This is a genomic window from Clostridioides sp. LIBA-7602 (assembly GCF_056688945.1).
In genome coordinates this window covers 2,076,170-2,133,840 of record NZ_CP196991.1, presented here as the reverse complement: position 1 = coordinate 2,133,840, position 57,671 = coordinate 2,076,170, and the positions used below count along the sequence as shown (strand labels likewise).

General features: G+C 27.6%; 55 protein-coding genes (2 of these 55 running past the window's edge). 38 read left to right on the top strand and 17 right to left on the bottom strand.

Features of this window, described 5'->3' with window-relative positions:
• The 11 genes from miaA to ACTG45_RS10140 form a co-directional block, all read left to right on the top strand.
• Positions 1 to 143 carry the 3' portion of a tRNA (adenosine(37)-N6)-dimethylallyltransferase MiaA gene (gene miaA / locus ACTG45_RS10190; protein ID WP_479920276.1) on the top strand. 793 nt of this gene lie to the left of the window's left edge, so only the last 143 of its 936 coding nucleotides appear in the window; the start codon falls outside the window, past its left edge; the stop codon is at positions 141 to 143.
• 113 nt (positions 144 to 256) lie between these two features.
• Positions 257 to 520: an RNA chaperone Hfq gene (hfq, locus tag ACTG45_RS10185; protein ID WP_021384721.1), complete on the top strand. Its 264-nt coding sequence runs from the start codon at positions 257 to 259 to the stop codon at positions 518 to 520.
• Positions 521 to 647: 127 nt separating this feature from the next.
• Entirely contained in the window at positions 648 to 1,928 is a 1,281-nt protein-coding gene (locus ACTG45_RS10180; protein ID WP_479920275.1) for a methionine gamma-lyase family protein, read from the top strand.
• 68 nt (positions 1,929 to 1,996) lie between these two features.
• Entirely contained in the window at positions 1,997 to 3,343 is a 1,347-nt protein-coding gene (gene pepV / locus ACTG45_RS10175) for a dipeptidase PepV (protein ID WP_479920274.1), read from the top strand.
• A 134-nt stretch (positions 3,344 to 3,477) separates the two neighbouring features.
• Positions 3,478 to 4,560 carry an SIR2 family protein gene (locus ACTG45_RS10170; protein WP_479920273.1) on the top strand — a complete coding sequence of 361 codons (1,083 nt, stop codon included), beginning with the start codon at positions 3,478 to 3,480 and terminating at the stop codon, positions 4,558 to 4,560.
• A gap of 85 nt (positions 4,561 to 4,645) precedes the next feature.
• A complete protein-coding gene (locus ACTG45_RS10165; RefSeq protein WP_479920272.1) occupies positions 4,646 to 5,278 on the top strand; it encodes a cyclase family protein in 633 nt (210 codons plus the stop codon).
• 51 nt (positions 5,279 to 5,329) lie between these two features.
• Entirely contained in the window at positions 5,330 to 5,869 is a 540-nt protein-coding gene (locus tag ACTG45_RS10160; RefSeq protein ID WP_021384713.1) for a prolyl-tRNA synthetase associated domain-containing protein, read from the top strand.
• A 49-nt stretch (positions 5,870 to 5,918) separates the two neighbouring features.
• Positions 5,919 to 6,605 carry a DUF554 domain-containing protein gene (locus ACTG45_RS10155; RefSeq protein ID WP_021384712.1) on the top strand — a complete coding sequence of 229 codons (687 nt, stop codon included), beginning with the start codon at positions 5,919 to 5,921 and terminating at the stop codon, positions 6,603 to 6,605.
• A gap of 181 nt (positions 6,606 to 6,786) precedes the next feature.
• Positions 6,787 to 7,662, top strand: coding sequence for a hypothetical protein (locus ACTG45_RS10150; RefSeq protein WP_021384715.1), 876 nt, complete (start codon positions 6,787 to 6,789; stop codon positions 7,660 to 7,662).
• Positions 7,663 to 7,975: 313 nt separating this feature from the next.
• A complete protein-coding gene (locus tag ACTG45_RS10145; RefSeq protein WP_479920271.1) occupies positions 7,976 to 9,274 on the top strand; it encodes an acyl-CoA thioesterase/bile acid-CoA:amino acid N-acyltransferase family protein in 1,299 nt (432 codons plus the stop codon).
• Between the two features lie 166 nt (positions 9,275 to 9,440).
• A complete protein-coding gene (locus ACTG45_RS10140; protein WP_021384708.1) occupies positions 9,441 to 10,832 on the top strand; it encodes a benzoate membrane transport family protein in 1,392 nt (463 codons plus the stop codon).
• A 61-nt stretch (positions 10,833 to 10,893) separates the two neighbouring features.
• On the opposite strand, the gene ACTG45_RS10135 is transcribed toward ACTG45_RS10140, so the two are convergent.
• The 5 genes from ACTG45_RS10135 to ACTG45_RS10115 all read right to left on the bottom strand — a co-directional run bounded on the left by ACTG45_RS10135 (position 10,894) and on the right by ACTG45_RS10115 (position 17,010).
• Positions 10,894 to 13,311 (bottom strand): FtsX-like permease family protein, encoded by a 2,418-nt coding sequence (locus ACTG45_RS10135; protein ID WP_479920270.1) that lies wholly within the window; start codon positions 13,309 to 13,311, stop codon positions 10,894 to 10,896.
• Positions 13,312 to 13,323: 12 nt separating this feature from the next.
• Positions 13,324 to 13,989 carry an ABC transporter ATP-binding protein gene (locus ACTG45_RS10130; RefSeq protein WP_021384725.1) on the bottom strand — a complete coding sequence of 222 codons (666 nt, stop codon included), beginning with the start codon at positions 13,987 to 13,989 and terminating at the stop codon, positions 13,324 to 13,326.
• Between the two features lie 81 nt (positions 13,990 to 14,070).
• On the bottom strand, positions 14,071 to 15,102 hold the full coding sequence (locus tag ACTG45_RS10125; RefSeq protein WP_479920269.1) for a sensor histidine kinase: 1,032 nt from the start codon (positions 15,100 to 15,102) through the stop codon (positions 14,071 to 14,073).
• Positions 15,092 to 15,787, bottom strand: a complete 696-nt coding sequence (locus ACTG45_RS10120; protein ID WP_479920268.1) for a response regulator transcription factor — start codon at positions 15,785 to 15,787, stop codon at positions 15,092 to 15,094. Before ACTG45_RS10120 ends, ACTG45_RS10125 begins: the two co-directional genes overlap by 11 nt.
• A gap of 158 nt (positions 15,788 to 15,945) precedes the next feature.
• Entirely contained in the window at positions 15,946 to 17,010 is a 1,065-nt protein-coding gene (locus ACTG45_RS10115) for a 4Fe-4S dicluster domain-containing protein (RefSeq protein WP_479918759.1), read from the bottom strand.
• A 292-nt stretch (positions 17,011 to 17,302) separates the two neighbouring features.
• On the opposite strand from ACTG45_RS10115, the gene ACTG45_RS10110 reads away from it, so the two are divergent.
• From ACTG45_RS10110 to ACTG45_RS10090, 5 genes are all read left to right on the top strand, one after another.
• Positions 17,303 to 17,947 (top strand): TetR/AcrR family transcriptional regulator, encoded by a 645-nt coding sequence (locus tag ACTG45_RS10110; protein WP_479918758.1) that lies wholly within the window; start codon positions 17,303 to 17,305, stop codon positions 17,945 to 17,947.
• Between the two features lie 134 nt (positions 17,948 to 18,081).
• Positions 18,082 to 18,753: a response regulator transcription factor gene (locus tag ACTG45_RS10105; protein WP_479920267.1), complete on the top strand. Its 672-nt coding sequence runs from the start codon at positions 18,082 to 18,084 to the stop codon at positions 18,751 to 18,753.
• Position 18,754: 1 nt separating this feature from the next.
• Positions 18,755 to 19,663: a sensor histidine kinase gene (locus ACTG45_RS10100; protein ID WP_021384724.1), complete on the top strand. Its 909-nt coding sequence runs from the start codon at positions 18,755 to 18,757 to the stop codon at positions 19,661 to 19,663.
• Positions 19,664 to 19,740: 77 nt separating this feature from the next.
• A complete protein-coding gene (locus tag ACTG45_RS10095; protein ID WP_021384753.1) occupies positions 19,741 to 20,427 on the top strand; it encodes an ABC transporter ATP-binding protein in 687 nt (228 codons plus the stop codon).
• Positions 20,424 to 22,979: an ABC transporter permease gene (locus ACTG45_RS10090; protein ID WP_479920266.1), complete on the top strand. Its 2,556-nt coding sequence runs from the start codon at positions 20,424 to 20,426 to the stop codon at positions 22,977 to 22,979. The genes ACTG45_RS10095 and ACTG45_RS10090 overlap by 4 nt, the downstream gene beginning before the upstream one ends.
• Before the next feature lie 172 nt (positions 22,980 to 23,151).
• Here ACTG45_RS10090 and ACTG45_RS10085 read toward each other — a convergent pair whose 3' ends face one another.
• Positions 23,152 to 24,351 (bottom strand): coenzyme F420-0:L-glutamate ligase, encoded by a 1,200-nt coding sequence (locus tag ACTG45_RS10085; protein WP_021384737.1) that lies wholly within the window; start codon positions 24,349 to 24,351, stop codon positions 23,152 to 23,154.
• Positions 24,352 to 24,469: 118 nt separating this feature from the next.
• Here ACTG45_RS10085 and ACTG45_RS10080 point away from each other — a divergent pair, with 118 nt between their 5' ends.
• Positions 24,470 to 25,357, top strand: coding sequence for a LysR family transcriptional regulator (locus ACTG45_RS10080; protein ID WP_479918755.1), 888 nt, complete (start codon positions 24,470 to 24,472; stop codon positions 25,355 to 25,357).
• A 189-nt stretch (positions 25,358 to 25,546) separates the two neighbouring features.
• Positions 25,547 to 26,101 (top strand): GNAT family N-acetyltransferase, encoded by a 555-nt coding sequence (locus ACTG45_RS10075; protein ID WP_021384710.1) that lies wholly within the window; start codon positions 25,547 to 25,549, stop codon positions 26,099 to 26,101.
• Positions 26,102 to 26,223: 122 nt separating this feature from the next.
• Here the strand turns inward: ACTG45_RS10075 and ACTG45_RS10070 are convergent, their stop codons facing one another.
• Positions 26,224 to 27,084 carry a YitT family protein gene (locus ACTG45_RS10070; RefSeq protein ID WP_021384736.1) on the bottom strand — a complete coding sequence of 287 codons (861 nt, stop codon included), beginning with the start codon at positions 27,082 to 27,084 and terminating at the stop codon, positions 26,224 to 26,226.
• Between the two features lie 388 nt (positions 27,085 to 27,472).
• On the opposite strand from ACTG45_RS10070, the gene ACTG45_RS10065 reads away from it, so the two are divergent.
• The 9 genes from ACTG45_RS10065 (at position 27,473) to ACTG45_RS10025 (ending at position 36,758) form a co-directional block, all read left to right on the top strand.
• Entirely contained in the window at positions 27,473 to 28,876 is a 1,404-nt protein-coding gene (locus ACTG45_RS10065; protein WP_479920265.1) for a sensor histidine kinase, read from the top strand.
• Positions 28,877 to 29,073: 197 nt separating this feature from the next.
• Positions 29,074 to 31,551 (top strand): ABC transporter permease, encoded by a 2,478-nt coding sequence (locus ACTG45_RS10060; RefSeq protein ID WP_479920264.1) that lies wholly within the window; start codon positions 29,074 to 29,076, stop codon positions 31,549 to 31,551.
• Positions 31,552 to 31,564: 13 nt separating this feature from the next.
• Positions 31,565 to 32,251, top strand: coding sequence for an ABC transporter ATP-binding protein (locus ACTG45_RS10055; protein WP_479920263.1), 687 nt, complete (start codon positions 31,565 to 31,567; stop codon positions 32,249 to 32,251).
• 241 nt (positions 32,252 to 32,492) lie between these two features.
• Positions 32,493 to 33,326, top strand: coding sequence for a helix-turn-helix domain-containing protein (locus ACTG45_RS10050; protein ID WP_479920262.1), 834 nt, complete (start codon positions 32,493 to 32,495; stop codon positions 33,324 to 33,326).
• 35 nt (positions 33,327 to 33,361) lie between these two features.
• Positions 33,362 to 33,817 carry a VOC family protein gene (locus ACTG45_RS10045; RefSeq protein WP_021384719.1) on the top strand — a complete coding sequence of 152 codons (456 nt, stop codon included), beginning with the start codon at positions 33,362 to 33,364 and terminating at the stop codon, positions 33,815 to 33,817.
• Between the two features lie 169 nt (positions 33,818 to 33,986).
• Entirely contained in the window at positions 33,987 to 34,412 is a 426-nt protein-coding gene (locus ACTG45_RS10040) for a VOC family protein (protein WP_021384726.1), read from the top strand.
• A 366-nt stretch (positions 34,413 to 34,778) separates the two neighbouring features.
• Entirely contained in the window at positions 34,779 to 35,099 is a 321-nt protein-coding gene (locus ACTG45_RS10035; RefSeq protein ID WP_003424083.1) for a hypothetical protein, read from the top strand.
• Positions 35,100 to 35,237: 138 nt separating this feature from the next.
• Complete coding sequence (gene trmB / locus ACTG45_RS10030; RefSeq protein ID WP_021384740.1) at positions 35,238 to 35,882, top strand: tRNA (guanosine(46)-N7)-methyltransferase TrmB; 645 nt, start codon at positions 35,238 to 35,240, stop codon at positions 35,880 to 35,882.
• 144 nt (positions 35,883 to 36,026) lie between these two features.
• Entirely contained in the window at positions 36,027 to 36,758 is a 732-nt protein-coding gene (locus ACTG45_RS10025; RefSeq protein ID WP_479920261.1) for a hypothetical protein, read from the top strand.
• A 131-nt stretch (positions 36,759 to 36,889) separates the two neighbouring features.
• On the opposite strand, the gene ACTG45_RS10020 is transcribed toward ACTG45_RS10025, so the two are convergent.
• Entirely contained in the window at positions 36,890 to 37,168 is a 279-nt protein-coding gene (locus ACTG45_RS10020; protein WP_021384709.1) for a hypothetical protein, read from the bottom strand.
• A 271-nt stretch (positions 37,169 to 37,439) separates the two neighbouring features.
• Between ACTG45_RS10020 and ACTG45_RS10015 the strand changes: the two genes are divergently transcribed.
• From ACTG45_RS10015 to lexA, 10 genes are all read left to right on the top strand, one after another.
• A complete protein-coding gene (locus ACTG45_RS10015; protein ID WP_021384732.1) occupies positions 37,440 to 37,886 on the top strand; it encodes a hypothetical protein in 447 nt (148 codons plus the stop codon).
• 269 nt (positions 37,887 to 38,155) lie between these two features.
• Positions 38,156 to 38,608: an acetyl-CoA carboxylase biotin carboxyl carrier protein gene (gene accB / locus ACTG45_RS10010; protein WP_021384752.1), complete on the top strand. Its 453-nt coding sequence runs from the start codon at positions 38,156 to 38,158 to the stop codon at positions 38,606 to 38,608.
• Positions 38,609 to 38,623: 15 nt separating this feature from the next.
• Entirely contained in the window at positions 38,624 to 39,985 is a 1,362-nt protein-coding gene (accC, locus tag ACTG45_RS10005; protein WP_479918749.1) for an acetyl-CoA carboxylase biotin carboxylase subunit, read from the top strand.
• Between the two features lie 14 nt (positions 39,986 to 39,999).
• Positions 40,000 to 40,854, top strand: a complete 855-nt coding sequence (accD, locus tag ACTG45_RS10000) for an acetyl-CoA carboxylase, carboxyltransferase subunit beta (RefSeq protein WP_021384748.1) — start codon at positions 40,000 to 40,002, stop codon at positions 40,852 to 40,854.
• A gap of 20 nt (positions 40,855 to 40,874) precedes the next feature.
• Positions 40,875 to 41,819, top strand: coding sequence for an acetyl-CoA carboxylase carboxyltransferase subunit alpha (locus tag ACTG45_RS09995; protein WP_479920260.1), 945 nt, complete (start codon positions 40,875 to 40,877; stop codon positions 41,817 to 41,819).
• Between the two features lie 188 nt (positions 41,820 to 42,007).
• Positions 42,008 to 42,268, top strand: coding sequence for a stage V sporulation protein S (locus tag ACTG45_RS09990; RefSeq protein WP_003424039.1), 261 nt, complete (start codon positions 42,008 to 42,010; stop codon positions 42,266 to 42,268).
• Positions 42,269 to 42,420: 152 nt separating this feature from the next.
• Positions 42,421 to 42,792, top strand: a complete 372-nt coding sequence (locus ACTG45_RS09985; RefSeq protein ID WP_479920259.1) for an ACT domain-containing protein — start codon at positions 42,421 to 42,423, stop codon at positions 42,790 to 42,792.
• Between the two features lie 98 nt (positions 42,793 to 42,890).
• Positions 42,891 to 43,661 carry a hypothetical protein gene (locus ACTG45_RS09980; protein WP_479920258.1) on the top strand — a complete coding sequence of 257 codons (771 nt, stop codon included), beginning with the start codon at positions 42,891 to 42,893 and terminating at the stop codon, positions 43,659 to 43,661.
• Between the two features lie 328 nt (positions 43,662 to 43,989).
• Complete coding sequence (locus ACTG45_RS09975) at positions 43,990 to 45,117, top strand: tyrosine-type recombinase/integrase (RefSeq protein ID WP_479918745.1); 1,128 nt, start codon at positions 43,990 to 43,992, stop codon at positions 45,115 to 45,117.
• Positions 45,118 to 45,220: 103 nt separating this feature from the next.
• Complete coding sequence (gene lexA, locus ACTG45_RS09970) at positions 45,221 to 45,856, top strand: transcriptional repressor LexA (RefSeq protein ID WP_009897067.1); 636 nt, start codon at positions 45,221 to 45,223, stop codon at positions 45,854 to 45,856.
• Positions 45,857 to 45,963: 107 nt separating this feature from the next.
• On the opposite strand, the gene ACTG45_RS09965 is transcribed toward lexA, so the two are convergent.
• The 3 genes from ACTG45_RS09965 to ACTG45_RS09955 all read right to left on the bottom strand — a co-directional run bounded on the left by ACTG45_RS09965 (position 45,964) and on the right by ACTG45_RS09955 (position 49,760).
• Positions 45,964 to 47,121: a ComEC/Rec2 family competence protein gene (locus ACTG45_RS09965; protein WP_479920257.1), complete on the bottom strand. Its 1,158-nt coding sequence runs from the start codon at positions 47,119 to 47,121 to the stop codon at positions 45,964 to 45,966.
• Between the two features lie 655 nt (positions 47,122 to 47,776).
• Positions 47,777 to 48,409, bottom strand: coding sequence for an OmpA family protein (locus ACTG45_RS09960; protein ID WP_479918743.1), 633 nt, complete (start codon positions 48,407 to 48,409; stop codon positions 47,777 to 47,779).
• Positions 48,402 to 49,760 carry a hypothetical protein gene (locus ACTG45_RS09955; protein WP_479918742.1) on the bottom strand — a complete coding sequence of 453 codons (1,359 nt, stop codon included), beginning with the start codon at positions 49,758 to 49,760 and terminating at the stop codon, positions 48,402 to 48,404. The genes ACTG45_RS09960 and ACTG45_RS09955 overlap by 8 nt, the downstream gene beginning before the upstream one ends.
• 169 nt (positions 49,761 to 49,929) lie before the next feature.
• Here ACTG45_RS09955 and ACTG45_RS09950 point away from each other — a divergent pair, with 169 nt between their 5' ends.
• Positions 49,930 to 50,529: an ABC transporter ATP-binding protein gene (locus ACTG45_RS09950; RefSeq protein ID WP_021384691.1), complete on the top strand. Its 600-nt coding sequence runs from the start codon at positions 49,930 to 49,932 to the stop codon at positions 50,527 to 50,529.
• A gap of 237 nt (positions 50,530 to 50,766) precedes the next feature.
• On the opposite strand, the gene ACTG45_RS09945 is transcribed toward ACTG45_RS09950, so the two are convergent.
• The 6 genes from ACTG45_RS09945 to eutH all read right to left on the bottom strand — a co-directional run.
• Entirely contained in the window at positions 50,767 to 51,969 is a 1,203-nt protein-coding gene (locus tag ACTG45_RS09945; protein ID WP_479920256.1) for a MalY/PatB family protein, read from the bottom strand.
• Positions 51,970 to 52,000: 31 nt separating this feature from the next.
• Positions 52,001 to 53,539 carry an AbgT family transporter gene (locus ACTG45_RS09940; RefSeq protein WP_479918740.1) on the bottom strand — a complete coding sequence of 513 codons (1,539 nt, stop codon included), beginning with the start codon at positions 53,537 to 53,539 and terminating at the stop codon, positions 52,001 to 52,003.
• A gap of 41 nt (positions 53,540 to 53,580) precedes the next feature.
• Complete coding sequence (locus ACTG45_RS09935; protein ID WP_021384699.1) at positions 53,581 to 54,750, bottom strand: M20 metallopeptidase family protein; 1,170 nt, start codon at positions 54,748 to 54,750, stop codon at positions 53,581 to 53,583.
• Positions 54,751 to 55,148: 398 nt separating this feature from the next.
• On the bottom strand, positions 55,149 to 55,670 hold the full coding sequence (locus ACTG45_RS09930) for a MarR family transcriptional regulator (RefSeq protein WP_021384704.1): 522 nt from the start codon (positions 55,668 to 55,670) through the stop codon (positions 55,149 to 55,151).
• 504 nt (positions 55,671 to 56,174) lie between these two features.
• Positions 56,175 to 56,648, bottom strand: a complete 474-nt coding sequence (locus ACTG45_RS09925; protein ID WP_021384692.1) for a cupin domain-containing protein — start codon at positions 56,646 to 56,648, stop codon at positions 56,175 to 56,177.
• A 1-nt stretch (position 56,649) separates the two neighbouring features.
• A protein-coding gene (gene eutH / locus ACTG45_RS09920; protein ID WP_021384683.1) for an ethanolamine utilization protein EutH crosses the window boundary here: on the bottom strand, positions 56,650 to 57,671 show its 3' portion. 70 nt of this gene lie beyond the right edge of the window; only the last 1,022 of its 1,092 coding nucleotides appear in the window; its start codon lies beyond the right edge, outside the window; it ends in the stop codon at positions 56,650 to 56,652.

The following is a 57,671-nucleotide window of genomic DNA, read 5'->3' as shown; positions in this document are numbered from 1 at the left end:
GAGATTCTAGAAGGTATGCAAAGCGTCAGATAACTTGGTTTAAAAGATATGAGACAGCAAAATGGTTTGATTTAGACACATATGAAAGCATAGACACATTAAAAAATGAAATAATCTTATATATTAAAGATTCTATAAAATAATATATAATTTTTTAAGTATACAACTTAATATTGAAAATTTATCATAACTTATATAGAATATAAGGTAGGAATATTTTAGAAGTTCAATTTAATCTTGGGAGGGTACAAATCTAATGAAAAATACAGTTTTAAATTTACAAGATTTGTTTTTAAATAATGCTAGGAAAGAAAGGATACCTGTTACTATATATTTAGTTAATGGCGTGCAAGTTAAAGGGCTTGTAAAAGGATTTGACAGTTATATAATATTAATAGAAGGAGACAATAGACAACAAAACATGATTTATAAACATGCTGTTTCCACTATACAACCTGGAAAGTATATTAATCTAACAAATCAAAACAATAATAATAACAATAATAATAACAACAGATAGATAATTAATTTAATTTAAAATGATTGAGAGGAGACTTATACTAACCTATAAACTATGATTTATTTGTTTTAGTAAAATAGTCTCCTTTGACATGTTTAAATAAAACCATAAAGAGACAGGTGATAAAATGCTTAATGAGACAAAGGAATTGTTAAAAGATTACTATGGGATAGATAATGATACTTTTAAACTATCACAAGAAGTAATGGAAGATATAAAAGATAAGTTTGAAGAATTAAAAGAAATAAGAGAATATAATCAATATAAAGTTTTAAAAGCTATGCAAGAATCTAAACTAAGTGATATGCACTTTAACTGGACTACAGGGTATGGATATAATGATATTGGTCGTGAAAAAATAGAGGAAATCTATTCTAAAGTTTTTAATACAGAAGATGCTCTTGTAAGGCCAATAATTGTAAATGGAACACATGCACTTACTTTATGTATACAAGGTATAGTTAGACCAGGAGATGAAATTCTGTCTGTTACTGGTAGACCATATGATACTTTAGAAGGTGTTATAGGGATAAGAGAAGAAAAAGGTTCATTAAAAGAGTATGGTGTTACATATGATGATGTAGATTTTTTAGAAGATGGGAATCTAGATTTCGAAGGAATTAGAAATAAAATAAATGATAGAACTAAACTTGTTATGATACAAAGGTCAAAAGGATATTCTTGGAGAAAATCACTTTCAATTAGTGATATAAAAGAAGCTATTGATGTAATAAAGTCTGTCAAACCAGAAGTTATAGTAATGGTTGATAATTGTTATGGTGAGTTTTTAGATACTAAAGAGCCTACTGATGTTGGAGCAGATGTTATGGCTGGTTCTTTAATAAAAAATCCTGGTGGTGGACTTGCATTGACAGGTGGATATATAGCTGGTAGAAAAGATCTAATTGAACTTATATCTTATAGAATGACTTCTCCTGGAATAGGAAAAGAATGTGGTCTTACTTTTGGAACTACTAGAAATGTACTTCAAGGATTCTTCTTAGCACCTTATATAGTATCTCAGGCTGTAATGGGAGCTATCTTTTGTTCAAGAGCTTTTGAAAAATTAGGCTATGATGTATTACCAAAATACGATGACTTAAGAAGTGATATTATTCAATGTATTAGACTTAATGATGCTGATGAGGTAATAAGTTTTTGTGAAGGGATACAAGAAGCTGCACCAGTTGATTCTTATGTAAAACCTGTTCCTTGGGATATGCCTGGATATGAAAGTGAAGTCATAATGGCAGCAGGAGCTTTTATCCAAGGTTCTTCTATAGAATTAAGTGCAGATGCTCCAATAAGACCTCCTTATAACGTCTATTTCCAAGGTGGACTTACATTCGACCATTCAAAAATGGGAACTTTAAAAGCAATTGAATTTATAAAAAAACTGAAAAAATAAGCATATTTTTTATTAAAAAGGTCAAAATATTTATTAGTATATTATGATGAAAATTGAAGGGTGATAATATGAAAGAGCAAATTAAAGAAAAAGTAAATTCTCTACAAGATGAAATGATTTCTTCAATACAAGAAAGTGTAAAAATACCTAGTGTTATATCTGAAGCGACTGAAAACTGTCCTTTTGGTGAAAATGTAGATAAGGCTTTAAGAAGTATATTAGACTTATGTAAATCTCTAGGATTTAAGACAGTATATAAGGATGGGTATTATGGATATGCAGAAATAGGACAAGGTGAAAAAATGATAGGTATACTTGGTCATGTTGATGTCGTTCCAGAAGGTGATTTAGAAAGTTGGAATCATCCTCCATTTGAAGCTGTTTTAGAAAATGGCAATTTATATGGAAGAGGAACACAAGATGATAAAGGACCTACAATAGCAGCGATTTATGCAGTAAAAGCTCTTATGGATTTAAATGTAGATTTTAACAAAAGAATAAGATTTATTTTTGGGGCTGATGAAGAAAATCTTTGGAGATGTATAAATAAATATAAAGAAAACAATGAAGAAATTCCAAATTACGGATTTACTCCAGATTCTAGATTCCCAATAACAAATGCAGAAAAAGGTCTTTTACAAGTTCATTTGACTTGTGATAGTAAAAGTGATATAGAATTATCAGTTGGAAAAGCCTTAAATGCAGTTCCAGGGAAAGCAATTTATATTGGAAAATATTCTGACAAATTAAAGAAAGAACTTGATAAATTAAACTTTGAATATACTGTTGAAGGAAATAAAATATGTATAATAGGGAAAAGTGTCCATTCAGCAGCAAGTGATACAGGTATAAATGCAGTAGCTAGACTTTGTATAGCTCTTAATAATATAGGTATAGATTCTAATATAATTAAGTTTTTAGCAGAAGTCATTGGAGAAGATGCTAATGGAAATAATATAATTTCTAATTGTAAAGATGATGTATCTGGCAAACTAACAGTAAATATAGGTAGAGTAACTATTGATAGTGAAAAAGAATTTGCTGGAATAGACATAAGAATTCCAGTAACATACAAAAAAGATGATTTTGTAAAAGAATTAAAGAAAATGACAGATAAGTACAATTTAACTTATAAGGAGTATGATTTCTTAGATTCAATCTATGTTCCAGAAGACACACTTCTTGTTAAGACACTTAGAAAAGTATACGAAGAAGAAACTGGTCTTGATGGAACACCACTTTCATCTGGAGGAGCAACTTATGCAAGAGCTTTAGATAATTGTGTTGCATTTGGAGCTATTTTCCCAGGAAAACCAGAAACAGAACATCAAGCTAATGAATATTTAATAGTAGAGGATATTGTAAAGGCTACTCAAATATATGCTCTTTCTATTTATGAATTATTAAAGATTTAATATAATATAAGGCTGTCTTGTAATAGGATTTTTTCTAGGAAAAGACAGCTTTATTGTTGTATTATCAAATATATGATATGAATATTTAATAGATATAAAAAAATAGTAGTAATATTTATATTAGGAGGAATCATATGAAAATAGCTATATTTTTGGGAGCAGGAGCTTCAGCAGCAGAAAATTTACCTATTCAAAATGAATTATTTAGTGAGTACTTTAAAAAGCTAAATCCTAAAAACTATAATACCAATATGAATAGAGAATTATATAATTTTTTTAAACAGATGTTCAATATTGATATAGTGAAAGATAATCTAGATAATGCAAACTTTCCTACCTTTGAGGAAGTTTTAGGACTTTTAGATTTAGCAGAACAAAGAAGAGAGGCTTTTAGAAACTTTGGTTTAGAGAATCTAAATAACAGAAGTGATAGTATACGTTTTTTAAGACAATATTTAATACTGTTAATGGCTGAAGCAATTCATAATACACCTAGAACAGACAATAAATATCATAAACTTTTAGTTGAAAATCTTTTAGAAAACGATTTACTTCTTGACACCACTTTTATTAGTGCAAATTATGATATACATATAGACAATACAGTCACTGGTTTAAGAGATAAAAATAATTCACCAATTATGCTTGATTACGGTGTAGAATTTACTAATTTTAAAGAAGAAATAAATTGGAGAAAACCAAAAGAACCACTAATAAAATTATATAAGGTACATGGGTCATTAAATTGGCTTTATTGCCCTATTTGTAATAGTGTAACCCTTACGCCACATGAAGGTGGTGTCATGAAACTTATTGAAAATAGTTCAGAGACAAAATGTCTAGAATGTGGTGAATTGACAGAACCTATTATAGTTCCACCAACATACTTTAAGAATATGTCAAATATATTTTTAAGTAATGTATGGAATGAAACAGAAAAAACTTTAAGAGAAACTGACCTTTTAATATTTTGTGGATATTCATTCCCTGAAGCTGATATGCACATAAAATACATGTTAAAAAGAGTACAGACAAATAGAAAAAAATCTCCACTTAAAATAATGGTTTTTAACAATCATTCAAAGAAACAAAGAATTACGTTAAAAAAAGAAGAAGGAAGATACAAACGTTTCTTGGGAGAAGATGTTATATTTACTGATAATTCCTTTCAGGATTTTTCTGTAAATCCATTGAAATTTATAAAAAATATATATTAGTATGGTATATAATGGAATAAAATCTGATAGAAATAAAATGAATTTAGGTATATAATATAAAATAAAACATAGGGGGTATATAAAGATGAAGGTTTTTGATTTAACTCATGTGACACATAATGACATGCCTGTATATGCAGAGCCTAATAGACCAGACATCAAAAAAGTAGCAATTATTGAAGAAAATGGTTATCAAGAAACATTGATTAGTGTATTTTCTCATAACGGAACTCATATGGATTCACCAAGACATATGTATACTAAAGGTGAGACCCTAGATAAATTGGATATAGAAAATTTTGTTGGAAACGCTTATGTACTGGAACTTGAAAAAGGTAATAAGAATATAGAGTTAGAATATCTAAAAAAATATGAAGATGAAATAAAAGATAGTGATTTTATAATATTTAAATCAGGTTGGTCAAAGTTTTGGGATAAAAAGCAGTACTATATAGGTTACCCTACATTAACAGAAGAAGCTGCAAATTATATAGCTGATACTAATATAAAAGGTATAGGTATAGACATGCTATCAGTTGATAGATATGATACATCAGTTTTTGAAGTTCATCATATTTTATTTGAAAAAGGAAAAATAATAATAGAAAATCTTACAAATCTAGAAAATGTTCCAGAAAAATTTCTATTTATAGCAGCTCCATTTAAGTATAATGATGCCGATGGTGCTCCAGTAAGAGCGATAGCTATCGTAGAATAATATCGCAAATAGGGTTAAAGATAACAAAGTATTTAAGGAGAAAAGAGAAATATGAGTGATTTAAAAGACAAAATTATGAAAGAGCAAGATGAAAATGAAGTGAATATGAATGAAACTAAAATATATAATGTCTTGGACAAATTAAATATTGAATATGATGTGGTAGAACATGAAGCTGTATATACAGCAGAACAACTAGTCATTTTAGATGAAATAACAAAAGGATGTCAATGTAAAAATTTATTTTTAAGAAATGCTAAAGGAAATAAGTATTACCTTATTGTAGTTAAAGGAGAAAAACAGGTTGATTTAAACTCACTTAAAGATAAGATAGGAAGTTCTAGATTATCATTTGCTTCGCCTGAAAGATTATACAATGTACTTAAACTTCTTCCTGGAAGTGTAAATCCTTTTTCATTAATAAATGATACAGAAAGAAAAGTGGAGCTTTACATAGACAAGGATGTAATTAAAGAAGATTACTTAAATTTTCATCCAAATATAAATACTAAAACTGTAAATATATCTAGAAAAGGCTTTGAAGAATTTTTGGAATATTTAAAATATCCGCTACAAAGTATTGATATTTAAGTTTTTATAATGGAAGCAAATCTTAATTAGCTAATCGAGGGGAGAAAAAATGTTTGGAGTAATAGCAAATAGTTTAGCCATTGCAGGTGGATGTATAGTAGGTCTTATAATCAAGGGAGGATTACCTCAAAGAGTAAGTGATACCATAATGAATGGAATCGCTTTGTGTGTATTGTATATTGGTATATCAGGAGCTTTAGAAGGAAAAAATACTTTAGTAACAATAATATCTATAGCTATAGGTGCTTTAATAGGAGAATTAATAGATATAGATAAATGGGTAAATAAGTTAGGAGCTTTTTTACAAAGCAAATTTTCTAAAGGAAATAAAAAGGATTCTATTGCAGAAGGTTTTATATCATCTAGTTTATTATTTTGTATAGGAGCTATGGCTGTAGTTGGTTCGCTTGAAAGTGGTCTTACAGGAAGTCATGATACTTTATTTGTAAAATCCGTAATAGATGGTATAGCTTCTATTATATTTACTGCTTCTTTAGGTATAGGTGTAATGTTTTCTGCAATATCTGTATTTTTATATGAAGGTATTATCTGTGTAGGTGCATCTTTTCTAAATGGATTCTTAAGTGACCCTGTAGTTACAGAGATGACAGCAGCTGGAAGTTTACTGATTATAGGCCTTGGTTTAAATGTACTTAAACTAACAAATATAAAAGTAGCAAATTTATTGCCAGCCATATTTATACCAATATTATTTGGCGTATTTGGAATAATTTAAAGAATAATAATCTAAGATTTGTCTAATTTTTTTAAAAACTTTAGACAAATTTTTTATTTAGAAGGAAAATAGCTTTTATCATCAAATTAATAATTATAGTATAAATAAGTTTAATATTATGATTATAAAGTTTATATTAAATTTATTTTATTGATGAAACTAATGGGGAGGTTAAAACTCAATGATTACTTTTGATGTAAATGGAGCTATTATCAGATTTGATGATACGAAAAATAATTATAATAAGATAAGGAAAATCTTTAAACTATACGCTTTAGAAATTTCTAAAAACTTTGAGAGGGATTGTTTAAATAATTTTCAAAACCTAAAACAAATATCAGATAGAGGGTTAAACTTAGGAGAAAAATATATAGAGGAATCTTTTAAGAAAGGCATTGAAACTATAGTAAGTTTTGGAATTATAACTATAGATATCGATACCTTTAAAAGTGTTTATTGCGAAAAATACTTGGATTTTAAGAGACTTTTTAATAATTTGAATAAAACTTTTATTATTCCAAATAAAAATAAAAAAAACGGTCATGCTAGCTTTTTAGAAATTGAATCAACCGTAAAAAAAATGAGTAATTATTTATATAATGATTGTTTTAAAATTCATTATGCTGTCGTGGATGCTCTTATAGAAAATAGAGTAACTGAGGTACATTCCTATATTGATGAAGAGTCTATAAAAAAATCTAATGCATTATTTAATAATTATAAAGATGGTTTTATTGGGAAGGCTGATGAATGTAAGGTCGTAAAACAAATAATAACTTTAAATCCATATAGAGAAGATGTATACGAATTCTTGGTAAAAGAAGATGGAGATTTTAGTAAGGAAATTGAGAGATTAACTGAATTTTTAGGCTATGATATAAAAAATTATAAAGCCTCATTAATGGACCTTTATATAAATGAGTTAATGGAGAGTGATGAAAGTGATGTTGAAAATGCAAAAGAAAAGATAGAAAAATATGCTAAATATATTGGATGCAGTGATGAAAATTTATATATAGCAAGAATTAATGCTATATATACTTTTGCAAATGCATAATTTCATTAAATATTAAATAAAAACATCAAATTATATAAATTTAAATTAAGAAATAAACTTATAAATAAAAAATAACCTTTATCAAAAACCATTCTTTAAAAAGAGTGGTTTTTATTTGTGCTAATTTTAAACAAAAGTAGTATGTTAGACATAATTTAAATTGAAAATAAAAGACACTATATTGACAAAATAAAAGTGGATTGCTATAATAAAATAGTCAATATGATGTCTTAATTTTAATGATTCATATTGTATTGAATAAAATATTTTAAATATGCAAATCACAAATAATTATTATAAGGAGAAATGAATTATGAAAATAAATGTATACAATTTAGAATCATTTGTAGATGAAAGAATGAAGATTATGGTTTCAGATTTAACACCAAATACTGAACTTAAAGTGAGTATGAAAATGGAATTTCCATGGTGTAAGGGAGAAGAATTCTCATCTTATGGAGTATTTTATTCAAACGAAAAAGGAGAAGTAGATTTAGATTCTGTTAAACCTATAGAAGGCACTTATAAAAAGGCTGACTGTATGGGATTAATTTATTCGCTGGAAAAATCTAAAACTGAAGGTAAAAATTTTGCAGAAAATATATCTATTGATAAACCAATAATCATGAATATGATATTTGAAACTACTACTGAAAGAAAAGAAGTTGAATTGAAGAGATTATTTAAAACAGAAGATATTACTACAAAATACATATCTGATGAATTTATAGGAAGGTTATTTTATAAACAAAACTCTAATAATAAAACAATTTTAATGTTAGGTGGTTCTGATGGGAGTTTAGATGCTTTAGACCTTTTAGCCGCTCCACTTGCATCTAGAGGATTCAATGTACTAACAGTTGCATACTTTGCTTTAGAAGGGTTACCAGATAAGTTAGAAGAAGTTCCATTAGAATATTTTGAAAAAGTATTTAAGTGGATTAGTGAAAATGAAATTACTAATACTAAAGAAATCTTTGTACATGGAACATCAAAGGGTGGAGAATTAGCACTTTTACTTGCTTCAAGATATGAACAAATCAAAAAAGTGGTAGTATCACAACCTCATACTTATTGTTTTCAAGCTCTTAATGGAATGCTGAATGGAAAGGATACTTCATCATGGTCATATAAAGGAGAACCAATTCCATATATCAATGTAGATAATGATATATTTTTTGAAGAGCAGGAAAAAGATATATCAAAAGGAATTACTTTTGGATTTGCTAGTACTTATAAGAAAAGTTTTGAAAGGGCAGATAATAAAGAAAATGCTAGAATAAAAATAGAAAATTCTAAAGCAGATATACTTATGATTGCTGGGAAAAAAGATAATATATGGAATAGTTATGATGCTTGTTTGGATGCATTAGAAATACTTGAAGAAAATAATTATCCATATAAAGTAGAATTATTAACATATAATAATATGGGACATCCATTACCAATTCCATATATTATACCTCTACGAGAGACATTATGTGTAAATATGGGTGGAGGAATCTTTTCTTCAGGTGGGACTATAGAAGGAAATACAGAAGGACAGTTTGAATCATGGAAAAGAACTATTGAGTTTTATAAAGAACCTATATTAAGTAATATAAACAACTAAAAATATACATGGCTTTCCATATATGCACAAAATCTATCAATTTTATAAATTTAATTTATTGTTTATGTAATTTGCATGTTATATACTAGTTTTAACGACATTGATAATTTATAAACAATTATAAGGTTGTAAATTTATAAGAGTTATTGAAAGGTGGAGTGAATTTATGGAAAGACTCACTAGAAGAGAGCAACCCCATATAAAATTTGGAATGTTCAAAATACGAATTCCATTTATACATTACAGATTTGAGAAACCAGAAGCTATTCAAGGAATAATATCAAGTATGACGAGTTTAGGAACTATTGGCCTTAGTACACAAATTTTGGGATTACCTTATGAAGTAGCATGGAGTATGGCTATAATCAACTCTATATTATACTGTTTACATGTATTTATGGGAGACCCAGTTGTACCTGGTTGGATTACAGCTTCTATAACTCTTACAACTGCATATTTGTTAAAGTTCAACATAGGTATTGAAAGAATACAAGCATTGACAGCTTTGCAAATAGATTTAGGAATTATATTTATTTTGATGGGATTAACTGGTGTAGCTGGTAAATTAGTTAGTAAAATACCAAATTCTATTAAAGGTGGGATACTAATGGGGGTTGGTATATCTACTGTAATATCAGAATTTAGCCCTAAAGGTAGATTTGATTCTTACCCAATAGCTATAACAGTAGGAATATTAGTTGCATGTTTTGTAATGTTTTCTGAAAGATTTGACACTCTAAAAGTTAAGAATAAATTTTTATTTCATTTAGGAGAATATGGAGTAGTATCAGCCATTTTAGTGAGTTTAATCGTAGGTATATTTAGTAAGGAAATAGGAATTCCTAATCTTAGCTTTGATAATATAATTTATATAGTAGACTTAAAAAAACTTATAAATACAGTGTCTCCTTTTGGAATAGGTTTTCCGAGCATGATGCTATTTATACAAGGGTTACCAATGGCTTTTATGATATACATAATTGCATTTGGTGATTTCATAACAGGTGAAAACTTAGTACTCTCTGAAAGTGAAAATAGAAAAGATGAATATATAGATTTCAATTCAAATAGGTCTAATGTTATAAGTGGTATAAGAAACATTATTATGGCAGTTATTTCTCCATATATACCAATGTGTGGCCCATTGGCTGCAACACTTACTGGAAGTGTTGCTCAAAGGTATAAGGTTGGAAAAGAAGCGATGCAGTCTATTTTTAGTGGCATGGGTACATTAGTATGGGTTTCAGCTATTTTTATATGTTTTTACCCAATTGCACAGATTGCTACTCCTCTTATACCATTAGCATTATCAGTCACACTTTTAGTTCAAGGTTATTTATGTACAAAGTTATCAATGGAACTATGTGATACTGGTGTAGAGAAAGGATTGATTGGACTTATGGGAGGTGTAATTGCTGCTAAAGGAGGAACATGGGGACTTGTTGTAGGTTTTATACTGTATTTTGTTTTAATTGATTCTAAAAAGAGAAGAGAAAAAAATATTAATTCAACAGAAGACTATGTATATGAAATATCAGATAAAAAGAAAAGCATTTAAAGTAAAATATGAGTTGTCATTATCTATTTATAGACTGATGGCAACTCATATTTTTTGTTTTTTATTGAGAACGTAAGCGTTCTGTAAGTGATTTTTTTTCTATATTTCTCACAAGTAATTCAGTTGTTAAAACTTGTATACCAATTAATACAAATGAAAAAATTAAAATAGTAAATATAGAAAATTTAAAATTAATAAAATCTAATCTAATTACATCTTTTATAAAAGTACAAAGTAGGCCTGAACCCAAATAACCTAATAAACTTGAAATACATACAGCTTTGATGCTTATGTTTAGACCTTCTCTGTAAAGCATCTTTCGAAGTTGCTTTTTTGTCATTCCAACAGCTTGAAGTAAGGCAAACTCTTTTTTTCTAATTAAAACACTATTTATTAGAATATTGGTCATATTTAGTATACCAAAACAGGAGATTAGACCAACAAAAATGTATGAAGTTATAACTATATATTGAAATGCTCTAGTAATCATTTCATAATCATCCTCATATGAATAAATCATTAAACTTGAATTTTTCTGTATGATGTTTAATAAACTTTCTTCAACTTCTTTAGAGCACTTTTTATCTATCAAAATAGAAAAATCTAAATTTGTATTATATGGTGTTAGAGATTCTAAGGTCTTATCCGAAGTAAAAAACATATTTCCTGAATTAGAATTGTCAATAATTCCTTTGACCTTCATTTGCTTTTTAATAATATCATTTCCACTAAAAATATCAAATGTAACTGTATCTCCAACTTTTAAATCTAATCCATAGGATTTCGTTCTATACTTATTTATAATTAAATCATCTGAGTTGAGTTTTTTATAATCTATTTTTCCACTGACAATGTATTTTTCAAATGATTTTGAAAGTTCAGGTGTAATACCTTTAATTAAAGTAGTAAATTGTCTATTATCTTTATCTTTGATGTAAGGGTCTATAATATTAACTTTAATTGATTTAGATTCAATTACTTTTTTTACTCCATAAATAGATTCAATTTCATTTTTAAGAGAATCTGTTAATGGGTTATTTTGCTGGATTTGTGTAATGCGCTCATATAAGTTATCGCTTTTAACGCTTACAATATAATTTTCGTTATATACAAATTGCTGTGACAACTGTTTTTTGAAATCTATTGAATTAGCAAGATTAGCAATTGAAATAAATAAAACTCCACTAATACTTAATGAAATTAATGCAATTAGGTTTTTCTTTCTATTTGATTCAATATTTTTTAATGCTAAATTTTTAATATTTATATAATTAAAATTTTTGATTTTTTTTCTAACTTTAGTTTCTGTGTATTGCATGGCTTCAATAGCAGATATTTTAGAAATAATTCTAGCTGGTTTATGTAAAGAAATTCTAACAGTTAAAAACATTACTAGTGATAAAATTAAGATTATAAATAAATCATCTATCATCTGCCATGCTAATGGTTGAATTATGTAAGTAATTATACAGGAGGTAATGACACCTAATGGAATAAAAATAACCGATAAAATATTTCCTTGTAGAGAAATAATCTTTTTTAACTGAAAAGAAGTCATACCTAAAGATTTCAACTTAGAATACATCTGAACTGAATTAACAACTGAAACATAAAATATACTATATATAACAAAAATACTAGAAAAAAGAATAACCATTCCAACTGCTAAAACTGTAATAATCTGTTCATTATCAATTAAATTTGATTCAATATATTTATCATTTAAATATATTTTATATTTTTCAATACCTAAAGAAAAACCAATATCTTTTAATTGTGTCTTAATAGAAGCTGAATCTTTCTTTGTATTTTCTTTTGATAATCTGACTAATATGTCTACACTATCAGGTCTTGTCTCATCAAAACTACTACTTTTATTTTGTAAAGATGTAGAAGTTGTATTCTTAAAATATTCATTTGAAACAACTGTATAATATTGTTTAGCCTTATCTTGATAATAATTTTCTAAGAGACCAACAATAATAAAATTATCTTGTATTTCTTTGCTTGTTATGTTATCACGATAATTTAATTTGATACTGTCTCCAATATCTTTATTTAAACCAAGTTGTTGTAAATATTTTTCAGAAATAGCAATTTCATTTTTCGTTTTAGGCATAGTACCTTTCAATGGTTGAAAATTCATAAGTTTAATTGCCATGTCACCTGCATAAATAGTTGACATCATATAATCTGTCTTCTTATTACTTCCAAGTAACTTGTATATTCCTACAGCACTAAAATTTTTATCTTGATATAGTATGTTCTTTGATTTTTCATCTACAGATTTATATATAGCATGATATGGAGATGCATTAACTAAATCTACAGAACCATTATATGAAACTAAGGCTACTGTTAACAGTAAACATGTAGAAATCATTATAATAATACCTGAAAGAGATGTTTTGAGTTTATTACTTTTTAAATCATTTAAAGCTATTTTTCTTATAAAGGCACGATTATTATTTTTAAACATATATTACACCTCCTAATTATCAATTTTTCCATCTTCAATGCGAATAATCCTATCAGTTAGTTGAGCAATTTCATTATTGTGAGTAATCATTACAATTGTTTGATTGAATTTTTCACTTGTCATTTTCAGTAAAGCTAACACGTCTGTACTCGTTTTACTATCAAGATTACCTGTTGGTTCGTCTGCTAGTATAATAGCAGGTTTTGTTACAAGTGCTCTAGCTATAGCAACACGTTGTTGTTGTCCTCCAGAAAGATTACTTGGTATATCATATAGTTTTTCTTCCAGAGAAAGCATACTTATAATTTCATGTATAAAATCTTTATCTATGGTCTCCCCATCTAACCCTATTGGTAAAATAATATTCTCATATACATTAAGCAAAGGAACAAGATTATAATTTTGAAATATAAAACCTATATTTCTACGTCTAAAAATTGTAAGTTGTTCATCAGTCATATTTGATAATTCTTTACCTCTTATAATAATCTTTCCAGATGTAGGATTATCTAACCCTCCCATCATGTTTAATAATGTTGATTTACCACTTCCAGATGTACCTACAATAGAGATAAATTCACCTTTTTCAATAGATAGACTTACACCATCGAGAGCTTTGGTAATGTTTGAATTTTTACCATAATATTTCTTTAAATCAATTACTTGTAAAATACTCATCATAAAACCTCCTTTATATCTTATAAGAACAGTATAAAATCAAAATGTTGCAGAATTATCACAAATAAAATATTTAAAGAATTATTTATTTGGTAAGAATATAGAAAATGTAGAGCCTTTTCCAATATCTGATGTAACTTTAATATATCCACCTTGCAAAGATATAATTTTCCTTGAAAGATATAGACCTATTCCAATACCATCTATATCATGTACATCTTCCTCACGATAAAACCTTTTAAAGATTTCTGCTTGGTGACTTTCTGATATTCCTTTACCATTATCAATAATATCTATCTTGGTATACATAACCCAACATTCTGTAGATACATGTATTTTTCCATTAAAATTAGTGTATTTTACAGCATTGTCCAATATATTAAAAATAGCTTCAGAAGTCCATTTTTTATCATGAATTAGATATAAATCTGGGTCACAATCAACTGTAACTTCAATATTCTTTTTTTCAGCATCAAATAAAATTCCACTAAGTGCTATAGCAATTGTTTCATAAATTAAATTCTTCTTTTTTGATAATGTAATTATACCTGTTTCTAGCCTAGATGTTTTTACCATAGACTGCACCAAAAAATCTAACTTATCTAATTGACCTTCCATATCCATCAAAAATTCATTTTGAATTTCTGTTTTAAATCTTTGATTGAGTAGGGTAGTATTAATCATCTTTAAATTTGCAATAGGAGTTTTAATTTGGTGAGATATATCAGAAACTAATTCTTGTAAATTAGCTTTTTCCATAGCAATATTATGACGATTTTCTTGAATAACCTCATACATTCTAACTAATCTATGGTTGATGCGTGATAAAATGGTTTCTTCTTCTAATGCAATTTCAGTATTAGCTTCACTATTCATCATATTATCTAAAGTGTGACATATTTCAGAACAAAACACAGTTATTTTTTTATGAAGTAAAAATACTATTAATGCTATAAATCCACAAAGCACTATTGTATATAGTAATAACAAGGCAACGAGTTTTAAATCATAAGTTATTATATAAATTACTACATTAAATAAAATGGCTGTAAAAATTATACTAATGGCAATTATTAAATAAATAGATTTAAAAGAAAGTTTTTTAAAATTCATTTCTTTCTCCTTTTTCTCCTAACCACATATACCCCATGCCATATACTGTTTTAATATATTGAAAATTATCCTTTTCAATCTTACTTCTAATCCTACTTATAACAGATGTTAAAGTGTGCTCATCTACAAAGTTAGCATCTATATCCCAGAGCTTTTCTAAAAGTACTTTTCTTGTTAAGATATTTTTAGGATTTTCAATAAACAGCTTTAAGGTACGATATTCTAATGGCGTAAATATAATTTGATTTCCATTTATATTGGACGATAACTCAGAAAAATTAATTTCAAGATATCCATCATTATAGTAATCTCGTTTTTGTTTTGTTTTAATATGATTTAAAAGAGCTTTTACTTTCTGTTTAAATACATTGATATTAAAGGGTTTTGTTATATAATCTAAAGCTCCAAGTTCATAGCCTTTAATCATATCATATTCCATATCATTAGCAGTCAAGAAAATTATTGGTATATCAAAATTTACCTTGATTTCTTTACATAATTCAAATCCACTTTTATCTGGTAAATTTACATCTAAAATAATTAAGTCAAATTTACATTCATTAATAGACTTTAATGCAGAGATAGCCGTAAATTTTGAAGTAATAATATATCCATCTTCAATTAAGTTATATGATAGAGTTTTATTTAATATAGTATCATCTTCCACCACCAGTATTTTTTCCATACATTTACTCCTTTTTTGTTTGACATTTTATAAAATTAATTATAAACCTAAAATATTGATGAATTGTTATAGATAAGAAAAAATATCTAACAATTTATATGTTTAATAAAAAATCTGTCCTAGAATTTATCATAGGACAGACTCTTGACTAAATATAATTATTTTAACCAAGAAGGATTTCCAGGTATAAATATTCGTTTACCAAATTTTGAAGTATACTCATCTAAAGCTTTTTCAATAAGCTCATTATTACCCTTAAAAGAAGTGGTGTTTTTTATAGTTTCAAGATTTTGGCTGAATGGACAAGCAGATATACACATACCACAATCTGTACCTAAATATCTCCATTTAATATAGCATGTCTCATGTTCAATTACCCAATTATACTTCCCATCATTACCAATCTTAATATCATTAGAAAGTGAATGAGAAGGACAATTAAAAGAACATTTTTTACAGACCTTGCAAAAATCTTCTAATCCAAAATCAACATATTCATCTTCTAAAAGTGGGATGTCTGTAGTAACAACACCTAATCTAAGTCTAGAGCCATAATCTTTATTTGTAAGTATAGCATTTCTTCCAATATCTCCTAAACCAGCATCACGAGCTATAAAAACAGGCATTACTAAATAATTAGCATCCATATGGTTTCTAGCATCATATCCTAAGTTTCTTATATAGTAACTTAAAATCATTCCAACAATAGAAGCATCTACATAACACTTTGATGTTTCTATAACTTCACATATCATTGGAGCTCTATTTATCATTTCTTTATCCATCTCACATCCAAACACAATGGCGTATTTGTGAGTTAGATTAACTTCTTCTCCATAATTTTCTTCATGTCTCCCCCTATTTGTATAAATATGATAGTCTCTTAATTTAGTTATACCAACTACAGAAGCTCCATATTGCTTTGCAAGACCCTTTATTTTTTTTGTCATTGATTTTGCATCTACATCTACTTTTGTGTCAGAAACTTTTCCTTCACATAAGGATTTTATATCAGATAAAAAATCAAATGCACTACTTGCCATTGGAGAGTTTACTTTGTTGTAAGTCATTGTCCCTTCACTACATAAATTGGGTCTACTTCTTATACTATCATCAATTTCTTTTTTCTCAGGATTTTTTTTATAATAGTCATTATAAGCAGTACTATCCTTTTTATAGTTTGCTCTTGCAAACATAGTATTTCTTTCATCAACCCTTTTCATCTCTATTCCCCCTAGTAAAAATATACTTAAAAAATATATCATTATTGTTGTATAATTTAATTATATAAGAACAACGTTGTATTTTCAATTTAAGTGTAATTAAATTGAGGAATGTATAACTATATAATTGATTATAATATTTTTATAAGGAAATTATATTAATATTAAAAAATTTAGGAGTAGATACGTTTTGTTGTCTTTAAATGGAGTGTGTTGACATATTGTAAAGAATCTTATTATAATTAATATACTAATGATTAGTATAAACTTATAAAGAAAGAAGTGAATTTATATGTCAAGAAATAAATATTCTGATAAAATAAGAAATCAGATATTAGAAGTCGCATGGAAAATATTTGAAGAACAAGATTATGATGATGTAACTATGCAACAAATCGTTGATACTCTTGATATATCTAAAGAGGCTGTGTATTATCATTTTAAAGACAAAGAAATATTGTTTGAAGAGATTATATTAAATAGTTTAAGAGTAGAGGTTGAAAATCTAAAGTCAATATTAAACAATCCTAAATTGACTGTTAGAGGAAAAGTATCTGAATTTATCTTACATATATCTAGTTCAGAAATAAGAAAAAAATTGATTGATTATATGTGCAGTCAAAAAAAACCAGCTTTTTTTATAAAAAACATACGCGCATCTACTATTGAAGTAACTCCTTTATTATCTTGCCTAATAAAACAAGGTATTGATGAAGGTATTTTTAAAACAGATTATCCAGATGAAGTATCTGAAGTATTTATAATTTTAATTAATATTTGGCTAGACCCTGTATTATTTAAAGATAGTGCAGAAAAATATTTCAGGCGTATTGAATTTCTATCTGAGTGTTTAAGTGCAAGTGGTGTACCTATCATAACTAATGATAATTTAGAATCAATCAAAATGTTTTATAGGGAATATTCTAAGAATGTGTAAATACAATGTATAAGACTGTAACTAGATTTGAAAAAACAAATTTAATTACAGTCTTTTTAGCAAAATAAATGTGTATTAAAACTATAACAAGACAAAAATAATTATTTATCTAAAAAATTTAAAGGAGTGTAAAATTGAACTTATTAATTATTGAAGATGATATAAATTTAAACGAAGGTCTTTTTTATGCGTTTGAAAGTGATGGATTTAATGTATTTAAGGCTTATACAAGACAAGAAGGATTGCATGTATTTAACAATAAAAATATAGACCTTATAATTTTAGACTGTAATCTTCCAGATGGAAATGGATTTGATGTGTGTAAACTAATAAGGGAAAAATCAGACATACCAATTATAATGCTTACTGCAAGAGACTCAGAAGTTGACGAAGTAAAAGGATTAGAAATAGGGCTTGATGATTACATTACAAAACCATTCTCTTTATCTGTATTAAAGGCAAGAGTTAAAGTAGCAATAAGAAAAAAATCAAATAATAAAATAATATATTCTAATGGAATAAAATTAGACCAAAACTTACTTAGAGTATATAAAAATGAAGTATATTTAGAGCTTAGCTCTGTAGAATACAAACTTCTAAGTTATCTAATTGAAAATAAAGGTCAAATATTATTAAAGGAACAAATTTTACATCATATTTGGGATAGTGAAGAAAATTATGTTGATGAGAATATTGTGTCTGTAAATATAAGAAGACTTAGGTTAAAAGTAGAAGATGACCCATCTAATCCAAAATATATAAAAACAGCTTATGGAATGGGATATCTATGGAACGAGGTAGAATAAGATGTTAGTGTTAGCTTTTATAGTATGCACAGTGGCTATATATATAATAATCACTAAAAAAAATCAAAATAGATATGATGAATTGAGTTTAATGTTAAATCAGATATTGGAAGGTAAAGAAGTTACTTATTCAGATACCAAAGATACAAGATTATCAAAAATTTCTCACCAAGTAAAAAAAGTTAAAGACATGATAGAGATAGAAGTAGAACAGTCAAAATTAGAAAAAGAAGCAATTAAAAGTTTAATCTCAAATATGTCACATCAATTAAAAACTCCACTTTCAAATATAACTATCTATTGTGAACTTCTAGAGAATATGAATATTTCTACATCACAGAAGAAAGAGTTTTTACAAAAGATGAAAAATGAAACCTTTAAGATTGATTGGTTATTACAATCTCTATTTAAGATGACTAAATTAGAAGATGGAGTCATTAAATTTGAGACAGAAGAACTATTAATCAAAGATACTATACTTCAAAGTATCAGTACTGTTTTTAATAAAGCAGAAGCCAAAGAGATAAGGATAAATTTAGAACCATTTTCAGATATAAAGTTGGTTCATAATAAAAAATGGACTACAGAAGCAATTGTAAATGTTTTAGAAAATGCAATAAAATACTCACCATCAAACAGCATAATTACTGTCTCTGTAATAAAAATGGAATTGTATACTAAAATTACTATTAAAGATGAAGGAATAGGTATTGATAACAAAGAGTTAAATGATGTTTTTAAAAGGTTTTATAGAAGTAAGAATGTAGAAAATCAAAATGGAACAGGAATTGGCCTGTATCTTGCAAGATTAATTTTGGAAAAAGAAAACGGGAATATTATAGTAGAATCTAAGTTGGGAAGCGGAAGTTGTTTTAGTATATTCTTACAAAATTGTAAGAGTTTAAATTAACTTTGTAGGATGAGTGTAATTATCGTCACTTACAATATCTTATAAGAACATATATCTGTACTGAAAGGAGAAATTAAATGAGTATATTAGTGACGAATAATTTAGTAAAACACTATGGAAAAGATGAGACTACAGTTAAAGCTTTAAATGGAGTAAGCATAGAAATTGAACGAGCTACATTTACTGCTATAGTTGGAACTTCTGGTTCTGGTAAAAGTACATTATTAAACATTATAGGTGGATTAGATAATCCAACATCAGGTGATGTAATAATTAAAGGAAAGAACATATCTAAAATAGGCAAAAAAGATTTAACAATATTTAGAAGAAGAAATATAGGGTTTATATTTCAAAACTACAGTTTAATACCAGTACTGAACACTTATGACAATATAGCCCTTCCTGTTACATTAGATAAAGGAAATCATGTAGACCATGAATATATTGAAATGCTGATGAATACATTGGGAATTTGGGATAAGCGTTTAAAGTTCCCAAGTGAGCTTTCTGGTGGACAACAGCAAAGAGTAGCAATTGCTAGAGCTTTAGCAAATAAACCTGCGCTTATATTAGCAGATGAACCAACAGGAAATCTCGATAGTAAAACTACAATGGAAGTAGTATGTTTATTAAAAGAAAGTAGTGCAAAATTTCACCAAACGATAATTATGGTAACACATAATGAAAATATAGCCCAGGTATGTGATTCAATTATACACATTGAGGATGGAATTGTCGTGAATAATGGTGGTGGAGTACTATGATGTCTTTAATAAAATTTGCAATTCAATATATTAAACATTATAAAAAACAATCTATATCTATAGTTTTAAGTATAGTACTATCAGTAGCACTATTGACAGGGATTGGTTCTCTAGTTCATAGTGCAAACAAAAGTACAATCGAAAAGATAAGGGAAGATAGTGGAGATTTTCATTTTTACTATAAGGTAGATAAGGAACAACTAGAAAAGATTAAAGAAAATAAAAAGTCAAAAAAATACACTATAGACAAACTTGGCGTTACAAACACTAAATCTCAGATAGATGAACCTTTTATTATAGAATTTTTAAATGCAGATTTATCGTATCTAGATATGACAGGTAGGAAATTATTAAAGGGAAGTCTCCCTAGTAAAGATGGAGAGATAGCACTTGACACATATTCACTAAATAACTTAAATATAAAAAAAGAGATTGGGACTACAGTTAAATTAAGTGGGAAAACCTATAAATTATGTGGTATTTTATCAAATCTTTCAAATCCAAAAACTGATATGCAAGGATTTGTAAATGATTATTCCCAGCCTAAAGAAGATGATTCTTATTTAGTTTATGTAAAGTATGATGAAAGTAAAAATATAAATAAGCAAAACTCTAAATTTATGAAAGAATTCAATATATCAAAAGAAAACGCTCGTGTAAACTGGCATTTATCAATTGAATTTGGAGTAAAGCCTCCAAAAGGCATAGAAAAATATAATATATTTGAGTTTTTGAAAAATCTAGAGCTAAATACAAATGCAATTATCTTACTTGTTGGAGTATTTGGTGCAGCAGCAGTATATAGTATTTTCCATGTTTCAATACTTCAAAGAATATCACAATATGGAGTTTTAGAAGTATTAGGTGCCAATAATAGACAACTCTTATTCTTACTATTTTTAGAGTTATTTTTACTTTTTATTATTGGATTTCCTATAGGTTGTATCTTGGGTATTGGAATAGCTTCTACAATATATGAACAATTTCCGCATATATTTTTGAGTAGTGACATTGCTCCAGGAGCGTTTTTCATAAGCGAAAAATCTATTTATTTAGGATTTTTATTTATCTTATTACTGTTAATTTTAATTACTATACGTGTTGTTCATCAATTGAATAAATACTCTAGCATAGAATCTATGAAAAATTTTAAAGTTACTAATAAGCAAAAAAGAAGTTTAGAAAGTGTAAGACATTCTAATATGACAAAGGTATTATCTCACAAATACATGACTCAAAAAAAAGGAATGTTTATGGGCATTTTATTTTCATTGTCACTTGGTGGGATTATTTTTCTATGTTCTAGCTACTCAATACAACTTACTAAAAATAATAATGAGCTTACAATGAAAGCTGATGATGGTTTAAATTCTGATTATCAAATAACTATGCAAACAACAGATTTTGACGTAGGTATCCCTAAAGATAAAATTTCAAGACTCAATGAGGTAGAGGGAGTATCCCGAGTTTATCCAGTGAAGTATTTGTTTGGAGCTATACAAATTAAAGAAGAACAACTATTTTGGAAAAACTTCTTTAAACCTCTTGAAAAAGATTATAGGATAAAGAATTTTTTTAATGGTATTTGTACAAAACAAAGTGAAGGTGGGTATCTCTTAAAAACAAATATCTATGGATATAACAATGGAATGTTAGAAGGGCTAAATTCTTATGTTATAGATGGAAAAATTAATCATGATGATATGGTCAAAAATAATAAAGTTATAGTTAGATTACCTATGGATGGAACTGGTATGTATGATGCAGTTGATATAAAACCAGGAAATAAGATAAAGGTTAAAGTACCAAAAACAATGAAGCCAACAGGTGAAATTGTTAAATTTAAAGAAGAAAATAAGAATGATTATACAACAAAAGAGTTTGTAGTTGCTGCTACTGTAAAACGTGTAATGGCTAATAACATGTATTTTATTGGTGATTATGGTATGGATATAGTTATGACAAATGAACAAATGAAGAATAACTTCGATATTGAAAATTATAATTCAGTAAGTATAAAAAAGACAGAAGAAAGTAACAGCGTAGAATTATCTGAGAATATAAAAAGTGTTGTAAATAATATAAAGAGATGTATTGTAACAGATTATACTATAGCTATTGAAAAAAATAATACTTATTTAAATCAAAAACTTTTATTTATATATGGTATTGTATTTGTACTTCTTGCAATAAGTTTGTTCCATATTATAAATACAGTAAGTTACTTAGTTTTTTCAAGAAGACATGAATTTGGAATTTTAAGAGCTATGGGTATTACAGATAATAAGTTTTTACTTATGATGATGAGAGAAGGTTTCTTGTATGGATTATATGCAAGTATTATAATGATAATTGGAAGCATTATTGGACAATTTATGATTTGTTTTATGGTAAAACGTGTATATTTATATATAAATCCAATCTTTGAAATAAATACTTTTCTATATATAGGTATGATTGTTTTAAATATTGTCATTAGTATTGTTGCAGTTATTATTCCAGTAAGACAAATTTTAAAAAATAATATTATTTCAGAAATAAGTAAGAGTTAGAATTATATAAATTTAAATAAGAATGTTTATATAATCTAAACATATCTTAATTATAGTCATTTCTGTAGTCATTAAATAAACCTCTTAATTGATACGTAGTAAAATATATCAATTAAGAGGTTTTAACAGATTTTAAATCTAATATAGAGAAATAAAATCTCATTAAAAAATATTATTTTGTATAATTATCAAAATATCCTTGTATGTAAATAATAGGAGTCCCCTTATCTCCACTTCCAGATGTTAAATCTGCTAAAGAACCTATAAGGTCTGTTAATCTTCTTGGAGTAGTACCTTGAGAAACCATATTTCCTGTTAAATCATCAGATTTGTTATCTTTTTCAACTATGTATTTTGAAATAGCTTCTTTTAATTCATCACCAGATAAGTCAGCAAAATCATTATCTGCTAAATATTTTAATTTTACTTCATTTGGAGTTCCTTCTAGACCTTTTGTATAAGCAGGAGATACTACTGGGTCAGCTAACTCCCATATTTTCCCTACAGGGTCTTTAAAAGCTCCATCTCCATAAACCATTACTTCTACATTTTTACCTGTGATTTCTTTTATGTCACCTTGAATTTTGTTTACAACTTCATCACAGTTTATAGGGAATAATTTTACTGTTTCTTCTGTAGCTTTGTTTGAACCTAAAAGTCCGTATTGGTCATTATACCCACTACCATCTACACTTGATGTCATTATATCATCAAGAGAATACACTTTTTTAGCACCATTTTGCTTTAAAATTCTCTTTGTTCTTTGTCTTGTATGTATATCACAAGTTAAAATACTTGTTGTATAGTCAAGAATAGTTTTTGGATTATTGGCAAATATAATTTCTACTTCTGCACCACAATCTTTAATTAAATTCTTATAATAATCAACATAATCTACACCAGTAAATGTATGTTTGTTATAGCCAAATAGCTCTCTATATTTTTCCTCTGTTAAAACATCTGACCAAGGATTTATTCCCTTATCATCAAGTTCATCAATACTTATTAAATGGTTTCCAACTTCATCAGAAGGGTAGCTTAACATTAATACAACTTTTCTACATCCTTTTGCAATTCCTTTTAAACATATTGCAAAACGATTTCTACTTAAAATTGGGAATATAACACCAACAGTATCATCTCCAAATTTATCTTTTACATCTTTTGCAATATTGTCAACATGAGCATAATTTCCCTGTGCTCTAGCTACAACAGCTTCTGTAACTGCAATTACATCTTTGTCTCTAACTTCAAAGTTTTCACTTTTTGATGCATTTAAAACAGAATCAACAACTATTTTAACTAAGTCATCTCCCTGTCTTATAATAGGCGCTCTAACCCCTCTTGAAACAGTCCCAACTAATCTATTCATTATTCAAAATCCTCCTAAAGAATTAATATTGTCATATTAGTACCATGTATATTATAATTCAAATATGATTATAAGTAAAATAAATAATACTAATATTTGACATAAGGAGTAATTATATATGAATATAAAACTTGAACTATATAGGATTTTTAATGCAGTTGCAAGTAATAAGAGTTTTTCTCTTGCTGCCAAAGAATTATTTATGTCACAGCCAGCTGTAAGTCAGTCAATAAAACAATTAGAAGAACAATTGGATACTATACTGTTTTATAGAAATAATAAAGGTGTAAAATTAACTCCAGAGGGAAAAATTCTAAGTGAACATGTAACTACTGCATTAAAGCTAATAGCATCTGGAGAAGATAGAATAAATAAGTTTAAAAAATTAGAATATGGTTCTCTAAAAATAGGAGTAGGGGATACAGCTGCACGTTTTTTCTTATTAAAATATTTAGAAATTTTTCATAAGAAGTATCCACATATACATGTATCTACAATAAATAGAACGAGTAGAGAACTTATATCTTTACTTAAAGATGGAAATATAGATATAGCAATTATAAATATGCCAATAGAAGATGACTCACTAAATATTGTTGAATGTATTGAAATACATGATATATTTGTATGTGCAAATGATTACATAAAATACAAAGGTCAAAAAATATCACTAGAAGAATTAAATACGTTGCCTTTAATAATGTTGGAAAATAAAGCAAATTCAAGACTGTATGTAAATGAATATTTTTTATCAAAAGGTATAAAACTAAATCCAGACATAGAATTGGGTTCTCATGAATTACTTTTAGAATTTGCGTACATAAATCTAGGTGTATCTTGTGTTATAGAAGAATTCAGCATAGACTATTTGGAAAGCGGAAAATTGTTTAAATTGGATATAAAAGAGCCAATACCTAAGAGAAGTATAGGATACTGCCATCTAAAGGATATATCTTTATCTTTAGCAACGAAAGAATTTTTAAATATGATTTCAAATAACATGTAATTTAGAGTATGTATCACAAGTAAATTAATATGAAAAATAGAGATAAATTCGTAAGTTTGAAAGATTCATATAATAAACTAGTTTTTATTAAAAATAAAAATAAGGTTAATTTGAGAACATTTATATAATTAATATCGTATTTTAAATATGAACAGTATATTTAGATTAATGTATAAAGGGGGATTAGAAATGTCTGATTCTGAATATCCTCAAATGAAAATCTTAGAAACTAGAAACTGTATACTAAGACCTGCATCATTAGATGATGTTGAAGATTTTTTTGACTGCTATAAAAATAAAGTAGTAGTAAAACACTTACCATTTAATGAGCATAAATCTTTAGAAGACACAAGAAAGTTTATAAAATCTTTTTTTCTAAATCCTTATAAAAAAGGAAAAATCGGCCACTTTGCTATAGTATATAAAAAAGATAATAAAGTTATTGGAAATATGGGGTTTAATAATATAAATCCCAAAGCATTAGAAGCAGAAATAGGTATATGTATCAACCCAAGCTATTGGGGTCATGATTTTGCGACTGAGATAACTAAGAGAGTAATACAGTATGGATTTAAAGAATTAAGCTTAAATAAAATTATTGCGATAACATACGAAGAAAATCAAAATTCTACAAAATCATTAGATTTACTAGGATTCAAATGCACAGGAAAATACATTAAAAAAATTCATGCTGGTAGTATTGTAAAAAATGTTCCTTGTTATCAATATGAATTGAGAAAATAATAGGTATAAGTATTTAACATTCTAAAATAAATTTTAATAAAAAGGCATGGAAACTGCGGGTCCCATGCCTTTTTATATAAAGTTTATTTTAACTAAAATATATTAAAATATTAATACTTTAATTAATTCTCTAAGTTTTTGAATCCTTCTCCAAGAACTTCATGTACATCTGTAACTATAACAAATGCAGTAGGGTCAGTTCTTTTAACCAATCTCTTTAGATAAAGCTCTTGTTTTTTAGAAACCACAACTAATAGGACTTCTTTATTTTCTCTAGTGTATCCACCCTTACCATCAAGAATAGTAAGACCTCTATCAAGTTCTTCAGTTATAGCCTGTCTTAAACTCTCAGGTTCATCAGAAATAATAAAAAATGCTTTTGAATGGTCAAATCCTTCAATTATCATATCTGCTATTTTTATTAATATGCAAAGTGCTATACCAGAGTAAAGTGCAGTTTCTAAACTACGATTTACTATACCAGAAGATATAACAACCATTCCATCTAGACATGACATAAATTTTGTAGCTTTTATTCCTGGGAATTTTTTACTAAGTATGAGTGCAATTAAATCTGTTCCCCCAGTAGAAGCATCTGACTTAAACATTATGCCTAAACCTATACCAACTAAGATTCCTCCTGCTATAGCAGATAATAATAAATCATCAGTAAATCTTAACTTCGATAATGGGTCTGTTAATTGGACTATAGCAGAAAACACGATTGTTCCAAATAACGTTTTTAATGAATTTTTTGTACCCATAATTCTAAAAGCAAGTATTACTAATGGTACACCTATAATTAACATGATAGCTGATACTGGAAGTCCTGTAACTTTGTTTAATACTAACGATAGACCACTAAGCCCTCCTGGAGCAATTGTATGTGGTTTTAAAAACATATTTATACCAATACTCATTGATATACAACCAAAAAATAGACCAAACATCTCAAGTAAAATTGGCGACTTTTGTTTTTTCATATAAACACCTCCATGAACTTGTCACAATTTAATATTATAACATATTTGACCAATTTATATTATATAAATTTTCTTGATATAAGCAATTTCAAGTATTTCACTATTCTTAATATTTGTGAATTTTCATACAGTGTTTTAATATTCTTATTAGTATTGTTATTTACCTGTGAAAATTTTTATATGTTATAATTTTTTAGTTCTTTTATAAAGTATCCCCTATAAAGTCAGTTCTATGAAGAATTTCTTTATATTATTTAAGCTATGTAGATATTTTGTGAGTTTATTAAATACAACAACTGCCTTGATAACATGAAGTAATGTAAATATAATTTATGTAGATAGTTATGTTTTTAAATTAAAATACAAGTTTAAGAAAAGAGTTGATTAAATGCATAAACCTAGCTATAAAATAATACTCCGTTCATACCTTATTTTTTTCATAATTTTTCTTTGTTTAATTTTTACTGTAATAGGTATTTTCTTATCCCTTATTACTATTCAACAGCCAAATGGGAAGTATGTACGTAGTGATTGGGCTAAAAAATTTACAGAAGATTTTAATGAACAAGTAGTGTTTATAGATAATAAACCACGAATAAAACAATCTGGGTTAGAAAAGCTTCAAGAAAATAAATTGTGGTTACAAATTTTAGATTCTAATGGAAATATAATTTATGGATTTTCAGAGCCAAAAGAGCATAAAAATTACTATTCGAATTCTGAATTATTAGCATTAGCTAACCAAAATAATTCTAGTGATGGCGCTGTTTACTTTAATACTATTACAAATAACAAAAATGATTTTATTTATATTATACATTTTCCTTTAAATATATCTAAAGTGAATATGTTTTTTGATGGAACTAAGTTTATAGGTGGGAAGTCAATTATATTTTCAATCATAGGGATTATATTTTTAATGATTTTGGTTTTTGGAATTGCTTACAGCTATTGGGTAACAAAGTGTATTTCAAATATTACAGCTTCTGTTAGTGATATTGCAAAAAGAAGCTACTTTTCAATCAAGATTAAAGGAGTTTTTGCAGATGTATATGATAGTTTAAATCTTCTAAATGAAGAAATTCATAAAAGTGACGAGATACAAAAGAAAACTGATATTATGCGAGAAGAATGGATTTCAAACATAACTCATGATTTAAAAACTCCACTTTCACCAATAAAAGGATATGCAGAGCTCCTTACAGATAGTAGTATTACTCATTCATCTGAAAAAATAAACAAATACGCTTCAATCATGCTAAAGAATATAGAATATACAAATAAACTTATAAGTGATTTAAAGTTAACATATCAATTACAAAATGGAATTCTTCCTTTAAATAAGAAAAATGGTGATTTAGTAAGGTTTTTGAAGGAATTGTCCATTGATATTTTAAACTACCCAGAGTATGAGTCAAATATAATTGAATTTAAAAATGAGATAGACAGTATTGATTTTAGTTTTGATTATACACTATTAAAACGTGCTTTTAGCAATCTTATCATTAACGCTTTTACATATGGAAATAAGAATACTAAAGTTGTTGTACATATAGCATTGAATAAAAAAATTGAAATTATTATTTCAGATAATGGAAAAGGGATGACAAGAGAAGAAGTGTCAAATTTATTTAATCGTTATTATAGAGGAACTAATACAAAGCAAAGAATAGAAGGAACTGGTTTAGGATTGGCAATAACAAAGCAAATTATTGAAATTCATGGAGGAGATATATCTGTTGAAAGTGAATTGAGATTAGGTAGTTCATTTCATATCTGTTTTTCTACTTAGTTAAGGTTAATTAAGGTTAACTAAAAAATATATTAAGATTGGTAGATTATTATGTTTATATAATAGTTTATCAATCTTTTTTATTTAGGATTTTGTTTAGTTGAAAACAGAAGAAGAAAAAGTTGTATTAGAGATTCTACCTAGATTGGATTAAATCTAAATCTAGGTTAGGTTTAATTAAGGAAGTAGGTGTAAATTTGAAGATTATATTAAAGTATATTTTAACAAATGTTAGAGAAAGAAAAATTAGGACAGCAGTTATGTTATTGTCCATAGTTTTATCAACAGTTTTACTTTTTGTTTCATTCTCGATTGGATTATCTTACGAAAGTGCGCAGAGAAAGATGGCAAGAGGTATGTTTGGTAGTGCAACTATATCTGTTCAAAATAAGAATCCAGATATGTTAACTAGTCTAGAAGATATTCCCAATCTAAACTCCATAAAATCAAAGGTTGGGATATTGGAAAGTTCTGCTGTTTATCATAAGGATGGATATTATGAATCATTTAGTCTTATATCAGCAGACTTAAATCAACTGAATAAAATCAACAAACCACGATTAGAAAATGGAAATAATATTGATGACTTTTCTGGTAATAAAATTATTCTTCCTAATCGTTTTACATCAAAATATAAAATAAAAAAAGGTGATTCTATTACTTTACAAATCCATGGTAAGACTTATACTTTTGAAGTTAGTGATATTGCTTCATATGATACAGTATTTTTGAGACATACAAGAGGTGTAAATGCACTATTACCTAAAGAAACTCTATCAAAGATTTTAGATAAAGGAAATGGATATACAAGAGTTCTTATAGAATCAAAAGAAGAAAATACAGAAAGTCTAGTAAATAAATTATCTGAAGAGCTCTCAACTGAAAAATTCAAGGTATCAAGTACAGTAAATGAAAGTAAGATAGTTGCAGATGCTAGACAAAAAACAATGCCTTTCTTTTTAATAAGCTTTTTCGCATTAACTCTTAGTATATTTATTATATACAGTAGTTATAAGGTGATTACATTAGAACGCCTTCCGTTTATTGGTACTTTTAGAAGTATTGGTGCCAATAAAAAAACTGTAACTTATATCTTAATGTTTGAAAGTATACTATATGGAAGTATTGGAGGATTAATTGCTATTCCTATTGGTATAGTTGTTTTGAATATTATGCTTCATGGACTTGGAAACTCTCTTGAACAAGGAATATCAATCCCAACAGTTATATCTCCTATTGGAGTAATTGTCTCTGTTATAGTAGCAATAATTGTTTCTTCTCTTAGTGCATATATACCTGTTAAAAAAGCTGGTCGTTTACCTATCAAAAGTATTATATTAGGAACAGTAGAAGAAAAACGTGTTTCAAATCGTTCTATACTTTTTATAGGAACTATTATACTTATTTTGTCTATTCTACTGCCAAGAATATCGCCTGAAAATACATTATATGTAGCTGGCGGATTTTCATTGCTAGGATTAATTGTATCCACTATTGTATTAATACCACTTTTTACTAATACTATGTCTACAGTTTTTGAGTTTGTTTATGAAAAGATTTTAGGCAATGAGGGTAAATTAGCTGCTAGAAATATAAAAAATAATAAAAATATCACACAGAATATCACATTATTATTTATAAGTATTTCTGCAGTAATTGCAATAAGTGTTGTTGGTAGTTTTGTAAAGACTTATATAGGTGATGTATTTCGAGATGCAGAATTACAGGGTTTTGCAGATGGAAAGATGGATGAAGAGTTTATTGAAGATGTTAGACATATGAATGGAATTGAAAATGTTTTACCTACTTATGTTATGAATAATAAGATTTCTGGTAACGATAGAATATTTTCAAGATTAGAAGCTACAGATAATTTAAAATTATACAGTTCTATGCTTGCAATTAATTATACAAATTATGATATGAAAGAGCAAGTGATTGAATCTTTCAAAGATAAACGTTCTATTATTTTGAATGAAGATACTTTAAAAAAAGTAGGCTTGTCTATAGGAGATACCATAACTCTATCTAATGATAAATCTAATTTTTCTTATAGTATAGTGGGGAGTTTTAAATCTCGTGTAAGTGATGTAGAAGCTGTTATACCATCACATTATGCTGTTAGTGATTTTGATGAAATTAATTATGGTTTTTTAGCATATACAGCCGTTAATCCAGATGCTGTTATGATTCAGATAAGAGACTTATTTGGAGATACATCTAATTGGAGTCGTACTGTTGAAGAATTTAACAATGATGCTTTAAAAACTATAAGCAGTTTTTTATTTCCTATGAATAAAATGACTTATTTTATTTTTATTCTTGCTACAGTAGGTATTATCAATAATCTGCTAATTAATTATATTCAAAAGAGACACTTTATAGCTATGTACAAATCGGTAGGACAGAGCGATAAACAAAATGTAAAAATGACATTGATTGAAGGTTTTACTTCAGGTTTACTTGGTGCTGTTATTGGGATTGTAATATCTATAATGGAAATTCAAACTATCTTCATAGTTGCAGGACCAAAGATTTCAATGACACCAAATTTAGATTTTAAAACATTTATTATTGCAGGGTTATTGGGAATTACAGTAACCTTAATAGGCTCAATAGTACCCATTGTAAAAGGGAAGAAAATGAAGCTGGTAGAAGAAATTAAATTCGAATAATTTGGAGGTTAATATGAAAACTGCGTGTAATAGTTTGCCTGTAGAAGCAAAAAATATTATTAAAGAATTTAAAATTGGAAATACAACAACGAGAGTATTAAAAGATGTATCTTTACAAGTAATGAAAGGTGAATTTGTTTCTATAATGGGTCAATCTGGTTCTGGTAAAAGCACTCTTTTATATATCTTAGGTGGTTTGGATACTCCGACAAATGGAAAAGTGTATATGAATGGAACTGATATATCACATCTTGATGATGATAAGATGAGTATAATACGCCGTAGAAATATAGGATTTGTATTTCAATTTTACAATCTAATACCAAATCTAAATGTGGAAGAAAACATAATGCTTCCTTTATTATTAGATGGTAAAAATTTAAAAGACTATAAAAAACAATTAGATGAAATTTTGAATATAGTTGGTTTATATGATAGACGTAAGCATACACCAAGAGAATTATCTGGTGGTCAACAGCAACGTGTTGCTATAGCTCGGGCTTTAATAGGAAAACCAGAAATTCTATTTGCTGATGAACCTACTGGAAATTTAGATAGTAAAACTGGAACAGAAATAATAAATTTACTGAGTAAAATAAATAAAGAAAGTGGTCAAACTATAATTATGGTAACCCACTCACGAGAAGCAACTAAAAGTAGTAGCCGTACTATTACAGTTTTAGATGGTGTAATCGTATAATGATTGATTATTCTATTTTGATGTAGATATTTTTAACTCTATAAATTTTACATATGTAAAGTAGATATAAATTAGATACTATCAAATATGTTATAATATAAAATGACAGATAAAAGTAATATATTTTTTATTATTTTATTTTTATTTTGTTTACTAAGCATATAAGGAGTATTCATGATGTATGAAAATAGCATGATACTTCTTATTTAATAAATATTAATGACAGGATAGGATATAATTTATGTTAAAAAAAGAAAGCATTCGTCTTATAAATAAAGATAGGTCACTTCTAATTTATGAAGAGGATTTTGTTTATCTCTTGCCTTGTATACAATTAAGAAATTGGATATCAAATTTTACTATCTCATTTCCAAATCAAACAACAATCTCTGATAATTATACTATTATCCCTCATGGAAGTGTAACTTTAGTATTTTTTTACGATGATATAGGATTACATAGTTTATTATTTGGTCCAACTACTAAACCAAAAACAGTAGGAAATATTGCTAATAAATGTGAGGTTATATTAATTATTGAGTTTCAACCTGCTGGTTTTTTTCCAATTGTAGGTGTACAACAAAGTGAGCTTAGGGATAAAGTTGTTTCCTTTTCTTCAGTTAATACTTTACTGGATATAGAAATAAAAAAGATATTCAATGAGTCTTTATCTACAGATGAATTGATTTTAAAGTTAGAAGAGTTATTGATTTCTAATATTAAAACTACATACTCAGATGAGTTTAATTTGGCAATTAAGTTAATTATTAATAACTTTGGAAATATATCTTCAGAAGAAATTTCTAAGAAAGTATATTATAGTTCTAGACACTTAAACCGACTTTTTAATCAATATCTAGGTGTGAATATGAAGACTTTTTCACGTTTAGTACGCATTAATAAATCTATACAACTTCTAAACAATAATAAAATTTCATTGCTCTATATATGTAATGAATTAGGATTTTATGATATTCCACATTTTATTAAAGATTTTAAAATTGTTTGTGGAATAACTCCTCAAAAATACCGAGCCAATATGTCTGATTTTTACAGTGAAATTGCAAAATTTTAAGCTATAATACTTGTAAAAGAAAGGATAGTGATAATATGAAATTTGGAGGAGTATTATTAATTGTCAAAGACATAAATAAATCAAAGAAATTTTATGAAGATGTTATGGAACAAAAAGTTACATTAGATTTAGGAGAGCATGTATCATTTGAAAATGGATTTGGCTTACAAATCAATTACAAAGCTATAATTGGATATGAATTACCAATAAATCAACAATCAAATAGTTTTCAATTGTATTTTGAAGTTGATGACATCAAACAGTGGGAAAGCAAAATAAATAGAATAGAAAATATCGAATTTTTACATCCTATAAAGGAATATTCTTGGGGGCAAAGAACTTTTAGATTCTATGACTTTGACAAAAATATTATAGAAGTTTCAGAAAATATGGAAAGTGTCATAAAAAGGTTTTTAAAGCAAGATTTAAGTATCGAAGAAATTTCAAAACGCACGATGTATCCTGTTGAATTTATTAAGCAGTTTCAATAATTATAAAGTATTAAAATATAGAAATTTTTCTTTATATTGCAAAAAATAAATATTTAGTACACAATATAAGAATACATAAAATAGCTTACAAACTCAATATTTGAATTTAAAATAAAAGAAAGAAATATCAATAAAAAGATAAAGAAATACATTTGGAGGTAATTACGTTATGTATGATGAATTGAAAATAAAAATGTACTCATTTACAATGGATTGTAAAGACCCACATGAATTAGCAAAATTCTATGCTATGTTACTTAATTGGGAAATCCCATTTTATAATGAAGAATTTGCATGTGTTGGTGCTCCAGGAACAAATCAAGGTACATATCCTGGTATAACATTTCAACGAAATCCTGAGTATAAACCACCTGTGTGGCCGCAAAAGCCTGAAGCTCAACAGCAAATGGCACATATGGATTTTGCTGTTAATGATTTGGAAAAAGCAGTTCAATATGCACTTCATTGTGGAGCAACAATCGCAGATGAACAATTTTCCGATGATTGGAAGGTTATGTTTGACCCAGCTGGACATCCTTTCTGCTTATGTCAGATGAAATCAGTTATCGAGAGTAGTCATTTTTCATTGTTATAGCCACACCATTTTTCAATAGCAACAAACAAAGCATAATGGTACACACCATTATGCTTTGCTTGTTGTACACAGATAAGCTTTCAAATATATAAATTTTGCATATATGAATTGGACATTATCAAATGTGTTATAATATTAAAACAACAAATAAAATCATTATATTTTTTAGCATAAGTTTTATTTGTTTACTAAGCATACAATAGGGTATTTACTTAAGGAAATAAAATATCATATAAAGTATTTTAAAGCTTTAAGTAATATTTGGCAGAAGTTTTAGTAAAATATGCAAAAACTAATTGATTATGTACCTTATATGGGTATATAATAGATATTGTTTTAATAAAATATTTGAAAGGGAATGATTTAATGAAAATTACTTTACCAGAAACAGCTATTGATACTTTGAAAAGTATCTTAAAAGACAATCAAGATAAACCTAATAATATAAGAGTATACTTTGCAGGTGTTGGTTGTGGAGGTCCTTCTTTTGGACTAGCTTTAGATGAGAAAAAAGAAGATGACTTAACTTATGAAGTTGGAGAATTACAGTTTGTAATGAGCTCTGATGAATATAGTCAGTATGGAGATATAATAATAGAAGATACAGGATTTGGATTTAGAGTTATTCCTGAAAATATGAAAGATCAAGGTGGGGGAGGATGCTCTGGTTGTTCAGGGTGCCACTAAGATTAACTTTTTAGCAAATCGAGAACTCTCTTTATAGAAATAATTTTCTATTTTAAGAGAGTTCTTTTTATTTTTTGCTCAGATAATGTATAATAAAAAATGTATTTTACTAATTTTTTATATATAAGGAGAATTATTGTGAGAAGAAGACGAAAAAAAGGTGCAGATGAAAAACTTTTAAGTTATACAAAATACGTTTTAAGAGACGATATAGAAAAAATAAAAGGCAAGTGGAGTTTAAAGTTTGGAAATGATAATCCCATACATGTAGAATTTGGTACTGGTAAAGGTAAATTTATAACAACTTTAGCCAAACAGAACCCTGACATAAATTATATTGCTATGGAACTTAAGGAAGAAGTTCTTTTAAAGGCTGTTGAAAAAGCTGATTCCTCTAATTTGAATAATATATTATTTTTATGGGGAGATGTAAGCAATATTTTAGATTACTTTGAAGCTAAAGAATTATCAAGAATTTATATAAATTTCTGTGACCCATGGCCTAAAAATAGATGGAGTAAGAGAAGACTAACTCATTCTGGATTTTTAGAAATGTACAATAAGGTTTTGGAAGATAATGGCGAAATTCACTTTAAAACAGATAATGAAAAATTATTCGAGTTTAGTTTAAATGAAATTGCTGCAAATAATTGGCTATTGAAGAATATTTCTCTTGATTTAGGAAATAGTGAGTATGAAAATAATGTTACAACAGAGTATGAAGACAAATTTATGTCACAAGGTATGCGAATATTTAGATGTGAAGCTAAAAAACGTAACTAGTAATATGTTTATAAGTTTAATAGTAGAAATTTATTTTAATTTATATTAATAAAGTGTACGAAAGTAGGCATATATAACAAGGAAACAGAACCCTCTCATAGAAATTAAATTACTATATAAAAAAATTTTATGTGGGAGGGTACTATGAATTTAGCTAATTTAATACCATTTCTTATTTCTGCGGCGGCTTTAAATCCAATAAGTTCAAATGATAATGTTCTAAATGACAACCAACTTAAAAATATTTTTCCTGATGCTAATCTAAGAGCAGTTGTAAAACGATATATAAACCCAGATGAGATGACTATAAGTAATATAAAAGCTTTGGATGGAGAATTTTATGCAACTGGTGAAAACATTTCAAATTTAAAAGGTATATCATATCTTGAAAATGTAGACAATTTTATTTTTTGGAACAATAATATAAAAGAAGTTCCTAAAGAAGCTTTAAGTCTAAAGGATATGGATTCAATCAATCTAGCAAATAATTATTTGGTTGATGATGGTGTAGTAAATTCTCTTTCTAATAATGGTGTGGATGTAAATTGTGATTTGAATTTTATCAATACAAAAGATAATCAATATAAACTGGACTCTAAATATCATAATGTTGATATAGCCAAAGGTGAAAATATTGATTTGAGAAAAATAATTACAAAGAAAATTGATAGCTATTATAAGTATTGGGAAGTTACTGATAGCCTTCCAAAGGATTTAGATTTTGTGGTATCTGTAAGTGATAAAAGTGTAGTTTCATATGAAGATATGATTGTTAAAGGAAATAAAACAGGTCAGGCTGTAGTAAAAGTTATACTAAGTGACAAAAATGATTTAAATACATCTCAAGAAGTTCTAATCACTATCAACGTAAAATAAATATATGTCCTTGCTCAATAATTTAATTTTCAATTTAAATGTATAATCAAAATAAAGGTTGCTGGTAACAGAGCACTATTATTAGCGCTTTGTTACTAGCAACCTTTAGATATCTATTAGAAATAGAATATCTAGAAAATACCATTTCTTCTGTTAGTAGCCCATATTCCTATTAATATTATTAATGAATATACGATATATAAAACTACTCTTATATACTGGACATCTAGTCCAAAAAATTCAATGTTACTTTGTGAGGTATGCAACATCACAAGGACTGCAGATATACCAATAAGCAAAGGATTGATTACTATTTGCTTATCAGTTCTTAAAATCATTATTTTACCCATCCAAATAATTGATAATATAAAAAATAAAATTTTAAGACCAAATTCTAATGTATCTACCAAAGCGAAAACATCCCTTCATTTATAATAAATTTTTCAGCTCAACAAAAATATAAAACCCTAAAATAATTTTTAAACCTATGATAAATCCATAATAAGATAAGTTAATTGAGTATCATAAAACTTTATCTACATTAATATATACTACACTATACTTCAAATTTCTTAAACATAAATTAATGAAATTAACAAAAATTTATTCATAAGCATATAAAGATATATTTCATTATTTAAATGCATATCATTATATATACAGTTTTAGGAGGCGAGGTATATGGAATCTAAATTTTTTAATTGGTACACTCAATCCTTAGGAGGAACTTTTGGCATTATATCGTGTATATGTGCTTACTTAAATGGATACATGTTTGTTTATACAAATAGTGCTAGCAAATACTTTGAGAGTATAGGCTTTTTAGGAATAATTTCAAGTTATATATTACTACCACTTTGTATGTTGACTTTGCTTTTTGGAATTATATATTCTTATACACCAGAAACATCTGATAAAAGTATTTTTAATATACCTTTTTTTACTTTAAATAAAAGATTAATATTTACTACAGTAGTTTTTGGCTTTATAGGTGCTAGAGTTTACTTTATAATTCCTGCAATTTTAATAACTTTTAACCTATATAGTAATATTTTAATAACTAAGTTAAAGTATATTCTATGTAAGAATAAAGAAAATGATACTAATTTGAAAGAAAGCGAAGTCTAAATTGCATAATATTGGTATTTGTCTTAAAAATCCCCGAGGTATTAATTTGTATTCCCTTGTATTTTGCAAAAAATATTGAATTTTATTCATTTTATACTTATAATCTATATTAATAATGGAAAATTAAAACAAATATAAGTTACTTGTTGTTAATCTAAAATTAAAATATATATTGATGTGTTGATTCTCTAGTCAGCACTTTTTCTTTTATAAATTTGTTTTTTGTGATATAATATTAGCACCAGGTAATAATACAAGGGGGTAACAACATGAACATCAATGAAATTAAGGAATTATTAAAGGTTATAGACTCAACTAACTTAGAATATGTAAAACTTGAAAGTAGCGATTTAAAATTGGAAGTATCTAAAAAAGCCCAAGCTTCAAGTTCACCTGTTTTAAGTGTACAACAAGAATCAGTAGTGGATCTTTCTTTAGAAAAGCCAGTTGTAAATGATATACCTGTAGCATCTAATGAGAATCTATCTGTAGTAGTAGCTCCTTTAATGGGAACATTCTATGATTCTCCAAGTCCAGATGCAGATAGCTTTGTCAAAGTTGGCGATATAGTTGAAGAAGGTGATACTTTATGTATATTAGAAGCAATGAAGCTTATGAATGAGATAACAAGTGAAATTAAAGGTGAAATAATTGAAGTATTAGTTGATAATGAAGAACTAGTAGAATATAATCAACCTTTATTTAAGATAAAACCATTGTAGTAGGAGGTATTTAAGTTGATAAAAAAAATACTAGTTGCAAATAGAGGCGATATAGCAGTTAGAATCATCAGAACATGTAAAGAACTAGGTATAAAGACTGTTGCTATCTATTCTGAAATAGATAAAGATTGTTTTCATAGATATATAGCTGATGAATCTATTTGTATAGGGCCAAACAATATAAGCAAGAGTTATAATAATATAGAAAATATAATATACCTTGCTCTTAAATTAAAGTGTGATGCTATTCATCCAGGTTTTGGCTTTTTATCAGAGAATCCTGAATTTGCAAAGCAATGTGAAGAGAATAATATTATTTTTATAGGTCCAACAAGAGAACAAATGATTTTGATGGGAGATAAATCTAGAGCAAGAGAAACTATGATGGAATTAAATATCCCTGTTGTTCCTGGTTCAGAATCTGTTTTAAAAACTAAGGAAGAAGCTTTAGAAGTTGCAAGAGAAATTGGCTATCCTGTTATGATAAAAGCCTCAAGTGGAGGCGGTGGAAAAGGTATGAGAATCGTTAGAAAAGAAGAAGAGCTTTTTTCAAATTTTGATATGGCAAGTTCAGAAGCTCTAGCAGCATTTTCTAATAGCGATTTATATATGGAAAAATTCATAGAAAATCCTAGACATATAGAAGTACAAGTATTTGGGGACAAACACTCAAATGCAATACATTTAGGTGATAGAGATTGTTCTATGCAAAGAAGGAATCAAAAAGTAATAGAAGAATCTTTAAGTCCATACCTTTCAGATGAAGAAAGACAAAAACTTCATAAAATCGCAGTAGATATAGTAAAAGGTGTAGGTTATATCGGTGCTGGTACTATTGAGTTTATAGTTGACAAAGATAAAAACTTTTATTTTATAGAGATGAATACAAGAATACAAGTTGAACATCCAGTTACAGAGATGGTAACAAATCTTGACCTTATAAAACTTCAAATATCTATAGCTAATGGGGAAGAAATTCCTTTTAAACAAGAAGATATTGCTTTTAGAGGTCATGCTATTGAGTGTAGAATAAATGCTGAAGATTCATCAAATAACTTTGCTCCATCACCAGGTAAGATAGAATCATTAAATTTACCTGGAGGTTTTGGCGTTAGATTTGATACTTTTGTATATGCAGGATATACTATACCACCTTTATATGATTCTATGATAGGTAAATTAATATGTTGGGCTGAGACTAGAGAAGAATGTATAAATAGAATGTATAGAGCTCTAGATGAAATTATTGTAGAAGGTATTAATACAAATGTAGAATTCCAAAAGGCACTTGTAACAAGTGGAGAGTTTAGAGAAGATACTCATCATACCAAATTTATAGAAGATGTCTTTATGAATAAAGAATTTGCTACATTATAAGGAGTAAATAGATTATGATAAAAAAATTTTTATCGTCAAAAGAATCTAAGTATGTTACGATTTCTTTAGATGACAACTTTAAAAAGAATAGTGTAGATGATAAATTTTGGACTTATTGCAAAGGTTGTGATAGTCATGTATTTAGAAAGGACATAGAAGAAAATTCATTTGTATGTCCAAAATGTTCAAGACATTATGGTTTAAGAGCAAGAAAAAGAATAAATTTATTGATTGATAAGGGAACTTTTATGGAATTTAATTCTGATGTAGAATTTCAAAATCCACTGAACTTTCCTAAATACAAAGAAAAAGTAGACTCTTATAAGGAAAAAACGAATGAGTCAGAAGCTGTTGTCACAGGTTATGGAAGATTAAATGGAATTAAAACAGTTATTTGTGTAATGAATCCTGATTTTATGATGGGAAGTATGGGTTCTATTGTTGGAGAGAAGATAACTTATTCAATAGAATATGCTGCTGAAAATAATTTACCTATAATTATTTGTTCTGCTTCAGGAGGAGCTAGAATGCAAGAAGGTATGGTATCTCTTATGCAGATGGCAAAAACTTCTCAAGCACTTTCTAAACTTGAAGAAAAATCATTACCATATATATCAGTTCTAACTGACCCTACTACTGGAGGAGTAACTGCTAGTTTTGCTATGCTTGGAGATATTATAATTTCTGAACCAAATACATTGATAGGTTTTGCAGGACCAAGAGTAATAGAACAAACAATAAATCAGAAACTTCCTGAAGGATTCCAAACTTCTGAGTTTTTACTTGAAAAAGGTTTTATTGACATGATAGTAGATAGAAGAAAAATGAAGGAAGTCTTATATCAAATTCTTGCTATGCACAAGAAATAGGGCATGAAGGAGGAACTGTTTTGATTGAAAATAATAGCGAAAAAATAAAGGTTTTAGAAAATGATATTAAACAATTAATAACTATTTCTGAGGCAAATAATATAGATTTAAGCGATAAAATAAATTCACTTAATGAGAAATTGGAAAAACTTAAAGAAGATGCCTTTTCTCATTTATCACCATATGAGAAGGTAATGCTAAGTAGAGATATAAAAAGACCTACGACATTGGAATACATAGAACACATTTGTTCTAATTTTTTAGAGCTTCATGGAGATAGGCTTTTTAAAGATGACCCTTCTATAGTTGGAGGAATAGGTCAGATAGGAAGATTTAATGTTACTATAGTTGGCCATCAAAAAGGAAGAGATACAAAGGAAAATATAAAAAGAAATTTTGGAATGCCTCATCCAGAAGGATATAGAAAAGCATTAAGACTTATGAAACAAGCTGAGAAATTCAATAGACCAATAATAACGTTTATTGATACATCAGGAGCTTTTTGTGGTCTAGAGGCAGAAGAAAGAGGACAAGGAGAAGCTATTGCGAGAAACTTACTTGAAATGAGTAAACTTTCTGTCCCAGTAATCACTTTTGTAATTGGTGAAGGTGGTAGTGGAGGAGCTTTAGGTATTGGAGTAGGTAATGATGTTTGCATGTTAGAACATTCAGTTTATTCTGTAATTTCACCTGAAGGTCTTTCTAGTATCCTATTTAAAGATTCTTCTAAAGCTAAAGAAGCTTGTAATGTTATGAAACTTACAAGTGATGATTTATATGATTTAAAAATAATAGATAAGATTATAAAAGAACCTCTTGGAGGAGCACAAAAAGATGTAGCAGCTGTTTCAAAGGAAATAAAAGCTTATATTTTAGAAAGATTAAATCATTATAAAGATATGAATAAAGAAGAAATTATGACTCAAAGATATAATAAATTTAGAAATATTGGAAAATGCTTATAGAATATAAAGAAATTTGTAGTTTTTTCATTATAAAATGGTTTTAAAAAATAAAGGTTTTCTTAAAACAATTATAGAAGTATATTTTTATAAAAGTATACTTTAAATGATGATTGTAATTAGTAAATGGCAATTATGATTTAGTACTTTAGGTAATGGATACTTTAACAAATTAACAAGGAGATGTTGAAATGGAAGTACTAAAAGTTTCATCAAAATCTAATCCTAATTCTGTAGCTGGAGCCTTGGCTGGAGTACTGAGAGAACGAGGTATTGCAGAAATACAAGCTATAGGAGCTGGAGCTCTAAATCAAGCTATAAAGTCAATTGCAATAGCAAGAGGCTTTGTTGCACCTAGTGGAATGGATTTAGTTTGCATTCCCGCATTTACTGATATAGAAATCGAAGGTGATAAGAAAACAGCCATTAAACTTATAATTGAGCCTAGATAATATATCTTTTTATTAGAATTTAATTAAGTTTTAAAGGTTGGCTATAGAAATAGGATACTATAGTGAACCTTTTTTACTTTATATGTTTTATTTTATATAATTTTTAATGTATAATCTTAAGTAGACAAATAAGTTTGGAGGAGATGTACATTATGAAATTAAAATTATTTGCAGAAGAGTATGCAGTATGTAGATTAAATAATGATAGTAAAATACCAACATGGATAGATACAAAAAATTTTTACTCTATAACTAAAACTGAAGATGAATTAAGTATTGTATGTTCAAATAATAATATTCCTTCTGATGTTAAGTCAGAAAAAGAATGGAGAATACTTAAGATATTAGGACCTTTGGATTTTTCACTTATAGGAATTTTATCTAAGCTAAGTGGTTTGTTAGCAGAAAATAAAATAAGCATATTTGCAATTTCTACATATGATACAGATTATATTTTAATAAAAGAAAAAGATATAAAAAATGCTTGTAAAATTTTAAACTGTAATGGATATGAAGTAGAGTAGTTAAATACTTCTACATAAGGTTTTAATTTATGATTCATATAGTCGAAATTTTAAAAATAAGTATGATAAATATCTTTTGTTTTTTAGGAATATTTATTGTGTTTGGATTGATTTTTAGTATTACAGAAAATCTAAACAATAAATTTATATTTTCATCTTTTGGGAAAACTGGAATTATTGTAACTGGAGCTATAGGAACCTTTATTCATGAACTTAGTCATTTGGTAATGTGCTTGATTTTTATGCATAAAATAAATTCAGTTAAATTTTTCAGACCAATAGAAAGTAAAAATGATGGCATATTAGGATATGTAAGTCATAGTTATAAAAAAGATAATCTTTATCAAAGTATAGGAAATTTTTTTATAGGAATTGCGCCTATTATAGGTGGAACAATAGTGATTATTTTACTTTTTAATATATTGTTGCCAGAGAGTTATATGAAAGTGACACAAAATATAGATTTAAAATTATATGTAAGTATGATTAATAATTTCAATATAAGTGGTTTTATACACATTATTTTAGATGATATTTTCAATTTTATAAAAGTAATGTTGTTAACACCTAGTATATATTCGTTGAAGTATTTTATATTTATGTTCTTGATGTATTCTATATCTACACATATGTCACTTAGTAGTACCGATTTAAAAAATAGCTTAAATGGTTTGAGTTTTATAATCATAGTTATTTTTGTTATAAGTCTAATTACATACTTACTTGGACCTGATAACTTGAATATATCAAGTTTAATAGTCCAATATAATATATTTGTAAGTTTCTTTATGGCGATAGGGCTTATTTTTTCAATAATAACGCTCATAATATCTTATATTTTAAGTTTGGTTAGTCCGTTTAAAAATTAAAGATTAGTTGAATTTTAATTAAAGAGTTACATATTTTACTATCTATTTAGTTTAATTAGAAACATATAAAAATATTACATAAAAAAGATTTTAGTAGAGCATAAAATTTCTCAATATATTTATATAAATATATTGAGAAATAAAAAAAGAGTACTTAAATCTAACTAGTCTTTAAATGTGGATTTAGGGAATAGTTAGTGGTAACTTTGATTAGAGCGCTACTAATCTCTTAAAAATACAAAAAATGATTAAATTAAATATTTATACCAAATATAGATAATAAAAAATAATATAAAAGATTTATATTTTAACTTTAGGAGGTTTAATTTTGAATAATGATAAGAAAATTATAAAAGTACATAATAAATCAGATAAACCTGACAATATCGTCATCAAGGAAAATGAACTCATAGAAAAATGTTTACTTTTGGAAAATAAACTTCCTACATTTATGAAGGATTATTTTATATATTTAAAAGGCTCTGTCGCAGTTTCCACACGACTTGCTTATTTAGAAGATATAAATTTTTTCTGTTCCTATTTGATTGAAACCAAAGAATTAACAAGTGCAGATTGTATAAAAGATATTACAGAAGATGATTTTAATACAATAAAATCAAGGGATATAAATTTATTCTTAGGTGATTATTGTAGTAGATATTATAAAAATACAGAAAAAAATACATTAATTTTTGAAAATAATAATAGAGCTTTGGCAAGAAAAAAATCATCCATCTCTACTCTATTTAAATTCTTATACAGGAACTCTCAAATAGATAATAATATAACTGATGGGTTTAATCCAATAAAACTTCCAAAACCTCAACCAGATGCTATTAAGCGTCTTGAAATAGATGAAGTTGCTAAAATGTTGGAATCAGTAGAAACTGGTGAAGGTCTTACAGAAAAAGAAAAGGTGTATTGGAGAAAAACTAAACTACGTGATAAAGCTATTTTGGCTTTGTTTGTTACATATGGGCTTAGATTAAATGAGCTTAGAGAACTTAATATATCATCTTTTAATTTTTCAAGAGGAGAATTTAAAATATATAGAAAACGTGGAAAAGAAGTTTTAATGCCCATAAATCATACTTGTGAACATGTAATAAAAGACTATTTGCAAAATGAAAGAACAAGAGATGATTTATTAAATGATGAGGAAAAAGATGCTTTATTCTTATCTCTCCAAAATAAGAGACTTACAGCAAAAGCTATAAGAACACTAGTAAAGAAATATACATCTATTCCACTAGATACGACTAGAGATAATGGATATAGCCCTCATAAATTAAGAGCAACTGCTGCGACTTCTCTAATACAAACAGGATTTTCTATATACGATGTTCAAAATTTACTTGACCATGACAATGTCACAACTACTCAGCTTTATGCAGCTCATAAAAAGAATGTAAAACGTGATATAGTTAAGAATTTTGAATGGATTGAGGATGATTAAAAATCAGGAACAAATGTTTGCAGATATAAATGGATTATGTTATAATTAAAAATATAAAGCGTATGGAAATAAAAACAAAATATGTTTAGAAATGAGTGATGTTATGTATTTAGATCTAACTGAAAAGCAAGTCTTGATATTAGAATTTATAAAGTCTCAAATCATATTAAAAGGTTATCCACCTGCTGTAAGAGAAATATGTACTGCTGTAGGGTTAAGATCTACTTCAACTGTACACTCTCATCTAAATAAACTTGAAAAACTGGGATACATAAGAAAAGACCCTACTAAACCAAGAGCTATTGAAGTTTTAGAACGCAGTAAAGTAAATGATGTTTCTGGAGCTAATCAAGAAATAATAGAACTTCCTTTAGTAGGTCAAATAACAGCTGGAGAACCCATTTTAGCTCAACAAAACATAGAGGAATATATTCCATTCCCTGCCAGTTTAGTAAAGGGCAGTAATAATTTTGTATTAAGAGTAAAAGGCGAAAGTATGATTAATGCAGGAATTTTAGATGAAGATTACGTTGTAGTAGACAAAAAAAATACAGCCTTGAATTCTCAGATAGTAGTTGCACTTATAAATGGTGAATCTGCTACGGTTAAGAGATTTTTTAAAGAAGGAAATTTGATAAGACTTCAGCCAGAAAATGATTTTATGGAACCAATTATGCTTAATGACTCAGAAGTTGAAATTGTAGGTATTGTAACTGGTGTATTTAGAGTTATAAAATAGCTATTAAAGAATACTCAAAAAAATAAGCTATTCGTATAGATAAAATATGTTATCTATTGATTATAGCTTATTTTTTTATGCATTTAGTTTATTATTTATCTTTTTTATTATTTTCCATAACATATATCACAGGGGTCATTCTTCTTACTTTCTGCAATTGTACCTGATAATATTTTTTTACTTCTTGAAAGTCCACTACAGTTTTTTGTAGAGTGATAACTCTTCCCTTTTGGAGTAAAATACACTATTTCTGATGTATTCGATAAATTTTGTTCTTTATTTAAAGATTCGTCTTTTGCTGTATTATTATTTGATTTTTCATAGTTTCCATCTTCTCTAACACCCTTTTTATAGCTTCCATCTTTACAACTTGTAAATACTCCATCGCCTGTGGATTCAAATATTATATCTGAACACTCATCACTTCTATGTACCTTTACTCCCATTTTTTCTAATTTATTCATTGTTTCTTGATGTGGATGTCCATATGAATTACCTTTCCCTACTAAAAGAACTGCATATTCAGGTGCTACTTTATCTAAAAACGCTTGAGATGAACTACTGCGAGAACCATGATGAGCCACTTTTAAAAGGTCTACTTTTCCTAGCTTTGGTAATATCTCTTTTTCTGTACTTTCTTCAGCATCACCTGTAAATAAAGCTTTATCCTTACCATTAGTATATACAAGAACTAGAGATTGTTCATTAGTGGTATCTCCACCATTTGTATTTAAAACTTCAAAGTAAGAATCTTCTAGATAAAACTTCTTATTTTCAAGTGGCACGCTTGGAGATAAATCCTTATTTGCCAAAGCATTTATAAAATCTCTATAGCTTTTCGTTTCTGCTGAACCATTAGATACAAAAACATTTTCTATATTAAAGTTTTTGACAACAGAATCAAGTCCACCTAAATGATCTGCATGAGAATGGGTAGCTATAAGATACTTAATATCTTTTACACCTTGATTATTAAGATAGTCTACCATTAAATTTTCATCATCATTATCTCCACCATCTATCAATGTAAAAGTTTTGCCATCTTGAATTAATATAGCATCACTATTTCCTGTGTTGATAAAATGAATTTTTACATTTTTATCACTTGATATACTACTAGATAAGGAATCTTGGCTATTTGATTGATTGTTGCCGTTATCTGATGTATCGCAACCAGTCAAATAAATCGATATAGATATTATCAGTAAAAATACTAAAGCTTTGACTTTAGAATTTTTTTTATTATTTATATTTCTTTCTGTCACAAACTACTCCTCCATTTTACAATAAGTTGATAATTACTTTGTTTACTCTCCTAAGACCTCCTTTATTGTATAAATTTTCATCTATCATTTCTATATTTTATAATTCTCTATACAAATTGTCAAAATAAAATTACATTAAACTATATATAAAGACAAAAAACGCATCTCTAAATAAAATCATATCTTATGTGCAATTCAAACAAGTCGAAGTTGATTTTTTTGCTTAATTAGTATGGAAATAAATAAAAAAGGTATAAAGAGCTACTCTCTTTATACCTTCTGGAATACATTTTAGAAATATAAAAAACTATAACTGCTACAATGGAAAACAGTTATAGCTTTTATGTACACTTCTCTGACAATCATAACACTATATGCGTTTTTATGATATTTTTTTACATAATATTCTAAATGGCAACTTTTAAAACATAACATGAACAATTGACACCTTATAAGTTTTATATTATATAAAATGAAATATTTTACATCAGTAGTACCCAGTTATGCATTTTAAACGCCCATTTACGTTTAATATATTGCAAATTTTTTCCAAAAACTATAATATGTTAAGTATCAACAAAAATAAATAAACTTTTTCCTTAAAGAAGGCCTAAAGCTCACACCAACTGCCTTCTTTTTTTTTATAAAAATTTAACTATTTATTTTGATTAATATTTATTTCATATTTTAGCTCTACTCTTCTAGATGCATCTCTGTTTACACTCTTATCTTCATTTTTTATAAGTTCAGCTTTTGATCTTCCTATTGCAATAATATGTCTAGTAACCTTATCTTTATATTTATAGTTACCAATCTCATCCCCTACTATATACTTTGCAACACTATATGCTCTTCTTTGAGATAAATCTAAGTTGTATATATAGCTTCCTACATCATCTGTATGACCTTCTATAACTATTTTTGATATATAGTCCCCATAATCTTTATAAATAGTTTCTATGTACTTTGGAACAAACATTTTTAACATTTCTTTAGCCTCTGGTTTTAAAACATCGCTATCTACATCAAACATAGTTCTTTCACCAAAAGTTACTTGACCATTAGCCTTATCTACTTTCACAGGCATACCACTTTTTTTTAAGGTCTCCTCAACAGAAGCATTGACATTTTTAGCTAAATCTTGCTCGACAGAACCTGAAATACTTTCTGAACTAAATAAGATAAGAATTACAACCATCAATACAGTTGATAATAAATCTGTAAATGTTGGCCAAAAGCTACTCTTTTCAAATTCTCTATTAACAGTTCTTCTATATTTATTATTCATTTAACTCATCCTCACCTATGACCTTTATTTCTTTATCTTCTATCTCATAAATCTCTTCGTTGAAAGGGTTAAATACACTATCAATATCATTTTTAAATAGCTCTTCACTATCAAGAGGAACTTCATCTTGCATAAAAGAGTTGTTAAACATAACATCTAATTTATCTTGAATATCTAAAGAGTTCTCAAACATTATATCCAGTTTAACTTGTAGGTCATCAGAAAATTTTTCAATAATGCTTGAAAGATTTTTTATTGAATCATCTAGAGTAAATTTTTCATCTAAAAGGATTTTTTGATTTTGAGATATTTTATTTTCATGAGTCATTAATTTAGTTAATAAATCTTGAGCACTTCTTTCATATAAAGCAAATCCTGCATTTATATTTTTTATATAATCTCTAATTTTAAACTGGCTTTCAGTAGCATTGTATATATTTTTTGAGGATTCTTTTATGTCAAATAAAATCTCTTTATTTATATTATCTTGATTATCATACTTATCAAACAATTTTACAAATTTTACATTCAAAATATTAAACTGCTTATCTAATTTTCTTACGCTTTGGTCAAACGTCTTAATAGAACTTTGAGAACCTTCTAAAAGACCTTTTAAAGCTTCTATTCCACTTATAAATTCATCATTGAAGTCATTTAAATCTTTAGAAATTTTATCAAATTTTTCAATAGCCTCTATAGACTTGCTTATTTGTTTTATTGTATTTTTTACCTCTTCTACCTTTAAATCCATTCTTTCTGATTTAAAATGAGTTATCTCAGATGTCAGTAAATTTTCGCATTTTAACATTATCTGTATTAAGACATGCTCACAATCTTTTATCTTTGTAAAGTAACCTATAATTAGAGAAAACACAACTCCAAATATGCTTGTTGTAAATGCAGTCTGCATACTACTAATAGTTGAAGGAAGTGAATTTATAATGTCTTTAGTATCAACACATAAAAGCATTGCAGAAAGCCCAACAAATGTACCTAAAACTCCTAACAATATACTTATTGAAGATGAATTCTTTATGCTTCTAATCTTCTCTAACAGTGGCAAATTATTATGTTTTAAATCTGATACAACTTCTTCTATAAATGAAGTTATATTTACGTCTGAATAAGGATTTTCTTTACTATATGTATAATAATCATTCCTTATCTTTCCATAAAATTCACTCGTTTTATGGTTTCTATTGATTTCCTCTAATTTTGAACTTACAAATGAGTATACTCTGTTATTTTCTATTATCTTAAAAACAGAATACACAGTTATTGCAAGTAAAAACAATATAGTTATTGGATTAGTAAATATTGACTCTATTAAATTCGTTATTATGTTACTCAATTTTATCCCCTACCTTATAATTTATTTATCTATAATTTATACGTACAAGTTACTAAGAAAATACGTAAATAAACAAAATATTTATATTATATTTATGAAAAATGGTACAAATAGGTTATATTGTTAATAACATAATATATACGAGCTAAAAGTTATAGGGGGTGGCACAATGAATGACAACATAGTAGAAGTTAAAAATATAAATATGAACTTCTACACTAAGGAAGGCGAGCTTGAAGTATTAAAAGATGTCAATTTTAACCTGAAAGAAGGGGAAATATTAACTTTGCTTGGTCCTTCTGGAAGCGGTAAATCTACAATTTTAAATATTCTTACTAATCTTTTAAAACCAACTAGTGGAGATGTAAAGATTACTGGAAATATTGGATATATGTTTCAAAAAGATAATTTGCTTGAATGGAGAAATATAATGGATAATATAACTATTGGCTTAGAAATTCAAGGCAAAAAAGATAAAAAATCTTTAGATAGAGTTGAAAGTCTTTTAAAGACTTATGGATTATGGGATTTTAGAAACATGTACCCAAAAGAATTATCTGGGGGTATGAGACAAAGGGTTGCACTTATTAGAACACTTTCTGTAAATCCAGATATTTTACTTTTAGATGAACCTTTTTCAGCTCTTGATTATCAGACGAGATTGTTAGTTTGTGATGACGTTTATAGTATTATTAAAAATGAGAATAAGTCTACTATTTTGGTTACACATGATATTGGTGAAGCACTATGTATAAAAGTGCAACTTTAGAAAAATAAATAATTTTTCTTTAGCTTTTTCTTTATTACAATCTAATAAATCCCCTACAAACTTTGATATATCTATAAAATTATTTCTAATATAAATATCTAAGTGAAGATTATCAACAACAGTCACGCTTTGAAATTTTTTAAAATAATCCCAAAACGTTCAAAGACTATGCTTTGAAATATTTCAAAACATAGTCTTTTTTAAAATACGAAAATATATTATTTTTAGATATTACTATTATAATCCTTCAAATGCACTTCTTATTCTATTCATACATTCTTCTATAATTGGTCTAGGTGAAGCAACATTTATTCTTTCAAATCCTGCTCCTTCTTCTCCAAACATGTATCCTTCATCTAGCAATACCTTCGCCTTGTTAAACATTATATCTTCAAGTTGTTTTGCATCTAACCCATATCCTCTAAAGTCTAACCAAACTAAATAAGTTCCTTGAGATTTTATCATTTTTACTTTAGGCATATACTCATTAACAAAATCTTCTACATATTTAATATTGCCATCTATATACTCATTTACTTGATTCATCCAATCTTCACAATCATTATAAGCAACTTTAGTAGCAACTATTGCAAATGGATTGGGTAAGAATATGGCTAATTTAGCATCTGTTTCAAGTATCCATTTTTCTTGTAATTCTTTATTGTTGATTACTATATTTGATAATTGCATACCAGCTAAGTTGAAACTCTTACTTGGAGCTGTACAAGTTATTATTCTGTCCTTATAATCAGGGCATGCTACTTCTAATGGTATATGCTTTTCACCTTTACGAATAATATCACAATGTATTTCATCAGATATTATCCATAAATTATATTTCTTACATATATCTACTATTTTTCTAAGCTCTTCTTTTTTCCATACCCTACCAACTGGATTATGAGGGCTACATAATATAAACACCTTATTATTTTCATCTTTAGCTAACTCTTCAAATCCATCATAATCCATAGAATAATGACCATCTTCAAACTTTAAAGGACTATTGACTACCTTTCTTTCATTATTAGTTATCTTAGCTTCAAAAGGATAGTATACAGGTTTTTCTATTATTATACCATCACCCTTTTGTGTTAATATTTGTATGAAAAATCCTAATGCAGGTACAACCCCTGGGCTAAAGAACATATTCTCTTTTTCTATTTTCCAATCAAATCTTCTCTTAAACCATCCGCATACAGCTTCATAATAATCATCAGTTTGTTGAGAGCTGTATCCAAATATTTTTCTGTCTATTCTTTCATGCATTGCATTAATTATCTCAGGAGCACATGCAAAATCCATATCTGCTACCCATAGTGGTAGTGCATCTTCTGAAGAGCCTGGCATAAATTGAGTCTTAAGATCATATTTAAGGCAGTTTGTTCCACTTCTATCTATTACTTCATCAAAATTGTATCTTACTTCAGTTGTTTCCATTTTCTTTCCTCCCAAAATTATTAAATATGTTTTATAACCAAACTTGTCCACCTATTCCTACTGGTATACCTATTGTCATCCAAACTACTACTAAAACTGCAAGCACTGCAAAGTATCCTATAGTGTAAGGTATCATGGCTGAGAATATAGTTCCCATACCTGCATTTTTATCGTATTTTTGAACTGTTGCTAAAAGTATTATAAAGAATGCATTTAATGGTGATAAATGATTAGTTACAGAATCCCCTAGTCTATATACAAACTGAGTAAATGCTGGATGTATGTTTAATTGCATTAACATTGGAACAAATACTGGTCCAAATATCATCCATTTTGTACTTCCACTTATAACAAATATATTTATAAATGCTACTAGTACTAAGAATAGCAGTATTATAGCTTGTGGTGGTAATGGCAATGAGTTAAGTAATGCTCCACCTTTTATAGCTAGTACCTGTGCTAGGTTAGATACCGAGAACAGTGTTAAGAACTGACCTATAACTATTGCAAGTACGATAAACGGTGTCATCGTTGCCATTGATTGACATAATATATCATTTAAGTCTTTCACAGTCTTAATTTTACCAACCTTCATTCCATACACAATCCCTGGTAAGAAGAATAGTATAACTATAAAGAACTGTAAGCAAGACATAAGCGGTGCCCCAAATATTAAAGATCCTTCTGGACTTCTTAAAAAACTATTAGCTGGTATACATAAAGCAACTAATAATGCTACGTAAGCTAATACTGTAAAACCTGCTGACTTTGCTGCTTTTGCTTGTTCTTTTGTAACCTCAAAACCTTGATTATCATCCATGCCTTCTGGCGTACCAGTATATTTACCTAATTTAGGTTCTATAAATTTAACAGTTACTATTGTTGATACTGTAGCTACTATAAATGCAGATACAAATAGTGCATAATAACTAGCTAATAATGTCATATCAAACGCAGGTTGAATAGTTTGAGCTGCTGATATAGTTATTGGTGTTAGCGTAACATCCCATCCACCAGGAATTACAGCTGTTGCAAATCCACCACCAACTGATGCAAATCCACAGAATATACCAGCTAATGGATTTCTGCCTAATCCATAAAATATTGCACCTGCAAGAGTTGGTACTAATACGAAAGCAGCATCACCAGCTTGATTAGCAAATACTCCTATAAAAGCTATTATAAATACAACCGCATTCCCCTTAACTTTTGATAAACTCATTTTTATAGCAGTTGAGAAAAATCCTGTTTTTTCACAAACTCCTGTTGCAACTGCCATAACGAGAACTACCCCAAGTACAGGGAAGTTTTGGAAGTTCTTAACAAATCCTTGCATAAATAGTATTAAACCTTCTGCACTTATTAAGTTCATAACTTCTACTAACTTGCCTGTAGCAGGGCTTATTGCTGAAAAACCTAAAAAGCTTGCCATTGCAGATAATGCTACTACTATCAATGTAATATATGTAAATAATGCTAGTGGATGTGGCATTTTATTTCCAACTCTTTCAATCCACCCTAAAAATCCTCCACCGCTTTTTTTCTTATCTTCCTTTAATGCACCTTGCATTTTTATCCCCCCCATTTATAAAATTAGATTTATTTTAGTTATTATTTTTTATTTAAAAATTCAACTGCATATTTAGCCATAAATTCTAAACCTAACTTTAATGCATCTTCATCTATATTATACTTAGGATGATGTTGTGCATATATTATTCCTTTTTCTTTGTTACCTACCCCTAGATAACAATAAAAACCGGAATACTCTTTTAATATTTCACCATAACAATCTGATGCACATATTGGTTCATAAGGATCTAACTCTAATCCATCTATATTAGAAACTACTTCTTTAGCCATCTTAACTGCTTCTTCATCATTTACAACAGGTCCTATACCTCCAGTATGAGTAACCTTCACATCAACTCCGTAAACTTGTCCAACACCCTCACTTATTTGCTTTATAGTATCAAACACTTTTTTACCTGACTCTTCAGTAAAATGTCTGTATCCACCTATTACCTCTGCGCTGTTTGGAATAATATTTCCTATTGTAGTTCCTCCATGTATTGCACATGCATGTACAACACATTGTTCTAGTACACTTACATAATTAACTGGTATAGAGGATACTTTTAAAACTATATCGCAAGCTGGCTTTATCGGATCTATACTTTGATCTGGTCTAGAACCATGACCACCTCTACCTGTTATATCTATTCTCCAACCAGATCCACCAGCCATACGAGGTCCTGGTTCAACAGAAATTTTACCAGCTTCAATATTTGACCAAACATGAGTAGCTATTAATCTATCTGGCCCTCCATTTTCCTTAAAGTACTGTATTATCTCATTGTGTCCTCCACCAACTTCCTCAGCTGCTTGGAAAACTAATAATACTCTACCTTCTAAATCTTCTTTTATATCATTTAACATATGTGCAAGTCCTAGTAACATAGCTCCATGAGCATCATGTCCACAAGAATGCATTATTCCATCATATTCTGATTTGTATTCTACATCTGAATCTTCTTTCATTGGAAGCGCATCTATATCTCCTCTAATTGCAATTGTCTTACCTTCTTTTTTACCTTCTATCGTAGCTATTACAATATTTGGTTCAATAGATACAAAAGGTACCCCTATTTTTTGTAGTTCTTCCCTTATTCTTTGGGCTGTTCTTATTTCTTTAAAAGATAATTCTGGATACTTATGGAATTCTCTTCTCATCTGAATTACATAGTCTTCATATTTTTCACTTAATTGTTTTAAATTCATAACATCCCCCTAAAATAGTTATTATAATTTAAATATAGTTTAGATGCTAAACTATATTTAAATAGTAGCACTACTTTTTCCTCATGTCAATATAAAACGTTTTCATTTTTGTTTTTCTCAATCTCTTTTATTTTTCTCTGCATTAAATCCATATATAACAGCATCTTTCTATTTATATCTCTATTTTCATCTTAATCTATTGAAATTTTTTTATTTGTAACAAATTATATAATACTAGATTCTAAACACCAAAAAAGTTTAGCAGTTAAACTTTAAACCACTAAACTTTTTAATTCTATAACTATTATATTTTTATCTTCATATAATATATACTTAATAACTACCTCCATATACTAACTATATATCATCTATTTCTTTCTATTTAGCTTCAATCTTAGCTATTCTTTTTCAGAATCATTATTTTCCTGTGGATATTCTTCTAATAAATTAATAAACAAATCAATTACTTTATAAAAACTATCTATTTCCTCTAATGTACATTCTTTGATTAAGTATTCAAATGTTCTTGTAACATCTATAGTATCATATAGCTTATGTGCTTTACTTAACTTTACTCCTGATGTCGTTGGATATAGTAATATAGTTTTTGCATTTCCTTCTTTCTTTTCTTTAGTTATATAACCTTTTTTCTCTAATTTAGATATAGTCTGAGATATTGCACCTTTAGTTCTATTCCACATTTTAGCTAATTGAGTTGGGCTTATTCCTGGATTTTCTTCAATCGCTGTTAGCATATGTACCTCAGCCATGTTTATAAGTTCTCCAGTTCCATAATCTTTAGGCTTATTGATAAAATCATTATATAATATTACAAATTTATATAATGAGTTTGATTTTGCTTTAAGATACAAAAAAATATCATTCATACTTGCTTGTTCTTTCTTTACTATCTCTTCCATATAGCGTCTCCTTTTAAGTCACTTGTTTCTATATATATTCTAATTGATAAGATTCTCTTTTTAGATATTATACCACATTAACTTTTATTTCAATCAATAAAGGAAACTATTGGAAAATTTTTATTACTTTAAACTTATAGTAATGTAATTTACCAATTATTCCATAAGATTTATTCTGTAATCTATACAAAATATTTTCTTATAAAATAAGACAGTGTTCAACTCTAGGAATGACAATAACTGTTTATTATCCTTGAACCATAAGGAGATACAAATTTACTTTCCTACTTCTTTTTAAATAGTTATACACTCTTCATAATTAAAAGGGGCTGTCTTAAAACATAGGATAAGCTTCTTATTGTCGAAATTGTGAAAATATATTTGATTTCATACAAAAAGAGTGCCTCATGAACTAAAAAGTTCACTTTGAGACACCCCTTAATTATTGATGGTTTGTGTTTTAAATTATTTATTTGATTATTATTAACTTAGTTTAGTTTCTTGTTAATTTTGAGATGCCCAATCTGCTGGATATGTTACATATATAAATCTAGCATAATCAGGTACAGAAAATTGTATCTTACTTCCTTTTGGTATAAATATCAACTCACCTGAAGAAGCAGAAACCTTTCTTCCATCTATTACTATATCTAAAGTTCCATCTATTACATAATCTATTTCATCATAGTTTAGAGTCCAGTCAAAAGTAGTTTCCTTCATTTCCATCATACCACAACCTAATCTAGGACTTTCCTCTAATGTAAATAAATCCTTTGTATAAACTACATCATTAGGGTTTCCTGTGTCCAATCTATCGGATTCACTAACCTTTACTGTTGGTAACTTTATAGAAGTTATTCCACTAATATCTTTATTTCTAACAAAATCTACAGTATCTTTAGTTCCGTTTATTTTTTCTTCTATTATTTGTCTTACTAATGTTTCAATTAAATTTTTATCTATATTTGCTATATCCATCTTATGCATTCTCCTTTTTTAGTGTCTTATTTGCGATAAGCATAGCTAATAATACTGCTGTTATACCACCAACCAATTTAGCAACTATCATTGGTGTTATCATATTAGCATTAAATCCCGCTGTAAATCCTAAGTGATCTCCAAATACGAATGCTGCCGATACAGAGAATGCCACATTTATTATCTTACCTCTATTATCCATATCTTTCATCATACCAAACATTGGTATACAGTTAGCCAAACTTGCAACAAGCCCTGCCGCTGATACATCATTCATTCCAAGAACTTTCCCTAAAGCCATTAATGGTTTGTTGAACACTTTTGTTATAACAAATACTAATGGAAATGCCCCTGCTAAAACTATTGCTATATCTCCTACTATTTCTATACCTTCACCTATTGGTTTCATTCCAGGTATTACAACTATTCCTGTTAATGCTTCAACTATTGCTGCAGCAAGTCCTAGAGTTATAACGATTACTACACCTTTTCCAAAGTATGTGAACCCCTTTATCATAGCATTTTCAAACTTCAATAATCCAAGTGCTATAACTACTGCAAATATTATTATTGGCACTAAGTTTCTAAGAACCATCATTACTTCAAATCCTGCAACTAATCCACCAACGAATGCTCCAATAGGTATCGTTATTATCCCTGCAAGTATTCCTGTTGCTAAGAATTTTTGGTCTTCTTTTTCTATTATTCCAAGTGCAACTGGTATTATAAATACTATTGTAGGTCCCATCATAGCACCTACTATTAATCCACCAAATAATCCGGCATTGGGGTCTTTTGCAAGTTCAAGAGCAAGTGGTGCACCACCCATATCATTAGCTAATAAACTTCCCGCAAACATAGCTGGGTCAGCTCCAAGCATATCAAATACTGGTACTACAACTGGTCTTAATACATCAGCAAGTACTGGTGCTAGACATATAACACCAACCATTGCAACTGCAAGTGAACCCATCGCCATTATACCTTCTTCAAATTGCTCTCCAAGACCAAATTTATTGCCTA

Coding starts and splice junctions, on each gene's coding strand:
- ACTG45_RS10015 (WP_021384732.1), top strand. CDS start 37,440: ATGGAATCTAAATTTTTTAATTGGTACACTCAATCCTTAGGAGGAACT.
- ACTG45_RS09940 (WP_479918740.1), bottom strand. CDS start 53,539: ATGCAAGGTGCATTAAAGGAAGATAAGAAAAAAAGCGGTGGAGGATTT.
- ACTG45_RS10115 (WP_479918759.1), bottom strand. CDS start 17,010: ATGAAAAGGGTTGATGAAAGAAATACTATGTTTGCAAGAGCAAACTAT.
- ACTG45_RS09990 (WP_003424039.1), top strand. CDS start 42,008: ATGGAAGTACTAAAAGTTTCATCAAAATCTAATCCTAATTCTGTAGCT.
- ACTG45_RS10170 (WP_479920273.1), top strand. CDS start 3,478: ATGAAAATAGCTATATTTTTGGGAGCAGGAGCTTCAGCAGCAGAAAAT.
- ACTG45_RS10035 (WP_003424083.1), top strand. CDS start 34,779: ATGAAAATTACTTTACCAGAAACAGCTATTGATACTTTGAAAAGTATC.
- ACTG45_RS10095 (WP_021384753.1), top strand. CDS start 19,741: ATGAGTATATTAGTGACGAATAATTTAGTAAAACACTATGGAAAAGAT.
- lexA (WP_009897067.1), top strand. CDS start 45,221: ATGTATTTAGATCTAACTGAAAAGCAAGTCTTGATATTAGAATTTATA.
- ACTG45_RS10130 (WP_021384725.1), bottom strand. CDS start 13,989: ATGAGTATTTTACAAGTAATTGATTTAAAGAAATATTATGGTAAAAAT.
- ACTG45_RS10070 (WP_021384736.1), bottom strand. CDS start 27,084: ATGAAAAAACAAAAGTCGCCAATTTTACTTGAGATGTTTGGTCTATTT.
- ACTG45_RS10050 (WP_479920262.1), top strand. CDS start 32,493: ATGTTAAAAAAAGAAAGCATTCGTCTTATAAATAAAGATAGGTCACTT.
- ACTG45_RS10180 (WP_479920275.1), top strand. CDS start 648: ATGCTTAATGAGACAAAGGAATTGTTAAAAGATTACTATGGGATAGAT.
- ACTG45_RS10145 (WP_479920271.1), top strand. CDS start 7,976: ATGAAAATAAATGTATACAATTTAGAATCATTTGTAGATGAAAGAATG.
- ACTG45_RS09925 (WP_021384692.1), bottom strand. CDS start 56,648: ATGGATATAGCAAATATAGATAAAAATTTAATTGAAACATTAGTAAGA.
- ACTG45_RS10075 (WP_021384710.1), top strand. CDS start 25,547: ATGTCTGATTCTGAATATCCTCAAATGAAAATCTTAGAAACTAGAAAC.
- accB (WP_021384752.1), top strand. CDS start 38,156: ATGAACATCAATGAAATTAAGGAATTATTAAAGGTTATAGACTCAACT.
- ACTG45_RS10025 (WP_479920261.1), top strand. CDS start 36,027: ATGAATTTAGCTAATTTAATACCATTTCTTATTTCTGCGGCGGCTTTA.
- ACTG45_RS10085 (WP_021384737.1), bottom strand. CDS start 24,351: ATGAATAGATTAGTTGGGACTGTTTCAAGAGGGGTTAGAGCGCCTATT.
- ACTG45_RS10150 (WP_021384715.1), top strand. CDS start 6,787: ATGATTACTTTTGATGTAAATGGAGCTATTATCAGATTTGATGATACG.
- ACTG45_RS09950 (WP_021384691.1), top strand. CDS start 49,930: ATGAATGACAACATAGTAGAAGTTAAAAATATAAATATGAACTTCTAC.
- ACTG45_RS09985 (WP_479920259.1), top strand. CDS start 42,421: ATGAAATTAAAATTATTTGCAGAAGAGTATGCAGTATGTAGATTAAAT.
- ACTG45_RS10110 (WP_479918758.1), top strand. CDS start 17,303: ATGTCAAGAAATAAATATTCTGATAAAATAAGAAATCAGATATTAGAA.
- hfq (WP_021384721.1), top strand. CDS start 257: ATGAAAAATACAGTTTTAAATTTACAAGATTTGTTTTTAAATAATGCT.
- ACTG45_RS09935 (WP_021384699.1), bottom strand. CDS start 54,750: ATGAATTTAAAACAATTAAGTGAAAAATATGAAGACTATGTAATTCAG.
- ACTG45_RS10065 (WP_479920265.1), top strand. CDS start 27,473: ATGCATAAACCTAGCTATAAAATAATACTCCGTTCATACCTTATTTTT.
- accD (WP_021384748.1), top strand. CDS start 40,000: ATGATAAAAAAATTTTTATCGTCAAAAGAATCTAAGTATGTTACGATT.
- ACTG45_RS09945 (WP_479920256.1), bottom strand. CDS start 51,969: ATGGAAACAACTGAAGTAAGATACAATTTTGATGAAGTAATAGATAGA.
- ACTG45_RS10155 (WP_021384712.1), top strand. CDS start 5,919: ATGTTTGGAGTAATAGCAAATAGTTTAGCCATTGCAGGTGGATGTATA.
- ACTG45_RS10080 (WP_479918755.1), top strand. CDS start 24,470: ATGAATATAAAACTTGAACTATATAGGATTTTTAATGCAGTTGCAAGT.
- ACTG45_RS09930 (WP_021384704.1), bottom strand. CDS start 55,670: ATGGAAGAGATAGTAAAGAAAGAACAAGCAAGTATGAATGATATTTTT.
- ACTG45_RS10125 (WP_479920269.1), bottom strand. CDS start 15,102: ATGAATTTTAAAAAACTTTCTTTTAAATCTATTTATTTAATAATTGCC.
- ACTG45_RS10045 (WP_021384719.1), top strand. CDS start 33,362: ATGAAATTTGGAGGAGTATTATTAATTGTCAAAGACATAAATAAATCA.
- ACTG45_RS10100 (WP_021384724.1), top strand. CDS start 18,755: ATGTTAGTGTTAGCTTTTATAGTATGCACAGTGGCTATATATATAATA.
- ACTG45_RS10165 (WP_479920272.1), top strand. CDS start 4,646: ATGAAGGTTTTTGATTTAACTCATGTGACACATAATGACATGCCTGTA.
- ACTG45_RS10140 (WP_021384708.1), top strand. CDS start 9,441: ATGGAAAGACTCACTAGAAGAGAGCAACCCCATATAAAATTTGGAATG.
- ACTG45_RS10090 (WP_479920266.1), top strand. CDS start 20,424: ATGATGTCTTTAATAAAATTTGCAATTCAATATATTAAACATTATAAA.
- ACTG45_RS10160 (WP_021384713.1), top strand. CDS start 5,330: ATGAGTGATTTAAAAGACAAAATTATGAAAGAGCAAGATGAAAATGAA.
- ACTG45_RS09960 (WP_479918743.1), bottom strand. CDS start 48,409: ATGAATAATAAATATAGAAGAACTGTTAATAGAGAATTTGAAAAGAGT.
- ACTG45_RS10040 (WP_021384726.1), top strand. CDS start 33,987: ATGTATGATGAATTGAAAATAAAAATGTACTCATTTACAATGGATTGT.
- ACTG45_RS10120 (WP_479920268.1), bottom strand. CDS start 15,787: ATGGAAAAAATACTGGTGGTGGAAGATGATACTATATTAAATAAAACT.
- ACTG45_RS10135 (WP_479920270.1), bottom strand. CDS start 13,311: ATGTTTAAAAATAATAATCGTGCCTTTATAAGAAAAATAGCTTTAAAT.
- pepV (WP_479920274.1), top strand. CDS start 1,997: ATGAAAGAGCAAATTAAAGAAAAAGTAAATTCTCTACAAGATGAAATG.
- ACTG45_RS10055 (WP_479920263.1), top strand. CDS start 31,565: ATGAAAACTGCGTGTAATAGTTTGCCTGTAGAAGCAAAAAATATTATT.